Here is a 55972-nt window from a genome sequence, read left to right on the forward strand (position 1 = left end):
GGGGCCGGTGGCAGGGGCGTGAGCCGCATGGATGCGGCGACCGAGCTTACATGGACGTACTTGCAGCGGCCCCTGCCACCGGCCCCACCCCGCCATCCCACAGGAATGCCGCTGTTGCTGTTGCTGATGAGGTTGCCGGCCAGCGGCCGGCACTACAGCCTCTGCGGGTGCAGGGCGCAGCCCTGCCGAACACCCCCTCAGCCGTCGCCCTGGATGCCGCCGGGCGCCTGCGTCGGGTCGCGCCAGCGCCGCACCGTGCGCTGGAAGAACAGGTTGTTCGGCAACTGCAGCACCGTGCCCTCGTGGCCGTTGCCGGTTTCCTGCAGCGTGGTGTAGATCAGGTTCACGTCGATCACCCGGCCCTTCAGCCCGGGCTTTTCGCCGTTCTCCAGCACTTCGATGTAGTCATGCAGGCGGAACGGTCGCGTGGTGAAGATCAGCAGCGTGCAGAAGATGTTGGACAGCACGCTCCAGGCCGCGAAGAACGCCACCGCGCCCACCGCAGCGAAACCGGTGAAGGCCGTCCACAGCACCGAGGGCGATGCGCCGAGCAGGCTGAGGATGTACAGCACCGCGCTGAAATAGACCACGAAGCTGGTGATCCGGCGCGCGCCCATCACCATTTCCGGCGGCAGCGTGTAGTGGTCGGCGAAGCGGCGGATCAGGCGCCGCGCCAGCACCCGAAGCAGCCAGGCGGCGAGCAGGGTGATCAGGATCTGCAGGGCGATCCCGATGTCATGCAGCCAGGGGTGGGTCCAGGCGGGCAGGTGGTCCTTCAGCGACAACATCATGGGGCGACAACGTGTGACGGAAACGGGGCTTGATGTTACCCGGCGCGTGTCGACGTTTCGACCGCCTGTGCCCAGGCAAGGCAGACAAGGTCCTGTTTGTGCTGCTGCAGGCAGGCGCGGCCGCTTTCGGCACGCCAGTGCAGGGAAACGTCGAACGCCTGCAGCAGCATGCAGGCCGCGATCGCCAGCAGGGCGGCGCAGGAAGGGCTGGACATGGGAGGCTCCTGGCCGGGCAGGCCTGCGGGGGACCTGTGATGGATGCAGCCAGGCGCGAAAAGGTTGCAACCGAAAAGCGCTCCGGAAGATCTAAACCTTTTTCCGGCAGGCCGCATCCAACGGATATGCTCGACACCACCATGCCCGCGCCGCCTGCCGCCAACGACGTCGTCGACGAAACCGCCTTGGTACGTGCAGCGGCGGCCGGCGATACCGCTGCCTATGAACAGCTGTATCGGCAGCATGCGCCGCGGGTGTTTGCCACCCTGTGGCGGCTGTGTGGCGGGCAGCAGGCGCGTGCCGAGGATGCACTGCAGGAAGCGTTCCTGCAGGCATGGAAGGCACTGCCCGGCTTCCGTTTCGAGAGCAGCCTGTCGACCTGGCTGCATCGGTTGGGAGTGAACGCCGCGCTGATGGAACTGCGCGGTCGTGCCGCCGGGCATGACCATGACAGCCTGGACGACGTGGACGGTGGGCTGCCGGAGATGGCGGTGCATGACGGCTGCGCCGGCACCGAACGCGACCTGGAACGCGCGTTGGCGACCCTGCCGCCGCGCGCGCGTGCGGTCTTGGTGCTGCACGATATCGAAGGCTGGAAACACCATGAAATCGCCGGCCAGCTGCAGATGGCGGTCGGCAGTTCCAAAGCACAGCTGCATCGCGCGCGTGGCCTGCTGCGCGCGCGCCTGGGAGACATGACATGAGTACGCACGACCCCGATCACGACCTGCTGGCGCGCCTGCGCGCCCTTCCCGCGGAACGCAGCGCACCGGCCGATGGCTGGGAACGCCTGTCGGCGCGGTTGCCACCCCGCGAGCCGGTTGCCGTGCAGCCGCCGGTGGACAACGTGGTGGCCTTGCCACTGCGCACCCGTCGACGCTGGTGGCTGCCGGTTGGCGCGGCGTTGGCAGCCAGCCTCGCGCTCTACGCGGTGGCGCCGTGGCGGCACGCGCCCGAGTCGCTGCCTGCACCCAGCGGCCTGCAGCTGCAGGCCGATGCGATGACCGAACAGTACCGGCAGGCAGTGGCGTCGCTGCCTGATGGCACTGCGCCGGAGTGGCAGCCCGCGCTGCATGAACTGGATCGCAGCGCGGAACAGATCCGCGCCGCGATGGCGCAGGACCCGCGTGCGCCGCACCTGCTTGGACAGCTCAAGCGGACCTATGCGCTGCGGCTCGAACTGACCCGGCAGGCGGCCCAGGCCGCCTCCGGTCTGACAACCTGAGGAGACCCCCCGATGCGAACCCTTTCCCCTTTCTGCGCGGCCCTGCTGCTGGTGCCCGCCATGGCGCTGGCCGATACACGCGTCGATGAACGCCACAATGTTGCTGCAGGCGGCCGCATTGAACTGAGCAACGTCGCTGGCAAGGTGACTGTACGCGGCTGGGACCGCAATGACGTGCAGCTCACCGGCACGCTCAGCGACGGCCTGCAGCTGCGCCAGGAAAAGAGTGCCAACCGGGTGCGCTGGGAAATCGAGTATCCGCGACGCGGCAACAATGGCGGCGCCACCTTGACCCTCAACGTGCCGCGCTCGGTGGAGCTGCTGCTGAGCACGGTCAGTGCCGACCAGGACATCAGTGGCGTGGACGTGCGGCGGCTGCAGGCCGACACTGTCAGTGGCAACCTTGCCGCCGCCGGTCGTAGTGGCGACAGCGTGCTCAATACGGTCAGCGGCAATGTCACTGCGCGGTTGCAGACCCCGCGGCTGGACGTGAACACGGTCAGCGGCCGGATCGAGGCCGGTGGGGGCGTTTCCGGTGAGATCGGGGCGCAGACGGTGTCTGGCCGGGTAGGCGTCGATGCCGGTCGCATCCAGCGCCTGGTGGTGGAGACGGTATCCGGAGGCATCGACCTGTCGGCGACCGCCTTGGCACCAGGCGGGCGCATCAACGTCGAGTCGGTCAGTGCCTCGGTCAGCCTGCGCCTGCCGCGCACGGTGTCGGCGCAGCTGTCAGTGAACAGCTTCAGCGGGTCGATCAACAGCGACGCCGGCAAGGTGGAGCGGCCGCGCTATGGGCCGGGCAGCAGCCTGGATGCGCGGCTGGGCAGCGGCGACGGCGATATCCGCGTGCAGTCGCACTCGGGTAGTGTGCAGGTGCGCCTGGACCGCTGAGCGCGGCCCGGCAGGCCGCGGCGGCAGCGCCGCCGCGGTCGGGGGAGGGTCAGCTGGCTTTCTTCAGCGCCCAGGTGGTACCGAGAACTTCAATCTTGCCACCGCTCTTGCGGAACGCGGCCAGGTCGGAGGCGATCGAGTCGCTGTTGACCACGGTGCTGGCGGATGCGCCCTTGCGTTCGCTGCGGATGCTGTTGCTGGCCTTCGCGGGGGTCTTTGCCTTGCGGGGCATGGTTGCTCCTGTCAGGTGGAAGGGGAGGAAAGCGCGCAGGATTCAGCCTGGCGCAGGTAGTCCTGCCGCTCGCGGCGGCAGTCGTCGCCGCCCATCGAAAACTGGCGGCAGATCGCCGGGCGCTGCGAATAGATCGTGCAGCGCAGGTGATACGGATCGATCGCCGCGCACCAGCCTTCCTCGTTGCGCGCCATCACGGCACGGCCGTGTGCATCGCGCGACAGGAACTGGCCAGGCACGTGGTCGCCGGGCTGCAGCAGCACCGGCAACCGGCAACAGACCGCGTCACAACGGCGGCAGTCGATGGGTGCTGGTTCAGCGTCAGGTTGTACGGCCACAGGGGCCTGGCGGGTGCCCAAAGCGGGTCTCGATGGCGGCTCGGGTAATACGCGGACCATGATCGAGCCAGAGGGCATGGTCGCCAGACCCGCTGGGCGGGTCAGGCTGCACCATGGGTACACACACCGGCGAGGCCAGCGGAAGGTGCAGCGGTTTTCTAGCCGGCCAAGCGTAGCTCAGACCGCGTAACGTTTTGTTAATCCCGGCTGGCTGCCGCCAGCGCGAGGCCCTGGACGACCCCCAACGAGGGCTCGCCGTGCACCATCCGGGCGCCCGGGAACGCCTCGGCAGCGGCCTGCCGCAGGTAGCCGGCGCGGGACATGCCGCCGGTCAGGAACACCGCGTCAGGGTCGCCGCCGATGTCGCTGCGGACCTGGGACAGCAGTTCGCGGATCTGGCTCAGGTAGCCATGGGCGGCGGCGGCCAGGCCGTCGGCGCTGTTGTCCACGTGCAGGTCGCGGGCGATGTAATCCAGCGTGCTGCGGTGTTCGCTGGCACCGCTGAGGGCGATCTTGGCGCGCTCGACATCGCGGTACAGGCGGGCGGTGTTGCCGGTGTCCTGCAGCGCCTGCAGGCGCGCGCCCCACGGCGCGTCGACGTTGTCGTAGTTGTGCTGGCGGAACTCGCGCTGGCGGGTCATGTCCTGCACGGTGGCCGCTTCCACGTAGTGGTGGGTGGGCACGCGGGTGATGCCGCGGCCGAACAGCGGCATGTAGCCGGACAGGCTCAGGGCCAGGTCGATATCGGTGCCGCCGCGGGCAATACCCCAGGCACGGTGGATGCGCGGGGCCTGGCTGCCGCCCACTTCGGCGTGCGCGATATCGGTGGTGCCGCCGCCGATATCGACGATCACCGCCTGATGGCGATCGCGGCTTTCAGCGTGGTAATGCATCGCTGCGGCGGCAGGCTCTTCAAGGAAATCGATGTGGTCGAATCCGGCTTGGCCGGCCGCTTCGCGCAGGATGTCCAGGGCCTGGTCGTTGCCGGCCTCGCCGATCGAGCTGCGGAACTGCACCGGGCGGCCGAGCAGGGCGCTGCGCAGCGGCTGGCCGAGCTGGGCGCTGGCGGTCAAGCGGATGTGTTCGAGGATGTGCGCGGCAATGCCGGTGATGGTCTGCCGCGCGCGTGGGTGCAGGTTGTAGCCGAGCATGGACTTCGGGCTCTGCACGAGGTTGCCTTCGTGCTCCTCGAAATACGCTTCCAGCGCGTCGTCGCCATAGACGGCGTTCTGCAGCAGGTCGCTGGCGCTGCGTTCCTTTCCGGCGCGAGCCTCCATCCATTCCCGGCGCAGGGCGCGCAGTGCCTCGCGGCGCAGGGCCTGTGGCGTGCGCTCCTGGCCAGCGGCGCGGGCTGCACGGGCGGCGCTGTCGATCAGCTGCTGCAGTTCGTGTTCCTGCCCGGCGTCGAGCTGGAAATCGTCCGGGTCGGGCACCACGCCGGGGAAGTACACGCTGGTGCGGAACTGCTCGGCCTCGCCGAAGCGGATCGGCAGCAGCTTCCCATCACGCACGATGGCGGCGGCGGAGTTGCTGGTACCGAAGTCGATGCCGAGGCGCATGGGGAGGTCCGGGGACGATCAGGGGCCGCGCACTCTGCTGGAGTTTGCCGCGCGCTGCAAGTTCCGGTGCCTGCCTCGGGCGGGGCGGGGCGAGGTCCGGTCCGGACCGACGTCGAAAAATGAACGAAAAGGCAGGGCGGTTACAATGGCCGCTGTTGATTCATTTTGAGGTACTTGCAATGTCTTCTGTTCCCGCCTGCCCGCAGTGCACCCTGGAAAACACCTATGCCGATGGCGCGCTGTGGATCTGCGCCGACTGCGGCTTCGAGTGGACGGCCGAAGAAGGTACCGGTTCGACCCTGGTCGTGCGTGACAGCAACGGCAATGCCCTGCAGACCGGCGACACCGTCACCGTGATCAAGGACCTGAAGGTCAAGGGCTCCTCAATCCCGCTCAAGCAGGGCACCGTGATCCGCAACATCCGCCTGGTCGAAGACGATGCCGAGCACATCGAGGGCAACTCGGACAAGATCAAGGGCCTGGTGCTGAAGACCTGCTTCCTCAAGAAGGCCTGATCGCGCCTCAGCGCTTGGCCTGCTGCGCACGCCAGCGGGCCAGGCTGTCCAGCTTGGCCTGGTAGCGTGCCTGCTGCGTTGATCCGCCCAGTTCCTGCGCCCGCAGCAGTTCGCGGTCCGCACGCTGCAGCCGGCCCGTCAGGAAATACACCCGCGCCAGGCCGAAGTGGAACTGGTGCGCGGTGTCGTACAGGCGCACCGCCCGCCGGTAGTACGTGATCGCCTTGTCCAGGTCGCCAGCGCGTTCGGCCTGGGCACCCTGCATGTACTGCGCGAACGGGTCCTCGCGCTGCACCGACTGCAGCTTCTTCTGCATGGCTTCCGCCTGCGCCGTCATGCCCAGTTTGCGATAGAGCGCACTGGCGTTGTTCAGCGCTGCACTCTGGCGTCCGTCCAGGCGCAGTGCCGTGTCCAGCGCCGTGCGGGCCGCCTGGTCATCGCCCAGGCGGTTGTCGAGCACGCCGATGTTGTTCCATGTCGAGGCGAACTCCGGATCCTGCGCCAGCGCGGCATCGAAGAAGGCACGTGCTCCGCTCAGGTCGCCATCGGCCAGCTGCTCCGCGCCCCGGTTGTTGTAGTAGTGCGCCAGCGCCCGTTCGCGGCCAATCGGTTGCGGCCCGTGGCGGTCGTACAGCACGTTGCGGTCCAGGTCGACCGTACCGTAGCGGCCACCGACATCCACGCCGGCGTTGACGTGCCCGACGTTGTAGACAACGCCTTGGTCCTGGTCCTGGTACCACGACACCACCTGGCCGACTTCCTGCACCCGCGCCTGGATGCCGGCCTCACGGGCGAGGGTGACGAACAGCAGGGTGAAGGCGAGGCAGTTGGCGCGCTGGTGCTGCCAGATCTCGCTGACGGTGTAGGTCGCATCGGCGTCGTACTGCAGGTCCAGGCCGTGCTGGCTGAAGATCATTTCCACCAGCGCCTGCAGGCGCTGGTCGCGCGAGTAGCTGCGGCTGATCACCTGCTTCTGCAGCATCTCGCGCATCGCCGGCGGGATCGCGAGCACCTGTTCGGGTGTCGGCACGCTGGCGGCGGTGACCTTTACGGTGGAGATGGTCGGGATGGCGGGCGCAGCGGCTGGAGCATCCTGCGCGGACAGGGCTGGCGCGCCGAGCGCGAGCAGTGGCAGGAGAAAGCATCGGGCGGCAAGACGGCGCATGACGGTTTCCGGCAGCGGCGGGCGCTCCCGCCTGCGGCCAGTGTAGACCCGGGCGTGGCGGTCCGCATCCACCGGCGGTCAGCGCTGCGCTTCGTCCACAGCCGGTGTGGACCAGCACGCGACAAACCTGTGGACAACTGTCCTACGCCCTTGCCCGGCACGGGATGTGAGTGGCTGGTGAAAAAACAGCCAGCTTGCCCGGCGGTGCCAAGGGCGGGATCATCCCTGCATGGACTTCGCCCCGCTGACTCTCGCTCCCGCGCATTGGCAGGCACTGCAGGATGCCTATGCGACGCCACCGCGCGCCTACCACCACTTCGGCCATGTGCGCGCGGTGCTGCAGCATTGCCAGGAGGTGGCTGCAGGTCCGGGCTGGCAGCAGCCGGCCGAGGTTTATCTGGCAGTGCTGTACCACGATGCGATCTACCAGGCCGGCCGCAAGGACAACGAGGCCAGGTCGGCCGCGCTGGCCCTGCAGGCGATCGCAGACTGGCCCGAGCTCGCATCGGTCGATGCCAGCCGGGTCGAGCAGTTGATCCTGCTCACCGCCCGCCATGGCGAGCTGGGCCCGGCCGATGTCGATGCCGAAGCGGCGCTGTTCCTCGACTGCGACATGGCGATCCTGGCGGCACCCGAGGAGGTGTTTGCCGCGTATGACCGCGGCGTGGCCGAAGAGTACAAAGGCGTGGTGCCGGGCTTCCTGTACCGCGCCGGACGCCGCCGCTTCCTGCAGGGGCTGCTGCGCGCGCCGCGGATCTTCCTCAGCGACTTTTTCGACCAGCAGCTTGATGCCGCCGCGCGAGCCAACCTGCGCCGCCAACTGGGCGCCTGAGCGCGCCGCTACACTACCCACCTGCCATTGCGTGGTGTTGTTTGCAGCCGTGACCGTCTCCGATACTCCTGCCGATCCCCGTCCGCTGCCGCCGGAAGAACCCGGTCCCAACGAGTGCTGCGGCAGTGGCTGCCCGTTGTGCGTGCTCGACCTGTACACCGAGGAGCTGCAGCGTTACCGCAAGGCGCTGGCTGAGTGGCAGGCACGGCATCCGGACGCTGGCCCATGACGCGGGCCCGTCCGGCCGCGACGCTGGCGCTGGTGGCACTGCTGTTGTTCGTGGTGACCGCGTTGTGGACGCAGTTCGCGCGGGCCGACCTGGATTGGGTGAAGGCCACCTTGAGCCTGTACCTGCATGGGCCGTGGGGCCTGGCGCTACGCAGCGCCTACTGCCTGCTGGCACTGGCCATCGCCGTGCTCGGTATCGCGTTGTATCGGCACAGCGTGGGGCCGCGGCGCAGCGCAGCGGCACCGCTGTTGTTCTGCGTGGCTGCCGTTGGCCTGGCCACCGTCGCCATCGGTGACAGCTGGCTGCCTGCGGCAACGCCGTTGCTGGCGCCGTTGATCCACGGCCTGGCCGCCAATACCGCCTTCCTGTGCGCCAGCGTCGGCATGCTGCTGCAGGCCTGGTACCTGCGCCGCGAGCCAGGCTGGCGGGGCAGTGCGGCGCTGTTGTGGGGCTGGGCCTGGCTGGCCTTCGTGCTGCTGTGGGTACACGTGCTGTGGCGCGGTGGCCCACCGCGTGGGCTGGGGCAGAAACTGGTGATCGCGGTGATCGTCGGCTGGCTGCTGTGGTTGGCGCTGGCGCTGTATCGCCGCGGGCGTGCCGCCGGCACCCGCTGAATCAACCACCTGCCCGATTGCAGGGCGCCTGTACCGGTACGTGCCGTGCACGCAGCAGCGGCGTATCGTGTGCGCATTCCAACGGGATGCGAAACGATGCGTGCAGGGCTGGGCAGGGCGATGGGACTGGTGTTGGCGCTGGCGGCGGTGCCAGCGGTGGCGTCAGTGCAGCAGGTCAGCCATGGACGTTTCGATCAGGTGCCGGTGCATGTTCCGGCCGGGGCACCGCAACGGGTGGTGATCTGGTTCCATGACGGCGCCGATGCCGATGACAGCCGCATGCCGATTGAAGCGCTGCGCGCCGATGGTGCACTGGTCGCATCGGTGGATGTGGCCCACCTGCGTGGCGTGCTCAAGCGCGAAGGCAACAGCAGCTGCGCGTTCGGCGCGGGCGATGTCGAGAATTTCTCGCGTTGGGTACAGGCGTTCCTGCATCTGCCGGGGTATCACCTGCCGTTGGTCGGCGGCAGCGGCGAAGGCGCCGAACTGGCCTATGCGCTGGCAGCGCAGGCCGACACCCAGGTCTTTGCCGGCCTGCTGACCTCGGGATTCTGCCCGGCACATGTGCACGAGCGCATGGTCTGCGGTGATGGCGTGAAGCACGACCGCCTGCAGCCCAGCGAACTGAATTTCCCGTGGTTGAACGCGGCCGGCGCGCCGGGGTGTTCGACCAACAGCGCTGGCCCGTTCGTGCAGCAGGTTGCAATGGCGCGTGAATTCAAGCGCACCGCCGCTGGCGATGCGACACCGGGGCTGGTGGCCGCCGCGCGGGTGATCGGCGCACAGGCCGGGGTCGCGCTGGCACCGCCGCCGGATGCCCTGAAGGGGCTGCCGGTAGTGGAAGTGCCGGCGCAGGGCAGCGGTGACACGTTGGCGGTGTTCGTTTCCGGCGATGGCGGCTGGGCCGGCCTGGACAAGGACGTGGCCGGCGCCCTGGCCGAACATGGCGTGGCGGTGGTTGGCATCGATTCGCTGCGTTATTTCTGGAGCGAACGCACGCCGCAGGGATTCGCTGTCGATCTGCAGAAGATCATCGGCCACTACCGCCAGCAATGGCAGCGCGACAAGGTGATGCTGATCGGTTTCTCGCAGGGCGCCGACGTGCTGCCAGCCACCATCAACCAGCTTGATGCAGGCACCCGCGCTGGCCTAGAGCGCATCGTGCTGCTGTCGGTGGGCAGGAACGCCGACTTTGAATTCCATGTCAGCAACTGGCTGGGCGGCGGTGGCGGCGGCCTGCCGATCGCGCCGGAAGTGGCGAAGCTGCCGGCGGACAGGACCCTGTGCGTGTACGGCGACAAGGACGAGGATGCGCTGTGCCCCGATCTGCCGGGCAACGACGGCGTGCACAAGGTCAAATTGCCGGGTGACCATCACTTCGGCGGTGACTACGATCGCCTGGCCGAGGTGATCCTCAAGGGCGGCGTGTAATCGGCCTCATGGAACCACCGCCGGGCATGGCCCGGCGCTACCCGTGCGGACGATCCATCAGGTGGCGCCGGGCCATGCCCGGCGGATCGGGGCGTCAGTTGCGCCGCGGGTCCAGCGAGATCAGCCGCGTGGCATCCAGCAGTGCAGCCGGCAGGTGCATGCCGCCGGGCGCGGCCAGGTAGCGCGGTCGCCACTGCGGATCGAACTTCGACTTGAACCTGCGCAGGCCGCTGAAGCCATAGAAGCGCTCGCCGTGTCGTGCGAGCAGGCCGGCCAGGCGGTTCCAGCGACCGGCCAGGCGGTGCTGGGCCAGGCCGGACAGCGGTGCCATGCCCAGCGAGAACCGTGCATAGCCCTGCGCGCGGCCCCACAGGAACAACTCGATGAACAGGAAATCCATCGTGCCCTTCGGCGCGTCGCTGACGTGGCGCATCAGATCCACCGACAGTTCGGCGCCCGCCGGTGCCTGCCACAGGTTGGCAAAGGCCACGATCCGGCCTTCAGCTTCGACCAGGGCGATCGGGAAACGCACGAGATAGTCCGGGTCGTAGCTGCCCAGCGAGAAGCCTTTCTCGTCGCCTGACTTGTCCTCCAGCCAGGCGTTGGAAATCGCATGCAGGCGTGGCAGCAGGGCAGGGATCTCTTCCGCCGGTGCTACGCGGAAGGACAGCCCGCCGCGCTTGCCGCGGTTCCAGGCTTGCCGCAGGTCGGCACGCTCGCGGCCTTCCAGACCGAAGTCGTGCAGCGGCACCATGGCCTCTTCGCCCAGCTTGACCAGGCCCAGGCCGAGATCGAGATAGGTCTGCCAATACGCCTCACCCACCTGGTAGAACACCGGGCGCAGTCCGAGCCGGTCGGCTTCTTCGCGGAAGCGCCAGATCAGTGCGCGCGCCACCTCCGGTGGCCCGACCGGATCGCCCATCGCGATCAGCGAGCCGCCGTAGCGCTGCATCATCACAAAGCCCTTGTGCTGCTCATCGCGCAGCACCGCCTTGTCGGCAGTCAGCACCAGGCAGGCCTGGGTGTCGGTGGCGCCGGCCAGCACCGGTGCCAGCGCCTGCAGGGTTGCGTCGTCGGCAGGCGGCAGCGGGCTGCGCGTGCTGTGCAGCAGCCGCGCCAGGCCGAACATCACCAGCGCCATCGCCACCAGCAGCAGTGCACGCAGCGCGCGCGGCGCATTGCCGGACACGGCGAACTGCCACCACAGCTCGTTCTGGTATTCGACGTGGCTGTAAGTGAAGAACAGCAGCCACGTCACCGCCACCAGCACCAGGCCGAGGTTGCGCAGCCATGGCCACGACCAGGCTTCGTCCAGCAGCGCGCCCTGGCGATAGAACTCGCGCCGCGCCGCCCACAGCGCCATCGCCACCAGTAATGCCGACAAGGCGATCAGCGGTTGGCCACCGCGCAGCCAGATCGGCAGCGGTGCGATCACGCAGATCGCCATCGCCAGCATCCAGGCCGCGTGGCTGCGGCGGGCCAGGCCCTGGCCGATCAGCAGCAGGGCGACGCCGGCCAGGCTGCCGATCAGGTGCGAGGTTTCCAGGATCGGCAGCGAGGCATTGATCAGGTGCCGTCGCGGTGTGGGCAGGGTGCCGTCGATGACCAGCGCGGCACCGACACTGAAGGCGGCCAGCGCGATGATCTGCGGCAACCACGGACGCAGCGCGTACCAGCCGGCGCGGGTGGCACCTGCGCTGGCCTGCAGCGGCTGCCGCAGCGCGGGCGCCAGGGCCAGCACGGTGGCCAGCAGCAGCGGCAGCACGTAGTAGCTGACGCGGTAGATCAATGCCGCCGCCAGTACTGCAGCCGGCGCCACCTGCGGCAGCAGCTTCAGCAGGCTCCACTCGAACACGCCAAGGCCGGCCGGTACCGTCGACACCAGGCCGGCCAGCACGGCCACCAGATACAGGCCGACGAAACCGGGCAGGCCGGTCGGCGTGGAATCGGGCAGCAGCACATAGAACGCGGCACTGGCCAGGACCAGTTCAACCACGCTCAACACGGTGACCCCGAGCATGGTGCGCCGGTCGGGCAGCCACAGGCCATGGCCGAAGATGCGGAACTGGCGACCGTTGCGGCCGACCAGGACGAAGGTGGCCGCATAGGCGAGCAGCGCGACGATGCCGACCACGCGCACCGCGCCGGGGTCCAGCGGCAGCGCAAGCGCGGCAGCGGCCGGCTCCATGCACAGCGCAACGCCGATCAGCAGCCACGCGCCGAAGATGAAGCCGAGCGTGCTCATCAGCACCACCTGGCCGATCTGCGCCAGGTCCAGGCCGGCGCTGCGGTAGCCGCGCAGGCGCACTGCGCCGCCGGTGAGGGCGGCAAAGCCCACGGTCTGGCCCAGAGTGTGGGCGAGGAAGGCGGTGATGCCGATCCGTGCCGGGTGCACGCGGATGCCACTGCGGCGCAGGCCGATCGCATCGAAGCCGATCAGGCAGGCGTAGCTGGCCAGGCCGAGCAGCACGGTCAGCGCGATCTGCGCAGCGCTGAGCTCGCGGAAGGCCTGGCGGATGGCGCGGTAGCCATGCTCGTCGAATTCGCCGGCCAGCCCATGCAGGGCCAGCGCGAGGATCAGCAGCGGGACGACGATGGTGACGACCCGCTTCCAGGTCGGTGTGGAAGGGGAGGCAGTGGAATCGGTGGGTGCGGTCATCGGCGCAAGGGTGCGTCAGAAAGGGCGAGGGCGGTGTCAACGCAGGCGTGGCGCATCGTGCGCCTGTCCACGCCGTTTGACCAGCACTGCCGCTGTGCTGGTGGTGGCGGTATCCAGTGGCCGCACCGGGCACACACTTCCAACGCCGGCTGGGTGAGAATGCAGTCCAGACCACCCGCAGGAGCCACGCCCATGATGGAGCGTTACGACGTCGGACCGCGCATGTCCGAGATGACCGTGTACAACAAGGTCGCCTACCTTTCCGGCCAGATTCCGGAAGACACCAGCCAGGACATCACCGGCCAGACCCGGCAGGTGCTGGCCGAGATCGACAAGCTGCTGGCGCTGGTGGCCAGTGACCGCCAGCACGTGCTGCGTGCGGAGATCTTCCTGGCCGACATGGCCGATTTCGAGGGCATGAACAAGGCGTGGGACGAGTGGGTGGTGGAGGGCGCGACACCGGCCCGTGCCACGGTTGAAGCCAAGCTTGCGCACGCCGAATGGAAGGTCGAGATCATCGTTACGGCGGCAGTGCCGTAATGACCGGACAGGGGTCAGATCCCATTTGCTCCGGAAAAGGGATCTGACCCCGTTTGCCGGGGGGGCAGACGCTGCAACATCCGTTACAGCTGCGGCTGCAGTCGTGTGCTTGCCTGCGTGCACAAGGCCAGGCAGGCCAGCATCAGGCCTTCCATGACCCGGTCGCCGACGTACTCCTCCGGCGCGCCGTTCTGCCGGGTGCGTTCGGCGGCCAGCAGGACCTCCTGCACCACGCGCAGCCCGGCCAGCGCGCAATCGGCATCGGCCAGCGCCATGCACCGGCTGGGAAGTTGATACCGCTCCGGCCACGGCTGACCGTCAGCGGCGGCGCCGGTACCGATGCGTCGCAGGGTCGCAACCAGCGTGGTGGGATCAAGCGATGGCGACGGTTCCGTGTCCTCGTCGGCGTCTGCCGGGCCGAGGTAGGCGTGCAGATGGGGGAAATCCGATGCGTTCATGGCAAGGCTCCGTGCAGGACAGACGGTAGCCGCCACTCAAAGGTGGCGGACGGAGACGTGGCTCGAAAACCGGTGTCGAACGCTCCGGCTGGCCCGAAGGCCCCCACGCCCCGCCCGCCATAGCCGGCAGACGGATTGCCAGCCGGCGCCACGCAAGGTGACACCGGCTGGCAAGCGTAAACAACGTTCGACAAAGCGGGTTTTCGAAGCCCGGCCACCTTTTTTCGGTGGCTCATCATCTGTAAACCTGCTGCTGCGCAATGCCAATCAGACGAGTTGCATTGCTCGCACCATCAAGACGCTTTCAGCATTTTTGCATGCTGTTGAAGGGCCTCAAGCGCAGCTGGCGCAGGGGGGGGCGAATGATCGAGCAATCTGCGACAGACATCCTGATTCGGCAGTTGCCAGCGTGCACGGTAAAGGTCGATTGCGACGAGGGTTCATGACATCGGACAGATAGTGCGGACCAAGGTCCGCACCCACCAACACCCCAGCCATAGCATTGCAGTTGCTCGACCGTCCGCCACGGATATCTGTCAGGGGCTGGTGGGCGGGGGCAAGCGGGACCGTTGGCGCCATGGGCCAGGCGCATGCGCCTGGCGGGTTGGGCAGGACGCCCAACCCAGGTCTTGCCGTGTGCGCAGGATAGCGCACACGAGCAAGGCGCCATCGAGCCCCCATGGATGGGTTCACGGCGTGTCCCGCTTGCCTCCGCCCACCCGCCCAGATCCTGAAGCCCAGGCAGCCGATGCTCCCAGCCGTTGCCGTTGCCGTTGCCGTTGCCGTTGCCGTTGCTGTTGCTGCTGCTCTCAGCACAACGCGACGCCGCGGCGTCGCAAAAAAAAACCTACACCAACACCAGCTCGATGCAATCCACCGGGCACGGTGGAATACACAACTCGCACCCCGTGCACAGATCGGCAATCACCGTGTGCATGTACTTCGCCCCGCCGACGATCGCATCCACCGGGCACGCCTGTATGCACTTGGTGCAACCGATGCAGTCAGCCTCCACGATCAACGCCACCTGCGGCGGCTTGTGCTCGCCCCGGCTGCGATCGAACGGCAACGCCGGCACACCCAGCACCTGCGCCAACGCCCGCGCACCGGCATCGCCGCCGGGCGGACAACGATCCACGCCTGCCTCGCCACGTGCCATCGCCTGCGCATACGGGCGACAGCCGTCGTAACCGCATTGCCCGCATTGGGTCTGCGGCAGCAAGCGGTCCAGGCGTTCGGTCAGGGGCGGAATCAGGCTCATGCGTGGCGAAGGCTGCGCGTTGGGTTACTTCAGGGGTTTGCCGCGGTACCAGCGCTCGTGCGCCAGGGCCAGCATCGGGCGATCCTCCGCGCTGTCACCGTAGGCATGGATGCGTGTGTAGCGTGACAGGTCGAACTGGCGGCGGATGTGCTCGACCTTGCGCGGACCACAATCGCCACCGGCGTAGCGGCCGGTCAGGCGTCCGCTTTCGCTTTCCAGTCGATTGCAGATCAGCTGCAGGCCCAGTTGTTCGCACCACGGCCGCAGGTACAGGTCCAGTGAACCGGACACCACCACCACGGTGTGCTGCTGCTCCTTGTGCCAACGGATCTGCTCCAGCATTTCCGGTCGCACGACATCGGGCAGGAACTCGCGGGAGAAGCCCGCAGCCAGCGTCTCGATGTCATCGGCGTGGCGCTCGCTGAAGGTCAACCGGGTCACCCGTGCGCGGATGCGCTCGGCGGAGATCAGTTTCAGCTTGTAGGCCAGCAGCCACGGGCCGACTTTCCACCAGGCCTGTGCCAGCTGTTCGGCGGTGGCGACCCGGCGCAGGAAGCGGCCATAGGTGTCGCAGGTGGTGACAGTGTGGTCGAAGTCGAACAGCGCCAGTTCCAACGCAGCATCTCCCATCACGGTACCTCCCTTCGCGGTGCTCATGACCGGGCGCGGCCAGGGCCGCGCCCGTACTGCATCAACGAACCGGCATGCCCGGCTGCGCGCCGCTGTCGGCGTCCAGCAGCGCCAGCGCGCCGCCATCGAAACCGGCCGACAGGATCATGCCTTCGCTCAGGCCGAAGCGCATCTTGCGCGGTGCCAGGTTGGCGATGAACACCACGCTGCGGCCGACCAGCGCTTCCGGCTCGCCGTAGCTGGCGCGGATGCCGGAGAAGATCTGGCGCTTGCCGAGGTCGCCGGCATCCAGTTCGAAACGCAGCAGCTTGTCCGAGCCTTCCACGAACTCGCACACCAGCACCTTGCCGATGCGCAGGTCGAGCTTGGCGAAGTCGTCGATGCCGATGTAGGCCGGCGCGTCGGCGCTCTTTGCTTCGTCCTTGGCCACTACCGGTGCGGCAGGCTTGCTTGCTTCAACCTTGGCAGCGGGGGCGGGGGTGGTCAGGGTGTCCTTGGAGGCGTCGATCATGGCGTCAATCTTCTTCGGGTCGATACGGGTGAACAGCGGGGTGTAGTCGGTGATGCGGTGGCCCAGCAGCGGCTGCGCCAGCTCGGTCCAGTCATTCACCGGCGCGGCCAGGAAGGCCTCGGCCTGCGCGGCGGTGGCCGGCAGCACCGGCTTCAGGGCGGTGACCAGTACGCGGAACAGGTTCAGGCCCTGGCTGCAGACCGCCTGCAGCTGCGCATCGGCGCCTTCCTGCTTGGCGATCACCCACGGCTTGACGTCGTCGATGTAGCGGTTGGCTTCGTCGGCCAGGGTCATGGTCAGGCGGATCGCCGCGGCCGGGTCGTTGCGCTCGTACGCCTCACGGATCGGCGCCAGGCCATCGACGAAGCGCTGGTACTGCGCCGCGTCGGGCAGCTGCGCGGCCAACTGGCCATCGAAGCGCTTGCTGATGAAACCGGCGCAGCGGCTGGCGAGGTTGACGAACTTGCCGACCAGATCGGCGTTGACGCGCGCGATGAAGTCGCCCAGGTTCAGGTCGAGGTCGTCGACGCCACCACCGGACTTGGCGGCGAAGTAGTAACGCAGTGCCTCCGGCTCCAGGCCGGCATCGAGGAACGTACGCGCCATCACGAAGGTGCCGCGCGACTTGCTCATCTTCGCGCCATCGACGGTCAGGTAGCCGTTGACGTGCAGGCGGGTCGGCGCGCGGTGGCCGGTGCCGTGCAGCACTGCCGGCCAGAACAGGCCATGGAAATTGACGATGTCCTTGCCGAGGAAATGATGCAGCTCGGTGCTGCTGCCGGCGCGCAGATGCGCTTCGAAATCCTCGCCGATCCTGCTGCACAGGGTCTGGAAGCTGGACAGGTAGCCGATCGGCGCGTCCAGCCAGACGTAGAAATACTTGCCCGGCTGGCCGGGAATCTCGAAACCGAAGTACGGCGCATCGCGCGAGATGTCCCACGCACGCAGGCCGCCTTCGGCGTTGAGCCATTCACCCAGCTTGGCCTTCACGCCCGGCAGGGCGACATCGCCGGCCAGCCAGTCGCGCAGGAAGCCGTCGAAATGGCCGACCTCGAAGAAGAAGTGCTCCGAATCGCGCATTTCCGGGGTGGCCCCGGAGATCACCGAGCGCGGCTCCTTCAGGTCGGTCGGCGCATAGGTGGCGCCGCAGACCTCGCAGTTGTCGCCGTACTGGTCGGCGCTGCCGCAGTTCGGGCAGATGCCCTTGACGTAGCGGTCGGGCAGGAACATGCCCTTGGCCGGGTCGTAGAACTGCGCCACCGAACGGCGGCTGATGTGGCCGGCCGCTTCCAGCTTCAGGTAGAACGCTTCGGTCAGCGCCTTGTTGGCGGCGGAGTTGGTCGAGTCGTAATGGTCGAAGGCGACGCCAAAGGCGGCGAAATCGCGCTCGTGGCTGGCCTGGATGTTGGCGATGAAGGTTTCCGGGGTGACCCCGGCCTTTTCCGCAGCCAGCATGATCGGCGTGCCGTGGGTGTCGTCGGCGCACACGAACCAGGCCTTGCCGCCACTCATTCGACGCGCCCGCACCCAGATGTCAGCCTGGATGTAGCCGACCAGGTGGCCCAGGTGCAGCGGGCCGTTGGCGTAGGGCAGGGCGGTGGTGACGAGCGCGGTACGGGTCATGGTCACGGGGTGCAGCCAGGGGGAACCGGGGATTATCGCATGCCCGCAACGCGGTGACCCGGCCGGAGCCGGGTCACCAGGGCATTGCCGGGGCCGTGACGCTTACTCGCGGACCCAGGTCTGCGCGCGGCAGATGAAGGCGATGCAGCCGGACACGTCCAGCTTGCCGCCGCCCGGCTGCAGCTCGATCTTCGAGCGGTAGGTCTTGCCGTTGGCCGGGTCGAGGATGGTGCCACCGGACCACTTGCTGGTGGTGCCCTTGTCCTGGCTCAGGTTCCAGAGGATGGTCATGCCCTTCACCGGCTTGTTCTTGTTGGCGCCCTCGCAACCATCGCAGACCGGGTTCGGGCCCTTGTCCGAGTGCAGGATCTCGACCACCTTGCCGGACAGCGTGCCGTTGGCGGCCTGGCTGATCTCGACGATCGACTTCACCTTGCCGGTCTTGTCGTCGATGGTCTTCCAGCGGCCGGCGGCACTGTCGGCGGCCTGCGCGGAGAGCGCGGCCAGGCACAGCGGCAGCGCCAGCAGCAGGGTCTTGAAGGTCTTGCGCATGGTCCCCTCCCAGGGTTCATTCCGGCACGATGCCGGTACGGGTCGACTGTATACCCATTCGGCGGGGTATGGGGAAGGGGGGCTTGGGCCGGGTTGCACCCGGCACCCGCTACGGCAACAGCAACAGCACAGCAACAGCGTGCATTCCGTGGGATGGCGGGGTGGGTCCGGTTGCGGGGGACGCCGTAAACCCATCCATGGGGGCTTGGCCGCGGCATCCATGCCGCGGACACCCCCGCAACCGGACCCACCCCGCCTTCGACAGGTTCCGCGATCGGTTGGAATGGCGTTGCCTGCTCTTGGTGGGTGTCGACCTTGGTCGACACGCAGATCCATGTCATGCGTTGATGAATGCTTGTCGATTGAAAATCGCTCAGCCGGTCTCGTACAGCTCCAGTGGCAGGTCGTCGGGGTCGGCGAAGAAGGTGAAGCGGCGGCCGGTGTATTCGTCCACGCGGATCGGTTCGCATTCCACGCCGTGGCGGGCCAGGCGTTCGACGAAGGGTTCCAGCGCGGCTACCCGGAACGCGAGATGGCGCAGGCCCTGGGCTTCGGGGCGGCTGGGCCGTGGGGGGGGCGAGGGGAAGGAGAACAGTTCCAGCTGGCCGCCATCGGGCAGGGCCAGGTCCAGTTTCCACGAGTCGCGTGCCGCGCGGTGGTTCTCGGCCAGTATGCGCAGGCCCAGCACGCGCACGTAGAAGTCTTTCGAGCGGGCGTAGTCGCTGCAGATCAGTGCGGCATGGTGGATGCCCAGCAGGCCGGTGGTCGTGGTGGTCATTGCAGGGTGTCCAGCCAGCGCTGGGCGATCTTCAGCGCCAGCGGATAGGGTTCGGGTGCGTTGCGGTTGCTCAGCACGATGACTGTCAGGTGCTTGTCCGGGTAGCGCAGGATCACGTTGCGGAAGCCGATGCTCTCGCCACTGTGCCAGTGCATGCGGCGGTTCAGGCGCCAGCCGAAGCCGTAGTGCGGTACGTCCGCTTCGGTGGTGGCGGTGGCCGGGCTGAACATGGCCTTGCGTGATGCGGCCGACAGCAGGCGGTCGTCGTACAGGGCCGCGTCCCAGCGGGCGAGGTCGTCCAGCGAGGAGTAGATGCCACCATCGCCGAGCACGGCGCTGGTGGTGCTCTGGTCGGTACGTTGCCAACGTCCGTCAACTTCGCTGTAGCCACAGGCACGCTGCGCGACCCGGTCGACCCCGTCCTGGTGGGCGACGGTATGCGCCATGCCCAGCGGCTGGAAAATGCGCTGCTGCAGGAAGCTGGCAAAGTCGCTGCCGGCGGCGCGGCCGACGATCAGCGCCAGCAGTGCGTAGCCGCTGTTGCTGTAGCGGTACTGGCTGCCGGGTGCGAAGGCGAGTCGATCTTCGCGGGCCAACAGCGCCAGCACATCGGTGTCGTGCACCTGCCGGGTGTCGGCAGGGTCCATCAGGTCTTCGTAGTCCAGCAGGCCGCTGGTGTGCGACAGCAACTGGCGCAGGGTGATGCCGGCAGCAGCGGGCGGCAGTTCCGGCAGCCAGCGCCGCGCGGGCTGGTCCAGCTCCAGGCGGCCGTCCTCGACCAGCAACAGCACCGCCGCAGCGGTGAACTGCTTGCTGACCGAGGCCAGGCGGAAGTTGCTGGCCGGCGTGACTGCGCTGCCATCTTCAACCACGGCCAGGCCGTAGCCGCGACGGAACACCGGCTGCCCGTCGTGCAGCACCAGCACCGCTGCGCCCGGCACCTGGCCGTCGTAGGCCTGCATCAGTCCATCGATGCCTGCATCCGGAGGTGCCAGCGGTGCCGCTGCCAACGCTATCGACGGCAGCAGAGCGAGAACCGTGGCACACAGCAGGGCGGCAGGGCGCATGGCAGCTCCGTGGCGGTCAGGGCGCGGGCGCAGGCGTTGCAGCGGCCGGCTGCGCCAGCCAGCGTTCGATCTTGTGGTCCAGTACATCCAGCGGCATCGAACCGTCCTTCAGCACTTCGGCATGGAAGCGGCGCAGGTCGAACGCAGCGCCCTGGCGTGCCTTGGCCTTGTCGCGCAGGGCGATGATCGTGGTCAGGCCGGCGACGTTGGACAGCGCCTGGCCAGGCTGGGCCATGATCCGTTCCACTTCCGCGTTGGCATCGTCAGCACTCATGTCCACGGTTTTCTGCAGATAGGTCACGGCCTGCTGCTTGCTCCAGCCCTGCGCATGCACGCCGGTATCGGCGACCACGCGCGCGGCGCGCAGCAGGCGCGAATACAGATAGCCGATGCGGTCGTACGGATCGGTGTACGCGCCGAGCTCGTCGCCCAGGGTTTCCGCATACAGGCCCCAGCCTTCGACGAAGGCAAGGTCACCGCCGAGGCGGCGGAAGCGCGGCAGCTTGGTCAATTCCTGCTGCAGGCCCAGCTGCACATGGTGGCCGGGAATGGCTTCGTGCAGGTACTGCACCGGCACGTTCCAGCGCTTGCGGCTGGGCAAGTCGCGGGTGTTGACGAACAGCACGCCGGGTTGTCCCGGCGGCGACGGCTGGTAGGAGGCTGCGGCGGCGGTCATGGCACGCTCCGGTTCCACTGCACGGATCTGCAGCGGCGCCTTCGGCAGGGTGTCCAGTACCTGCGGCAGGCGTGCATCGACCTGCTGCTGCACCTGCCGGTAACGGTTGAGCAGCGCGTTGGCATCGCTGTACTGGAACTGGCGGTCGTTGCGCATGCTGCGCAGCAGCTTGGCCTGCGAACTGCGCAGCTTGCCGTCGCGCATCACCGTGGTGATCTGCGCCTGCAGCTCCTGCACACGCTGCTCGCCCAGCGCATGCAGCTGCGCGGCGGTCTGCTGGCTGGCGGTGGTCTGCACGATCAGGTTGGCGTACCAGGCCTGGCCGTCGGGAAGTGCGCCAAGGCCGCTGCTGCTGCGCGTGGCAGGCAGGTATTCGGTGGCGATGAAGCCACGCAGGGCGCGGTAGGCCGGCATGATGCGCAGTTCGATCATGCGCTTGTACTCGGCGCTGATGCGCGCCTTGTCTTCGGCGGAGATGGACTCGGGCATGGTCCGGATCGGCGACCAGAAGATGCTCTCTTCGGCGGTCGGCTTGATCACCGCGTCCAGCTGCGGCAGTACCTTTTCCATCAGGTCGCGCGGCTGCACCACGCCGGCCTTCATGCCCTGGCGCATGTTGTCGATGGCCTGCTCGAACAGGTCGGGGATGCCCAGCGAGCGTCGCGACCAGGTGTCGTAGTCCTTGGCCGTGTTGAACGGCTGTGCGCCAGCACCGGCGCCGAGGATGGCCATGATGCTGCCGACGTTGTAGTACTGGCTGATCGGCATCATCCAGCTCGGATAACGCTCGGCGGCCAGCGAAGCGCGGGCATCACGCACGAAGATCTCGTAGCTGAGCAGGTCCTGCCCCTGCAGGCCGTCGCTGCCGATCTTCTCGACCTTGCCCAGCCATTCGGTAGTGAAGTCGTGCGATTGCTGGCGCCAGGCGGCAGAAAGGATGTTGGGCAGCTGGTCGTTGTAGCGCGGCTCGCCCTGGAAGGTGGCCTGCAGCGGGTTCAACCGCATGGAGGCATCCCAGTATTCCTCGTACAGCCGCTCCAGCTGCACCTGCTTGGGCACCGCACGGGCAGGGGCGACCGGGCGCGGCGCGGCGCGGCGCGCCGAACTGCCGCGGGCGGGCGTGGTGGCACGTGTGCCGGCGCGGGCCTTCGGCTTGGCCGCCTGGCGGGTCTGCGCGGCGGCGGGGCGGCTGCCCTTCTTCTTCGCTGCTTCGGCCGGCGGAACGGCGCTGAACAGGAACAACGCGGCGATGGCGGCGGCCAGGACGCGGGGGGAATACGGCATCAAGAAGCTTCCGTGGAACACAGACCGTGGAGCTTGCACGATCCGCGCGCGTACGGCCAGCGTGGGGGCGCAGTCAGCTTGCGCGTCGCTGGGGCTTCAGTCAGCCGCGGCCGCAGCGCGCAGGTCGGCGGCGCGGTGTTCGCCCAGATAGCGGGTGATTGCACGCCGCATCAGGTACAGCAACGGAATCAGGGCGATCGCAAAGCCCATCTTGTAGACGTAGTTGACGCTGCTCACTGCCAGGAACAGCGATGTCGGCCAGTGCTGCGGGCCAAGCACGAAGGCGATCCAGATCACAACGAAGCTGTCCACCAGCTGCGAGACCGCGGTGGAACCCGTTGCACGCATCCATACATGGCGCTCGCCGGTTGCCTGGCGGATGCGGTGGAACACCGCCACGTCGATCAACTGGCCGAACAGGAACGCCACCAGGGAACCGGCGATGGTCCACATGCCCTGTCCGAACACCGCCGCGAACGCGGCCTGGTAATCGGGCACGCCGTGGGCATCCATCGAGGTCACCCACCAGCTGGCCGGTGCCAGCGAGATCGCCGCGAAGGCGAACAGGAAACCGTAGGCGATCAGCACCACCGCCAGCCACGAGATGAAACGCACCCCGCGCTTGCCGAAGAATTCGTTGATGGTGTCGGTCATGATGAACACCACCGGCCACAGCAGCGTGCCGGCGGTGAAGCTCAACGAGCCGGTCTGGCCGAACAGGTTCCAGTTCAGCGGGTCGATGCCGAGGGTGTCTTCCAGGGCGAAGATCTTCACCCCGATCAGTTCGGCCAGCACCGCGTTGCCGCAGAAGAACGCAGCCAGCACGATGAACAGCAGGACCGCGCGGTCCTGCAGCGGGCGCGCGTGCGACGCCTCGCTCATTCGGAACGATCGCCGGCGCGGGTGAACGGAACGCTGGCTGGTGCCACTGCACCGCCGGAAATGATGAAGCTCATTGCCTGGTCCACCGTCCAGTCGGTCGGGGTGAGCAGTTCGACAGGCACGATCTCCAGATAACCCGAGGTCGGGTTCGGCGTGGTCGGCACATAGACGGCCGCCAGTTCGCGGTCGGTGCCCTGTTCCTTGATGACCCGGGTGACCAGGCCCACCGACTTCATGTCGCGGTGCGGGAAGTCGATCAGCACCACGCGCTGGGTACTGCCCGGTTCGGTCTGCAGCATGTCCAGCAGCTTCTTGGCGCTGTCATAGATGATGCTGGCCAGCGGAATGCGCTTGATGACCGCGCCGACCCAGCGCAGCAGGCGCTGGCCGACCACGCGGCGGCTGGCCACGCCCACCGCCAGGATCACCAGCAGGGTGGCCAGCAGGGCAATGGTGTTCTGGATCCATTCGGCGCGGACCCAGCCGAGGTAATGCGGGAAGCTGGTCGCGATCTGTTCGGACAGTGGCACCACCAGCGGGCTGGAGATGCCCGACAGCAGCACGAACACGAATTTGACCACCACCCAGGTCAGCCAGATCGGCAACAGGGTCAGCAGGCCGGTCAGGAACAGGCGCTGCAGGGAGGGACGGGGAACCAGGGCGGGGGCATCGAGCGACATGCGCGCATTGTAGCGGTCGCGGCCGCTCGTTTACGCTGCCCGTTGGCGGCGCTGGCCATGCAGGGAAGGGATGCTGTGTTGAGGATGCTGCGGTGGTTGGGTTGGGCAATGCTGGGTCTGCTGGTGATCGCCATCGCGGCATGGCTGCTGTCGAGGTTCTGGCCGTTGTCGGCCGCCCAGCGGCAGGATGTCCGCCTGCTTGAAGCCGCGCATCGCAGCGAGGGCAGGAACGGCTTCGCCCTGCTGTGGACGCTGCCCTTCGATGGGCTGGACCTGGCCCAGCGTGAGGCGGCATTGGCCGAAGATCTGCAGCGCTGGCAGACGGCGCCCGCGCAGGCGTCGCAAGCGTCGGTGCTGGCCGCCAGGCACGCACCGTTGAATCCGGGCCGCTCAGGTCGTTGTGCAGTCGGGCCGGTCGGCTGCCTGGCCCAGGTACGCGCTGATCCGCAGCGCTTCGCTGACGCCCACGCGGGGCATGCCGACCTGCACGAGCGACTGGCCCGGATGGCGGACTACGATCGCTTCGATTCCCCGTTCAGGCCCAGCGGAAGCGAGCTGCTGCCTCTGCCGGCCTACGCGCCGCTGCTGGATGGGGCCAGTGCACAGGCATTGGCCTATCTGCAGGGCGATGTCGCCGGTGCCATCGAGGGCAGCTGCAGCGCGGTGCGGTTTGGTCGGCGGTTGATGCGGACCGGCAGTACGCTGGTGGACAGCATGATGGGCGCCGCCGTGGTGCGGACCCATGCCGCACTGCTTGGCGAGATGCTGGTCGAGCAATCGCCGGATTACGCGCTGCCCGTCCCCTGCGAGGCGGCGCTGCAGCCACTGGACGCGAACGAGCAGAGCCTGTGCCAGGCGATGCAGGGCGAATTCGCGATGAACAAGGCGGCGGTGGAAGCGTCCACGCAGACAGCAGGCAGCCGTCTGCTGCTGGATCGCGACCACACCCTGGCCCGGATCGCCGGCAATTTCGGCTGGGCATGCCGGCCTGCTGCCGCCACGGCGCTGGCGGCCGACGTCCCGCTCCCTGTGTCGCCACCACTCGGATGGGATGTGCGCTGCATGGCCAATCCGCTGGGATGCACGTTGAGCGACATCGCCGGGCCGCACTATGCGCCGTACGCGGCGCGCAGCCAGGATACGGCGGCGATGATCCGCCTGCTCGGCGCGCAGCGCTGGCTGCGGCTGCAGCCCGGGCCCGCCGGCGAGGCGCTGGCGCGGTTGCCGGCGCAATGGCGTTCGCACGCCCGCACGCCCGAGGTATCTGCCGATGGCCGCTACCTGCAGCTGCTGCGGCGCGGACCTGCGCGCGAAGGCGAAGGCCCGCATCTGTCGATGCCGTTGCGGGCGGATTGACCCGCGCTCAGCTGCCGTCGCCGAGCGGATTGAACGCCCAGCCATCACCGACGCTGTCCAGCGTCCAGTGCTTGCGGTCACGCAGGGTCTGCCAGCGCACCTGTTCCTTGTCGTCCTGCATGCTGCCTTCGGTCAGCTTCACCTTGCCGGTGGAGTAGTTCACGCTGAGGCCCTCGGTCTGCCCGGAATTGCGCATCATCGTGTCGCGGTCGTAGCCGATCAGCGCGAAGTTGCCTTCCTGCCAGCGGAACGTGAACGTGGTGGTGCCCATCGACCAGCTGCCCGCGCTGGAGAACGAGTACAACCCAACCCGCAGTGCGCCGCGCTGGATCGACACGCCGGTGCCTTCGGCCAGCGCATCGCTGAGCACGGGCGAGTCCGGCCGTGGAATGAGCGTGTGGTTCTGCGCGGCCAGCACGTAACCGTACGGTCGCGCGAAGGCGATGGCGAGGATGCGCGGGTTGCTGTCATACGGCGAAGGGCCAAACCCATCGTGCTCGATGATGTTGCGCGGGTCCTGCTGGCGCAGCACCAGCGCGAGGTCTGCGCGCCCGTCCTGGTCGAGGTCGCCTTCGATCCTGTATTCCAGCGTCCAGCCGGCAGGTACGAAACCCTCGGCCGTGGCGGCGTGCGCGGGCACGGCGGGATAGCGCACCGGCGGCACGTCCAGTGCAGTGGCGGCGAAGGGCAGGGCGGTCAGTGCCGCAGCAAGGAAGAAAAGGCGCATTGCAGCCTCCATGGCAGGGCTGCAGAGGATAGCCGGGCGTCAGCCGGCCCGCTTTACCGTGCGTGTGGCTTCAGGCGCACATAGACCTGCTTGCGTACCTGCGCAACCACCTCGCCGGCTTCGTCGACCACGTCGTTGCTGAACCAGCGCAGCACTTTTTCGCCACCAGCCGCCGCCGTGCGCAGTTCATCCAGCAGTGCATCGTCGATGCGGAAAGACGTGCGCACCGTTCCACGACCGGGCTTGAGGAAATCGATCGCACCGGCGCGATCCCAGACGTAATAGTCGCGGCCCAGGGTGTGCATCAGGCCCAGCATCCAGAACGGATCGGTCATCGCAAACAGGCTGCCACCGAAGTGGGTGCCGACGTAGTTGCGGTTCCAGGGGCGCAGGCGCAGTTCCACGTCGATCTGCCGGTAGTCCGGGGTGATCCGGGTGACATGGATGCCGGTGAACAGGAACGGTGGCCACAGGTTGATGCCGAAGCGGAACGTGCTGGCTTTCATGCGGGAACCGGGCAGGGGACGGGGCGCCCAGTCTAACCATTCGCATGCGTATGTTGTAGCCCGCAGCGCCCCGACAGGCCTGCCGGGCGTTACGGTCCGGGCGTGCCGCCGTCGATCACGTAGCCGTCGCGGCCATTGTCCTTGGCCCGGTACAGCGCGTTGTCGGCGCCTTCGACGAAATGATGCGGTTGCAGGTCGCCGTCAGGCACACGGGTATAGACGCCGATGGTCAGGGTGACGCCTGTGTCGCTGCCATCGCCGGGCGGCGGCAGGGCGCGGATGCAGGAGATCAGGTCTTCGATCACCTGCCGCGCGCCTTCAACCGGGGTGTCGGGCAACACCAGTGCGAACTCGTCGCCGCCGTAGCGGGCAGCCATGTCACGGGGGCGCCGGGCATGCGCCTGGATCAGGCGGGCCACTTCGCACAGCACGCGATCGCCGACCTGGTGGCCATGACGATCGTTGTGGTGCTTGAAGTGGTCGACGTCGATCAGGGCCAGGGTCAGTGGCTTGCCACTGCGGCGTGCCGCATCGCATTCCTGTTGCAGCGACTGTTCGAAGCGCAGGCGGTTGCCCAGTCCGGTCAGCGCATCACGGTTGGCCTGGCGGTGCCAGGAGGCGATGCGCCAGGTCGCCCACGCCGTCAGCACCAGCACGACGCCGAGCAGAGCGCTGGCCGGCGCCCACCAGAGGCTGCCGGTGCGCAGCAGCAGCCAGCTCAGCAGCGGCGCGGCCGGCAGCGAGCACAGCGCAACTACCCAGGGCAGGCGCAGCCCGAGCAGCAGCACGCACATGGCCACCAGCAGGCCGGCCAGGGCGTCCTGCCAGGCGCGGGGCAACACGTTGATCTGCTTGTCCTGCAGCAGCATCGAGGCGATGTTGGCCTGGTACTCGCTGCCGCTCATCCAGTATTCGCGGGTGGTGGGGGTCAACAGGCGGAGGGCGATGCCGCTGGCCGTCATGCCCACCACGATGCGCCTGCCACGCAGCATCGAGGCATCCACGCGCCCTTCCAGCACATCGGCGTAGGACACCTGCGGCAAGCGTTCCGGTGGCCCGGCATAACGCACGCGTACGTAATCATTGCGGCGCCATTGATAGGGCGAGTCCAGCGCCGGGTCGGGGTCGGGCAGGCCCTGTGCGCGTTGCGGCGGCAGGCCGGTCAACGCCAGGCCGAGTGCCGGCCAGTGCGCTTGGCCGATGCCGGCGTGCAGGTAGGCCCCGCGGGCGACACCATCGCCGTCGACTTCAACGTCGCTGTGGCCGATGGCGGCAGCGCTGGCGGCAATCAGCGGGATCGGCAGCATCTCCTCGGCCATGCGGTCGCCGGCGGCCGGCGCGGCCAGCACCGGCAGCACCACACGGCCGTTGCGACGGATCGCCGCTGCCAGCTCGGCATCCTGGCGCGCATCGCGACGGTCGGGCTCGGACAGCATGAGGTCCAGCGCGACGCGCTCGGCACCGGCGTCGGTCAAGCGGTCCAGCAGGCGGGCATGCATCGAGCGCGGCCACGGCCACTGGCCCAGCCGCTGCAGGCTGCCTTCGTCGATGGCCACGATCAGCACGCTGGGGTCGGGGCGGTAATCCCAGCTGCCGACCATCAGGTCGTACGCGCTTTCGTCCTGCCGCCACAGCCACTGGCCATGGCTGACCACCGCCGTCGCTACGCCCGCCAGCAGGGCCAGCAGGATCCGTCGCGACCACGGCAGCGGCGAGCGCCTCACAGCAACAGCCACAGCAGCAGGGCACCACCGCTGGCGCCGTAGCACAGGCGACACGGCAGCTTGACCTGCTGGGCGGGCGAGAACGGGCCAGCATGGCCGTCGTCATCGATGTACTGCACGCGGATGTGCAGCGTGCCGCGCCACGGGCGCTTGAAACTGACCTGCGGTTGGTCGACGGTAGTATCGAGCAGCGGCGCGCTGAAGTCGCCGCGGCGATCGACCTGCACGCGGTAGCGCTGCCCGTCGCTTCCCGCCTGCCAGCGCAGGGTCAGCTCGCCATCGGTGGCTTCGGGCGGCTGCAGTGCCGGGTCTACCGGTTCATCGGTCAGTTGCAGCGTCAGTGCCTGGCCGTAGCGACCCTGGTGGCCCTGGTCATCACGCGAAGCGACCCGCCAGTAGTACTGGCCGGGAGGCAGCGGCTGGCCCAGGCGCAGGTCGGTGCCGCCGGTGCTCTGCTCGCGCAGCGGCTGCAGGAACTGCGGCTCGTCGGCCACCTGCAGCACGCTGCTGCTGGCCCCGGGCGCCTGGCTCCAGTGGAAGCGGGGACGGTCGCTGTTGACCGCCTGTCCCTGCAGCGGGGAAATGGTCAGCGGCGGAGGCGGCTGGTCGTCGAGGACGAAATCCTCGCTGGCATCCAGGCCTTCCACACCCTGTGCATCCACCGCCCGCAGCAGCAGGCGCAGCGTTCCTGGCGGCAGCTCGCCGATCAGCAGCCGGGTGTCGGCGGTGTCGGCGGCAAACAACAGGATTTCCGGGGTGGCGGCCTGCACGACTTCCACACGGTAGTGATCGGCGCCGGTCACCGGCTCCCACGCGAGCTGGGCCGGCAGGGCCCCCAGACGGGTCGCATCGGCACGCAGGCGCGGTGCCGGCAGCAAACCGGAAACCGCTTCGGGCGCCGTTCCGCTGCCGGCGCTGCGGCTGGCTTGGCCGGGGTGCACCAGACGCTGGCCATGCGGGTTGCCGACCTGCACTTTGCCCTCCAGTACCTCAGTGGCACCGGCATGGGCATCATCGCCGGCGCTGACCCGGAACACGGTGCCGCGCACGCTGCTGGTGGCCGTAGGGGCATCGATGATGTAGCGCGAGGCCGGCCCGCGCGCAGGGGTGACCCGGTTGCTGGCGCGCCCCTGCTGCAGGCGCAGGCGGGTATCGACCATGCCGGTGCGGCCATAGCGGCTGAGCTGGTCCAGGCGCAGGCGTGAGTATTCGCGCAGCTGCAAGCGCGACGCATCGGCGAACTCAAGGGTGATGCTGGAATCGGCCTTGGTCTGGATCGCGTCGCCGATGTGCAGCTGTTCGCCTGCGCGCACGGCGCGGCTGCTGCTGCCATCGGCCGCGCTCAGTTCAACCTGCCCACGCACGGCCAGTACCCGCGCCGGGGCGGGCTCAACGCGCAGCCAGCCGATCGGGAAGCGCAGCAGTTCACCCGGCGGCAGCCGGTACGGGTTGTCGATGCGGTTGTGCTGCTGCAGCTGCTGCCAGCCGATGCTGGGCTTGAGGTAGGCCGCGCCGAGATCCCACAGGGTATCGCCGGGGCGGACCCGGTAGTTCCAGTCCTGCGCGCCGGCGAGCGCCGGCCACAGGCAGAGGGCACACAGCAGTGTGCGCAGGAAATACTTGATGAAAGACGACGAGCGGCCAACGGTCACGGATAGCTGTCCCGGCAAAGCGGGGGCGCAGCAGCAAGACCCCATGGCCCCGACCTCATCCCCCCGAACGGATCGTGGCGGCCCTGGGGGCCACCATCGCGGGCATTATTGCCCGCGTTCAGTGCAGGGATTCTGAACGATGCCGGTGCCGTTCAGAACAGCAGGGAGGCCATCCGGCGCCGCGAACGGCCGACCAGGTCTTCATCGGCGATGACGTTGAACGCATCGATCAGGGCCTTGCGCGGCAGTCCTTCCTGGAAACTGCGGTCGATCCGCAGCATCTCCAGGAACTGTTCCAGCGCAGCTTCGTCCTCGCCGGCCAGCAGCAGCTGCACACCCCGCAGGTGGCGTGCCTGCAGATCCTTGCCGTCGGCGGCGATGCGCGCATCCAGCTCCTCGGCGGGCGGGGCATCCTTCAGCGCGGCGGCGAAGGAGAGCCGGGCGCGGCCACGCACGGCGCGGTCATCGGTGGCCAGGTTGGCGGGCAGGGCATCGATCAGGGTAGCGGCCTCGTCCACGCCGCCGACCTGCAGCAGCGCCAGGGCCAGGTCGAGCTTCAGCTCATCCTTGTCCGGCTCGGCGGCGATCTGCGCGCGCAGCACGTCGACCTGCGCCTGCGGGTCCAGCGGCGCTTCGTCTTCGGCGATGGTGTCGCCGACATCAGCCGGCACAACGCCGTGCTGGGCCAGGAATTCGCGCAGCTGGCCTTCCGGCAGGGCGCCGGGGAAGCCGTCCACCAGCTGCCCACCCTTGACCAGGAACACGGTGGGCACCGAACGGATCTGGAAGGCCGCCGCGATCTGCTGTTCCTTGTCCACGTCGACCTTGGCCAGCTCGAACGCGCCGTTGTATTCGCCGGCCAGCTTCTCCAGCATCGGGCCGAGGGTCTTGCACGGCTCGCACCAGGTCGCCCAGAAATCCACCAGGACCGGCGTCTGCAGCGACTTCTGCAGCACTTCCGCCTCGAAGGTGGCAGTGGTGGCATCGAATACGTAGGTCGTCTCGGTCATGGGGCATCGTTCGGCATCTGGAGACCGATTCTATGGTGACGAACCTTGCCGGTCTCAACCCTGCGGTCACGCCCACCATGAAATCGCGGACGGCTTGGCGCAGGTGCCGGCTGCCGTGACAATGGCCTGATGTTCTCCTGAAGAGTGGCTGCAATGTCCGTGGTTCGGCTGGATCGTTGGGTAGGCATGCTCGCCGCAGCCCTGTTCGTGCTGTCGGTGGCCGGCTTCGGTGCGGCCCTGCCGGACTATTCGCAGGCGATGCATCCGGTGACCTGGCTGGGCGCGCACGGCATCCCCCATGCGCTGGGCTTCAACCTGCTGGGCCTGGTGCTGCCGGGTGCACTGGCGGTGGTCGTGGCCGAGCGCCTGCGCCGGCAGCTGCCGGTGGACGCCGCATGGACGGCACGCGTGGGCAGCCAGATGCTGCTGCTGGCCGGTCTCGCCTTCATCGCGATGGGCCTGCTGCCGCTGGATTTTGAAGACCAGATGGGCATGCAGGGCCCTGCCAGCAAGCTGCACGCCAGCGTGTGGATGGTCTGGGCACTGGCCTTTGTCGCCGGCAGCGTGATGCTGGGCGCGGCACGGCTGCGGCATTCCGGCGGGCGCAGGCTGGGCCTGCTGACGCTGGCCTGCGGAATCGGTGCCGGCCTGCTGGCGTTCGGCCTGCCGGGGGTACTGCCGGCGGCGCTGGCGCAGCGGTTGGCCTTTGCCTGCTGGGCGCTCTGGCTGGCCCTGGCCCTGCCTCTGTCGCGCGGGCGCTGAGACGCTTCCCGCAGCCGCGCCGCGCGCCCGTCCGGCAGGCAGGATTGGAGCCATTTGCCGCACTGCGGTACGCTGTACCGCTTTGCCGCCGCAACCGCGTGTTACATGACCAGCGTCGAACCCAACGTTTACGATCCGCAGCAGGTTGAATCCGCCGCCCAGCAGTACTGGGATGCTACCCGTGCCTTCGAGGTCGATGAAGCCTCGGACAAGCCGAAGTACTACTGCCTGTCGATGCTTCCGTATCCGTCCGGTGCGCTGCACATGGGCCACGTGCGCAACTACACGATCGGCGACGTGATCAGCCGCTACAAGCGCATGACCGGCCACAACGTCCTGCAGCCGATGGGCTGGGACGCGTTCGGCCTGCCAGCGGAAAACGCCGCGATCAAGAACAAGACCGCGCCGGCCGCCTGGACCTACAAGAACATCGACCACATGCGCAGCCAGCTGAAGTCGCTGGGCTATGCCATCGACTGGTCGCGCGAGTTCGCCACCTGCCGCCCGGACTATTACGTCCACGAGCAGCGCATGTTCACCCGCCTGATGCGCAAGGGCCTGGCCTACCGCCGCAACGCGGTGGTGAACTGGGACCCGGTCGACCAGACCGTGCTGGCCAACGAACAGGTCATCGACGGCCGTGGCTGGCGCTCCGGCGCGTTGGTGGAAAAGCGTGAGATCCCGCAGTGGTTCCTGCGCATCACCGACTACGCCCAGGAACTGCTGGACGGCCTGGATGAACTGGACGGCTGGCCGGACTCGGTCAAGACCATGCAGCGCAACTGGATCGGTCGTTCCGAAGGCCTGGAAATCCAGTTCGATGTGCGCGACGTCGATGGCGCCGCACTGGATCCGCTGCGCGTGTTCACCACCCGCCCGGATACCGTGATGGGCGTGACCTTCGTGTCGATCGCCGGCGAACACCCGCTGGCGCTGCATGCCGCGAAGAACAATCCGGAACTGGCTGCGCTGCTGTCGGAAATGAAGCAGGGCGGCGTGTCCGAGGCCGAGCTGGAGACCCAGGAAAAGCGCGGCATGGATACCGGCCTGCGCGCCGTGCATCCGGTTACTGGCGCCCAGGTGCCGGTGTGGGTCGCCAACTTCGTGCTGATGGGCTATGGCACCGGCGCGGTGATGGCCGTACCGGGCCACGACCAGCGCGACAATGAATTCGCCAACAAGTACAACCTGCCGATCCGCCAGGTCATCGCGCTGAAGTCGCTGCGCAAGGACGAGAGCGCCTACGACGCGACGCGCTGGCAGGACTGGTACGGCGACAAGACCCGCGAGACCGAACTGGTCAACTCCGACGAGTTCGACGGCCTGGACTTCCAGGGCGCCTTCGAAGCGCTGGCCGAGCGTTTCGAGCGCAAGGCCCAGGGCCAGCGCCGGGTGAACTACCGTCTGCGCGACTGGGGCGTGAGCCGCCAGCGCTACTGGGGTTGCCCGATCCCGGTGATCTACTGCGACAAGTGTGGCGCGGTGCCGGTGCCGGAAGACCAGCTGCCGGTGGTGCTGCCTGAAGACGTCAACTTCGTCGGCACCGGTTCGCCGATCAAGGCCGATCCGGAATGGCGCAAGACCACCTGCCCGGACTGCGGCGGCGCGGCCGAGCGTGAGACCGACACCTTCGACACCTTCATGGAGTCGAGCTGGTACTACGCCCGCTACACCTCGCCGGGCGCCCGCGATGCGGTCGACAAGCGTGGCAACTACTGGCTGCCGGTGGACCAGTACATCGGTGGCATCGAGCACGCGATCCTGCACTTGATGTATTTCCGCTTCTACCACAAGCTGCTGCGCGACGCGCGGATGGTGGACAGCAACGAGCCGGCGCGGAACCTGCTGTGCCAGGGCATGGTGATCGCCGAGACCTACTACCGCCCGAACCCGGACGGCTCGAAGGACTGGATCAACCCGGCCGATGTGGAAGTACAGCGCGACGAGCGCGGCCGCATCACCGGCGCCACCCTGATCGCCGATGGTCAGCCGGTAGTGGTCGGTGGTACCGAGAAGATGTCCAAGTCGAAGAACAACGGCGTGGACCCGCAGGCGATGGTCGGCAAGTACGGCGCCGACACCGTGCGCCTGTTCTCGATGTTCGCTGCACCGCCGGAACAGTCGCTGGAATGGAACGAAGCCGGCGTGGACGGCATGGCCCGTTTCCTGCGCCGCCTGTGGGCACAGGTGCAGAAGCACGCTGCCGACGGCGCCGCACCGGCGCTGGACGCGGCTGCACTGGATGCCAGCCAGAAGGCCCTGCGCCGCAAGACCCACGAGACCATCGGCAAGGTCGGTGACGACTACGGCCGTCGTCACAGCTTCAACACCGCCATTGCCGCGGTGATGGAGCTGATGAACGCGCTGGCCAAGTTCGAGGATGGCAGCGAGCAGGGGCGCGCCGTGCGCCAGGAAGCGCTGCAGGCCATCGTGCTGCTGCTCAACCCGATCACCCCGCACGCCAGCCACGCCCTGTGGCAGGTGCTGGGCCATGGCGAAACGCTGCTGGAAGACCAGCCGTTCCCGCAGGCCGACAGCAGTGCGCTGGTTCGCGACGCGCTGACCCTGGCCGTGCAGGTCAATGGCAAGCTGCGCGGCACGATCGAGGTCGCCGCCGATGCCGCGCGCGAACAGGTTGAAGCGCTGGCGCTGGCCGAGCCGAACGCGGCCAAGTTCCTGGAAGGCCTGACGGTGCGCAAGATCATCATCGTCCCCGGCAAGATCGTGAACATCGTCGCTGCCTGATGTACCTGGCACCGGCCGCCATCGTGGCGGTCGGTGCGTTGTCGCCACGCCGGGCACGCCCGGCCGATGGCCCTGCGTTCACGCGGCCTCGGGCACCCTGTCTGTTGCCGTGATCGCCCGGCTCCGCCAGACTGTCTCCATGACCCGAATCCTGCTTGCCCTCGTTCTCGTCCTCGGCCTCGCCGGCTGCGGTTTCCACCTGCGCAACAAGCTGATGCTGCCGACCGACACGGCGCCGGTGAAGGTGGTCTCCACCGCGCCCTACAGCGAGTTGGTCAAGCTGTTGAACCGCAGCCTGCTGGCATCCGGTGCGCGCTTGGCCGATGAGGACAGCGAGGGCCCCAATGCCCAGCTGCAGGTGCTGTCCGAACGCTGGGGCGACCTGCCCATCGCGATCGACTCGCAGGGCCGCGCGCAGGAATACAGCCTGCGCTATGCGGTGATCTTCATCTTCCGCCGCGAAGACGGCAGCGAGCTGGTGCCGCAGCAGGTGATCGAACTGTCGCGCGACTACGTGTCGCCGCCGACCGACGCCACCGGTACCACCACCGAGCGCGAGATCCTGGCCGATGAACTGCGCCGGGAAATGTCGGCCTCGATCATCCGCCGCATCGACAGCGTGGTCCGCGCCGAACTGGAAAAGGGCGGCAGCCTGTCGGCGCCGAAACCGGTCGAGCACGATCCGGTCGAGCCCGCACCCGCCGTCCAGCACTGAGCCGGGCGCCTGATGGAACTGCGACCGGAACAGCTGGCCGGGCAGGGCGCTGACACGGCGCTGGCGCCGGTCTACCTGATCGCCGGTCCGGAAACGCTGCGTGTGCTGGAGGCAGCTGATGCCGTGCGTGCCCGTGCACGTGCGGCCGGCATCGACGAGCGCGAAGTGTTCGATGCCGATGGCCGTGATTTCGACTGGAACCAGCTCGACGCCAGCTTCAATGCCCCCAGCCTGTTCAGTGCCCGCCGCCTGGTGGAAGTGCGCCTGCCCAGCGGCAAGCCGGGCAAGGACGGCGGTGAGGTGATCAGCCGGTTCTGCGCCAACCCGGCGCCGGACGTGATCCTGATGATCACCGCCAACGAATGGAGCAAGGCCCACCAGGGCAAATGGGCCGAGGCGGTGAACCGCGTCGGCGTGCTGTCGGTGGCCTGGGCCATCAAGCCGCATGAGCTGTCGGACTGGATCGAACGGCGCCTGCGCAGCAGGGGCCTGCGCGCCGAACCGGCGGCCGTGCAGCGCTTGGCCGAACGCGTGGAAGGCAACCTGCTGGCGGCTGCGCAGGAGATCGACAAGCTCGTATTGCTGGCCGACGGCCAGACCCTGGACGTGGAACGGATGGAGTCGCTGGTGGCCGATGCTGCCCGCTACGACGTGTTCCGGCTGGTGGAAGCCACCTTCTCCGGCCAGCCCCAGGCGGTACTGAGGATGCTGGCCGGGTTGCGCGGCGAAGGCGAGGCCGTGGCCGCGCTGATGCCGATCGTGATCCGCGAGCTGTTGGCCGGTGCCGGCCTGGCACGGGTACAGGCACGTGGCGGCAATCTAGCGGCGGAGATGAAATCCCGCGGTATCTGGGAATCGCGGCAGGCGCCCTACAAGCGCGCGCTGCAGCGGCACCCGGAAGGCAAGCGCTGGGAGCGTTTCGTGGCCGAAGCAGGGCTGGTTGACCGCATCGCCAAGGGCCGCGCAGACGGCGATGCCTGGCTTGCGCTTGAGCGCCTGCTGGTGGCGGTGGCCGAAGCGCGTGCGGTGCGCCTGCTCGCCCGGGCCTGATCCATGAGCCTTCGGATCTATTACGGGGGCACCTTCGACCCGGTGCATCTGGGCCATCTGGCAATCGCGCGCGCCGCGCGCGATGAACTGCAGGTGGCGGTGCGCATGCTGCCTGCCGCCGACCCGCCGCATCGCGCGGTACCGGGCGCGACCGCCGAGCAACGCTGCACCATGCTCGGCCTGGCCATCGGCGATGAACCGGGCCTGCTGCTGGACCGTCATGAGCTGGATCGGGCCGAGCGCTTCCCTGGCCGACCTTCCTATACCGTCGATACCCTGCGCGAATTGCGGGCCGAACTTGGCCCCAGCCGCCCGCTGGCGTGGCTGGTGGGGGCCGACAGCCTGCTGGGCCTGCCCAGCTGGCACGAGTGGCAGGCGCTTTTCGGTCTGGCCCATTTCATCGTTGCCGAGCGGCCCGGCAGCCCGCTGCGGGCCAGTGTCGACGGCGCGCTGGGTCAGGCCACCGAGGGGCGCTGGGCCGACAACGAGCAGGCCCTGTTCACCAGCCCGGCCGGCCGCATCCTGCGCCTGCACCACCCGCTGCGGGTGGAATCGGCCAGTGCCGTGCGCGCCCAGATCGCCGCGGGCGGCCCCTGGCGGGCCATGCTGGCACCGGCGGTGGCCGACTACGTTTCTGGCCATGGCCTGTACCGCCCCGCCACCTCGTGAATACGGTTGCCGCGCTGTGCCCGTATAATCGCCCCCACGTTTATCGAGTCGACCCGCTTTGAGCAACCAGACCCAGCCCCAGACCATCAAGGTCGATCTGCCCAGCCCGCCGCCCTCCGTGCCGGAACTGCTGGCCAGCGTCCGTCAAGCCACCGAAGACCTGAAGGCCAAGGACCCGGTCGAGATCGACGTACGCGGCAAGTCCAGCGTCGCCGACTACATGGTGGTCGTATCGGGTACTTCGACCCGCCATGTGAAGTCCATCGCCGACGAAGTCGTGCGCTTCGCCAAGAACATCGACGTCATGCCGCTGGGTGTTGAAGGCGAGCGTGAAGCCGAATGGGTGCTGGTCGACCTGGGCGACGTCATCGTGCACGTGATGCTGCCGCGCGTGCGCGAGTTCTACGCGCTCGAGCGCCTGTGGACCGTTGGCGACCAGCCGCCGTCCTACGATGACGACGAAGTGGCCTGAGCCATTCGTTGATGCAGTTTTCGACGGCGCCGATGGCGCCGTCGACGTTTTGGAGGAATGTTGATGAAAGCCCGCCTGATCGCCACCGGCGAACGCGCGCCCAGTTGGGTGGCGCAGGGGTTCGCCGAGTACCAGAAGCGGCTCTCGCACTGGCTGCCGTTCGAGCTGGTGGAGATCGAGCCCGGCCTGCGTGGCAAAGGGCGCGACGCACGTCGCGCCACCGAGGACGAGGGCAAGCGGGTGATCGCTGCGTTGCCGAAGAATGCCTATGTCGTTGCACTGGACGTACCGGGCCGCCAGCTCAGTTCCGAACAGCTGGCGCAGCGCCTGGAGCACTGGCGTGGACAGGGCAGGGACCTGGCGTTCCTGATCGGTGGCCCGGAAGGGCATTCGCCGGAAGTGTCTGCGCTGGCCGACGAAAAGTGGTCGATCGGCCCGCTGACGCTGCCGCACATGCTGGTGCGGCTGGTGGTGGCCGAGCAGTTGTATCGCGCTGCTGCGATGTTGGCCAATCACCCCTACCATCGCGCGTGAAGAGTCGTTATACTGGCGGTCTGCCCGAATAGCTCAGCCGGTTAGAGCACTTGACTGTTAATCAGGGGGTCGTTGGTTCGAGTCCAACTTCGGGCGCCACATTCAAGAGGCCTGCATCGCAAGATGCAGGCCTTTTTTGTGGTGTCGCGCCGTGCAGTCGCGTGCGGCGGTGGATCCACGCCATGCGTGGATGCATCGCGCGCGATCTTTCGAGCGGACTCGACTCTACACTGCAGGTCCATCACGTGGATGTTGACGATGCGCGCTCGCTTTGCATTTCGCCTGCTGATGGTCCTGCTGCCATTTACCGCATCGGCCGCCGCGCCTGTCACCTGGCACCCGCCAGCCGGTACCACCGAACTCCCTCTGTGGCCGGATGGGCAGGTGATGGCGCCACCGAAGCTGAAAGGCCGCGAGCAGGTCAGCGAAACCGTGTCCAAGGCCAGTGGCGAGCGCTGGATGATGTTGCAGAACGTGGCCGTGCCCACGCTCAGCGTGTTCCCGGCGAAAGGCTCGCCCAACGGCACGGCAGTGATGGTGATACCGGGTGGTGGCTACAACGTGCTGGCGATCGACCTGGAAGGCAGCGAGATCTGCGATTGGCTGACCGCGCAGGGCGTCACCTGCGCACTGCTGAAGTATCGCGTACCGGCGTCGGGACCGAACTGGGATCGCGAATGCAACTGCCGCGACATTCCGGCCGTGCCGATGGCCTTGCAGGATGCGCAGCGGGCAATGGGCCTGCTGCGTGCGCAGGCCGCGCGCTGGAAGATCGATCCACAACGGTTGGGCGTGATCGGCTTCTCGGCCGGCGGCCATGTGGTGGCCGGGTTGAGCACGCATGCGCAGCGCAGCTATGCACCGCTGGATGCGGCCGATGTGCAGTCCAGCCGGCCGGATTTCGCGATGCTGCTGTATCCAGGGCATCTCTGGGTACGCAAGGATGATTCGCTGGAAAAAGACATCGTGGTCGATGCAAAGGCGCCGCCGACGTTCATCGTGCAGGCCGCCGATGACCCGATGGACGATGTCCGTCACGCATTGGTCTATCACCGCGCACTGATCGGGGCCGGCGTGCCGGTTGAAATGCATCTGTTCGCGCACGGCGGCCACGCGTTCGGCCTGCGCCTGAAGGATGCGCCGGTGTCGGCATGGCCCAGCCTGGCAGAACGCTGGATGCATGACATCGGCATGCTGACGAAGCACTAGCGTCGGGTGTGGCTCGGCCTTACAAGGTCAGCGCGCCACGGGCGAACGCCACCAGCGTAGCGATCGCCACCACCAGGATCGCGCCGAACAGCACCCATTCCCAGCGCGTGAACACCCGCTCGCCGCGCTGGCGTCGAGTCAACGCGTACAGCACTACGCCCGGCACATACAGCAGTACCGACAGCAGCAGGTTGTCCAGGCCACCGGCATACACCAGCCACAGCGCATAGGCGCTGGCCAGCAGCGCGACGATGAAGTCGCGCCAGCGGGCGCCGGCCGCGCTGGCGTATGCCTCGCCCTGCCAGGCCAGCTTCACGCCGAATGCGCTGGACAGAAAGTACGGCACCAGGCTCATCGACGCCGCCAGCAGCACCAGGCTGGTGTAGCTGCCCGAATTGAACAGCACCAGCAGCAGGAACAACTGGATCAGGCCATTACTCAACCACAGCGCATTGGCGGGCACGCCGCGCGCGTTCTCGCGGCCGAGAAAGGCCGGCATCGTGCCATCGCCAGCGGCGGCAAACAGCACTTCGGCGCACAGCAGCACCCACGCCAGCAGCGCGCCCAGCACCGAGATGATCGAGCCGATGATGATCACCGTCGCACCCCATTCGCCAACGATCGCGCGCAGCACATAGGCCATCGAGGGATTGGGCAGGCCGGCCAGTTCGGCCTGCGACAGCACGCCCATCGACAGCAGGCTGACCAGCACCAGCAGCAGCCACACGCCGATGAAGCCGATCACGGTGGCGCGGCCGACATCGGCGCGTCGTGCCGCGCGCCGCGAATAGATGCTGGCACCTTCGATGCCGATGAACACCCACACGGTGACCAGCATCATCCCGCGCAGCTGCTGGCCCATGTCGCCCAGCGCGGGAGCGCCGAAGAAGTCGGCGCGGAAGACGTCCATGCGGAACGCACCGGCCGCCAGGACCAGGAACAGCGCGATCGGCACCAGCTTGGCCACGGTGACCAGGCCATTGATGATCGCCGCGGTATGCAGGCCGCGCAGTACCAGCAGGTGCACGGTCCACAGCAGCAGCGACGATGCGGCGATGGCGGCCGGTGTATTGCCTTCGCCGAACACCGGTGCGAAGTGGCCGAGACCGCTGAAGATCAGTACGAAGAAACTGGCGTTGCCGAGTACCGAAGCGACCCAGTAGCCCCACGCGGCGGAGAAACCGATGTAGTTGCCGAAGCCTTCGCGCGCATACGCATAGATGCCGGTGTCCAGGTCGGGGCGACGATTGGCCAGGGCCTGGAACACGAAGGCAAGCATCAGCATGCCGGCACCGCTCACCGCCCAGCCGATCAGCGCGGCGGCCGGGCCGGCGCTGCGCGCCACGTTCTGCGGCAGCGAGAAGATGCCGGCGCCCACCATCGAACCAACCACCAGCGCGGTCAGTGCGGCCAGGCCAAGGCGTTGAGTGGAGGAGGGCATCGCGCCTGTCGCAGGAGAAGGTGCACCCATGATGGACGCTGACGGGTGTGTAGAAAAGCAAAGGCCCGGGCGTGAGCCCGGGCCTTTGCGGGTGACGCTGCAGCAGGATTACTTGAAGGTGTACTTGGCGCCGACGGTGAAGTAGCGACCAATGGCACCGCTGAAGTGCAGCGGGTTGTAGTTCACGCCACCGTAGGTGGTCGGATCGAGCGGAGCGATGCGATCAAACACGTTGGCCACCGAGGCGTTCAGCTCGAAGGCTTCGGTGATGTTCCAGCGGCCGGACAGGTCGAAGGTGGTGAACGAGGAGATCTTGGTGACGTCGGTACCGTCGGCATAGGAGAACTGGTACGAGCCGTCCGGACCACGGAAGTCCTTGTTGTCCATCTTCGAGATGTAGTTGGCAACGCCGCTGACGCTCCAGTTGCCCTGCTTCCAGGTGGTGCCGAAGTTGATGCGGTCCTTCGGCGTGCCGATGCAGTTGGTCACGTCGCAGTTGCCGTGGGTACCGGCGTAGTCGACGGTGACGTCAGCGTCGGTGCGCTCGAACTTGAGCACGTGGCTCCACTGCAGGTCCATCTCCAGCTGGCCCGGACCGATGTCGAAGGTCTGGCGGATATCAGTGTCGATACCGCGCACGCGGGTGGAGGCCGCGTTGATGTACGCGGTGTTGACCGCCAGGATGCTGCCGGTGCCAGCAATGCCGTTGATCAGGTCGATGTCACGCAGCACGTTGCCGGCGGCGATGGCATCAGCGGTGGCGCCCTGGGCGATTTCGTTGGTGCGCTTGATCTGCCACGCATCGACGGTCAGCGAGGTGCTGGAGGTCGGCTGCAGCACGATGCCGACCGAGTAGCTCTTGGACTCTTCCGGCTTCAGGTCCTTGTTCGGACGGGTGATGATCGCCACCGGCCGCGAGCTGCAGTTGGTGCCGACATCGGCAGCCGGGCTGGCGGCGCAACGCACCGGATCGCGGGCGTTGGAGAAGGCAGCCAGGCCACCGTCACCGTTCTCGGCCGGGTTCGGCGCGCGGAAGCCTTCGGCGTAGCTGGCGCGCAGGGCGATCCAGTCTGCCGGGGTCCACTTCACGCCCAGCTTCGGCGTGGCCTTGCCTTCACCGCTTTCGTACTTGTCGTAGCGCATGGCGGCCGACAGTTCCAACTGCTCCAGCACTGGCGCGGACAGCTCGACGTAGCCGGCATACACGTTCTGGGTGCCGTCATAGGCCGAATAGCCCAAGCCGATGATGTCACCCTGGTCGGTGTAGGTCTGCGGGGTCAGGCTGTTGCTGGTCTTGCGCCACTCGGTACCGAAGGCCAGGCCCAGCGGGCCGCCCTTCAGGTCCATCAGGCTGCGCGAGATGGTGAAGTCGAACATGTCCAGGCTGGACTTGGCGCGTGCGCTGATCTGCGGCGAGATGTAGTCGTACAGCGCCTGAGAGTTGAGGTTGGCGTTGTCGCCGATGCGCCACACGCCGCCGGCGCAGTTCGGGTTGCCCAACGCACACTGCACAGCGCTGTAACGCAGGAAGCCGGTGCGCTTGTTGGTCAGGTCGGTGCCCGAGTGCAGGTAGGCGGTGTCGTAGCTCCAGTCACCCCAGTTGCCCTTCACGCCCACCAGCAAGCGGTTGAACTCGTTGGTGTTGTTGGTCACGCGCGGACCGACATCCCATGCCGAATAGCGCAGGCGCGAGGCCTGGCCCTGGATCGGGTTGTCCGGGTGGGTCGGCGACAGCACCACAGCACCCGGACCGCTGCTGGCATTGCGCGGACCTTCCGGGTAGCCCCAGCTGCCGGACACGCCGGACGGGGTGTTGCTGAAGGTGGTTTCCTTCTTCGAGTAGCCGATCTCGGTGTAGACCTCGCCGCCTTCGCCGAAGGCGAAACTGGCACGGCCGAACACGTTGACGTACTTCTCTTCAGGGGTGAGGTCGCGGTACTGCTGGTTCGGATCCCACAGGCAGCCCTGGGCAGCCACTGAAGCGTCGGTCTGGCCACCGATGGTGGTCAGGCCCTGGCAACCCGGCAGCGGAACCAGCTGCGCGGAGGTGCCCGGCGGAACGCGGTCGTCGAACACCGAGCCGTTCGGACCGACACCGCCGCTGGTGCGGTTATTGAGGTAGGCGCCACCCAGGAACTGGGCATTGTTGCCATAGCCCCACGGACGGATGTCGCCGGTGCCGATCCACTTGCGGTTCTTGCGGTCGCTGATCTTGATCGCGTCGGTCTTGCCGACATCCAGGCTGAAGAACGCATTCCAGCCATCGGTGGCCAGATCGCCGGTACCGGCGGTCAGGGTGGCCTTTTTGGCATTGCCGTCGCCATCACCGGAGGTGCCGTAGGAGGCACGCAGGATGCCGCCCTGGAAGTCGCTGCGCAGGATGATGTTGACCACGCCGGCGATGGCATCGGAGCCATAGATCGCCGAGGCGCCATCCTTCAGCACTTCCACGCGCTCGACGGCGTCGAGGGGAATGGTGCTGAGGTCGGTGAACACCTTCTGGCCGTCATCGGCCAGGCCATAGGTCGCCATGCGGCGGCCGTTCAACAGCACCAGCGTGGAGCCGGCACCGAGGCCGCGCAGCGAAATGCCTGCGCCACCACCGGCGAAGCCGTTGCCGAAGGTCTTCGGGATCGAACCGGAACCGTCAGCGGTCAGGGTCTGCAGGTACTCGGCCACCGTGGTCTTGCCGGTGCGATCGATTTCCTGGCGGGTCACGACCTGCACCGGCGACGGTGTTTCGGTGTTGGTGCGCGGGATGTTCGAACCGGTGACGGTGATCCGGTCAAGGTTGGTGGCCTGTTCCTGCGCGAATGCAGAAGAGGAAGCCACGGCCCCGGCGAGCAGCAGGGCGCCGCCGGTAAGGATATGGGTGATGGACGTTGCCAGGTGGTTGCGGCGGCGGCTGGCGGGCCGTTGGATCGGGTGTTTCACAGCTTCTCTCCTGACTGGAAAACTCGAGCATTGAGGGCTGTCTCCGGTGTGTCCCGGGACGCGTCAATCTAGGTTTCCGGCAGGTGACGGAGGTGTGAAGTTTTACTAAATTCGTAACGGTTTTCCAACGAAGTTCAAATAACCGGGCAGCTTGGCCCTGTTCGGGCCCATTCACCGTTGTGACCGGCCCGGCGAGCTGCCGGGCCGGTCCGTGGCTCAGTCGGGCAGGGAAAACTGCACGGGCACCATGCCGATGGCGGGAACGGCCATGCCATCACGCTCGGCCGGCACGAAACGCCAGTGGCGCAGCACCTGCTGGCGGGCGGCCTGGTCCAGGCTGCGCGAGCCGCTGCTGCGTTCGATGCTGACGTTCACCGGCTGGCCACTGGGGTCCACTTCCACCCGCAGCAGCACCGTGCCCTGTTCGTGATTGCGCAGGGCCTGGATCGGGTAGCTGGGCGGCGGGTTGCTGCGGTACTGCAGCTGGGCGCCGGCCAGCGGCGTGGACGGAGCAATGGTCGGCGCAGCCTGCACCGCGGTCGGCTCGGCCGCCGGCAGGATGATGCCCTGGGCCTCCTCGACGGTCGCGGTGGGCGTCGGCAGCGGTGCGGGCACCGGCGTGGCCTGCCGCTTGTGCACCACCTCCACCTTTTCAGGCTCGGTCGGCACCGGCAGCGGCTCGATCGGCTTGGGCTCTTCCCTGGGAATGAACCGTACCGTGGTCTGATCGCGCGGCAGCGCGGTGATGGCCTGGTAGGTCGCCGGGATCAGCAACAACAGGAACGCGAGCAGATGCAGGGCGATGGCCGCACTCCAGGCGGCAACGCGGGCGGGATCGAAGTGCAGGGGTACTACGGGATACGTACGAACCATGGTCCACCTCCATGCCAGTGTCGAAGTCCTCAACGCACCAGGGCCGCCATCGGGGTTGCCGCACGCGGCTGGCAGTCAATCATTAGCGCGCCGCCTCCACCACTGCCTAGAGGCAGGGGCGGCAGCGTTGAGCTGGCCTTCATGTAACGCTGCCGGCACGGCGGCGGTGGAAACGAAAACGGCGCCCCGCAGGGCGCCGTCGGTTGAACGGAAGGCGCCTCAGCGGCCCAGTTCGAACACCACGTCCAGGTTCACCGAGACGGTCGACTCGCCCGGGGCGACCGGGGTGGCCTTGTCCATTGCCATGCCGGCGGCCTGCGCACGCATCATCGGCATCGGGCGGAAACCGCCACCGGCGTTCTCGGAAATGCTGACAATGCGCCGCACCTGCAGGCCAAGCGACTTGGCATAGGTCTGGGCACGGGCCTGGGCCTTCTTCAGTGCCGCCAGGCGCGCTTCGTCATAGACCGGCTCGGGCTGGTCGATCTCGAACTGCGGGCCGTTGATCTGGTTGGCGCCCTGCGCGGCCAGCGCGTCCAGCACCTTGCCCAGCTTGGCGATGTCGCGGACCTTCAGGCTGACGGTGTTGCTGGCCTGGTAGCCGGTGATCTTCGGGGCTTCGTTGTCGGCATAACGGTACTGCGGGTTGAGGCTGACGCCGCTGGTCTGCACGTCGCGCTCGGCGATGCCGGCGGCCTTGATCGCAGCCAGGACCTTGTCCATCTGCTGGGCGTTCTGACGCATGGCGCTGTTGCCGTCGGCGGCCTGGGTGACCACACCGGCCGACAGCGTGGCCACGTCCGGCACGCGGGTGGCTTCGGCGTTGGCCGAGATGTTCAGCAGGGTGCCTTCGGCCGCGGCGGCGATCGACGGCGACGACGGGTCGGCATGGGCGGTCATCGAAGCTCCAAGAGCGAGGGACAGGGCAAGCAGCAGCGGGGTGGCGGTGCGACGCATGGGATCTCCTTGTTGTGGCGGTGAGGGTGGTGTCGTAGCGATGAACGCGTTGTGAGTCCGTTCGGGGTTGCAGGCGCCGGGGAAGGATTGTCCGACGATTCAGGTACCGGCGTCAGGTTATGCTGTGTCGATGCTCTATCTTGCTTCCCGCTCCCCCCGACGCAACCAGCTGCTGGCCCGACTCGGACACCCTTTCCAGGCGTTGGACCTGGAGGTCGTCGAGCAGCGCGCGGCCTCTGAAAGTGCCCAGGACTATGTCTGCCGGGTCGCCGCCGACAAGGCGCGCGCCGGCCTGGCACGGGTGCTGGCCGATGACCCGCAGGCGCGGGTGCTGGGCTCGGATACCGAAGTGGTGCTCGATGGCGAAGTATTCGGCAAGCCGGCCGACGCCGCCGACGCGCGGGCGATGCTGGCACGGCTGGCCGGGCGCACCCATCAGGTGATGACCGCCGTGGTGGTGGTGGACGCGCGCGGGCTGGACAGCGAACTGGTTGTTTCCGAGGTCACCTTCGCCGCCATCGAGTCCGCCGACATCGCTGCCTACGTCGCCACCGGCGAGCCGCTGGACAAGGCGGGTGCCTATGCCATCCAGGGCGGTGCCGAGCGCTGGATCGAACACCTTTCCGGCAGCTACTCCGGTGTCATGGGGCTGCCGTTGCTGCATACCGATCGTCTGCTGGCCCGCTGCGGCGTGCTGGCCCCAACTGCTGATGCCGCCAGGGAGGCTGCCGATGTCTGAGGAAATCCTGGTCAATGTGACCCCGCGCGAAACCCGGGTCGCGGTGATCGAGAACGGCATGCTGCAGGAACTGCACATCGAGCGCGGTTGGCGCCGGGGTGTGGTCGGCAACATCTACAAGGGCAAGGTGCAGCGGGTCATGCCAGGCATGCAGGCGGCATTCGTCGAAGTGGGCCTGGAGCGCGCCGCGTTCCTGCACGCCAACGACGTGGTGCGACCGGCGCCGGTGGCCAGCGCAGATACCGAGAACACGACCCTGCCGCCGCCGTCCAGCGTGCCGATCGTGGAGCTGCTGCGCGACGGCCAGGACATCGTGGTGCAGGTGGTGAAGGATCCGATCGGGACCAAGGGCGCACGCCTGACCACCCAGATCAGCATTCCCTCGCGCTACATGGTGCTGCTGCCGCAGTCGAAGGTGGTGGGCGTGTCGGCGCGCATCGAGGACGAAGGCGAGCGCGCGCGGCTGAAGGCGCTGGTGACCGAACTGTCGGCCCAGCACGGCGGCTACGGCTACATCGTGCGCACCAATGCCGAAGGCCAGCCGGCCGAGGCCATCGCCGAAGACATCGCCTACCTGTCACGGGTGTGGAACGTGGTCGAGCGCCGCGGCCGCGAGGCGGCGTCGTGCAGCAACATCTATGAAGACCTGAGCCTGCCGCTGCGTTCGGTGCGCGACCTGATCCGCAAGGACGTGGACAAGGTGAAGGTGGACTCGAAGGAGACCTTCGCCCAGCTGCAGGCGTTCGTGGCCAAGTACATGCCGGTGCTGGCGGAGAAGATCGAGCTGTACAGCGGCGATCGTCCGATCTTCGACATGTTCGGGGTCGAGGACGAGATCGGCCGTGCGCTGGACAAGCAGGTACCGCTGAAATCCGGTGGCTACCTGGTGATCGACCAGACCGAGGCGATGACCACCATCGACGTCAACACCGGCTCGTTCCTCGGCCAGCGCAACCTGGAAGAGACGGTGTTCCGCACCAACCTGGAGGCCGCGCAGGCGGTGGCCAGGCAGCTGCGCCTGCGCAACCTGGGCGGCATCATCATCATCGACTTCATCGACATGGATGACGCCGAGCATCGCCGCCAGGTGCTGCGCACGCTGGAAAAGGCGCTGGCCCGTGACCATGCCAAGACCACGGTGTACGACTTCTCGCCGCTGGGCCTGGTGGAGATGACCCGCAAGCGCACGGTGGAAAGCCTGGAGCGCCAGCTGTCGGAAACCTGCCCGCAGTGCAGTGGCCGCGGCACCATCAAGACCACCGAAACGGTGACCTACGAGATCTTCCGCGAGATCACCCGCGCGGTGCGCCAGTTCGATGCCGCGCGCCTGCTGGTGATCGCGTCCAGCAAGGTGGTGGCGCGGATCACCGATGAGGAATCCACGGCCGTGGCCGAGCTGGAGGAGTTCCTCGGCAAGAGCATCCGCTTCCAGGCGGACGAGCAGTACCTGCAGGAGCAGTTCGATGTTGTTCTGCTCTGATCCAGGCCGACTGTCTGCCTTCGGTGGCCGATGAGCGCGCCGCCGCGCCTGCGACTGCGAAGGATCCGCCGTCATTTCATCGCCGCATGCGCGGTTGGCCTGGTCGGGCTTGCCCTGCTGGTCGGCACCCTCAGCCAGCTGTTGCCGCTGGCTGAGCGCCATCCGGACCGGATCGCGGCCTGGCTGAGCACGCGCGCCGGGCAACCGGTGCGCTTCGAACGCCTGGACACCGCCTGGACCCGACGTGGTCCACTGCTGCAGTTGAAGGGCCTGCGCATCGGCGCGGGCCAGGGCCTGGCCATCGGCGATGCCGAGGTGCTGGTGTCGATGTACAGCGGCCTGTTGCCGGGCCGCTCGCTGACCGAACTGCGCCTGCGCGGCCTGGCGCTGGACCTGCAGCAGGCCGCCGATGGCCGCTGGTCGGTGCGCGGCCTGCCGCAGTCCCGCGCTGGCGGCGATCCGTTGGATGCGTTGCGCCGGCTGGGCGAACTGCAGGTGATTGGTGGCCGCCTCGGCGTGCATGCGCCAGCACTGGGTGTCGACGCCACCCTGCCACGCATCGACCTGCGCCTGCGCGTGGATGGCGACCGCCTGCGGGTGGGCGTGCGTGCCTGGGCACAGACCGACGCGTTGCCGCTGACGGCGGTGCTGGACCTGGATCGCCAGCGCGGCAACGGCGAGGCCTGGGTAGGCGCCGATCCGATCGATTTCCGTGCCTGGGCGCCGTTGTTGGCGGCCGGCGGCATGCGCCTGCGCGAGGGCAAGGGCGAGCTCAACCTGTGGCTGACCCTGCGTGATTTCGCCCCGGTGGCGCTGACCACCGATTCGGACCTGCGTGATCTGCGTGTCGAAGGCGCGCCGATGCCTGGCGTGGCGCGCCCGGAAATTCAATTGCAACGGTTGCAGGCGCGCCTGCGTTGGCAGCGGACGGCAGAAGGCTGGGCGCTGCAGGTGCCGCGCCTGCGCCTGCAGGCCGATGGCAGCCAGCAGCAGCTGGACGGGCTGCAACTGCGGGTGGGCAAGCAGATGCAGGTGCAGGCCGCAGCAGCGCAGGCGGGTACCGCGTTGCGCGCGCTGGCGCTCAGCGACCGCTTGGACGCGGGCCTGCGGCATTGGCTGTACCTGGCCAAGCCGCAGCTGGACGTGGCGCAGCTGCAGTTGCGCGGCCAGCAGGATGGCCCGTTGTGGGTGCAGGGCGAACTGCAGTCGCTGGGCTTTGCCAGTGTTGGCAACTCGCCGGGCCTGCGCGGCCTGGGCGGCCGCTTCGAGGGCGATGCCAACGGTTTCAGCCTGCAGCTGCAGCCCCAGCGCCAGCTGCAGTTCGATTGGCCGACCGGTTTCGGCGTGCGTCACGACCTGCATCTTGCCGGGCAGATCGTCGGTTGGCGCGACGAGGCCGGTGGCTGGCGCATCGGCACCCCGGCGATGCGTGTGGAAGGCACCGACTACGCTGCCGACGTGCGCGGTGGTCTCTGGTTCCAGGGCGATGGCACCCGGCCGTGGATGCAGCTGGCGGCCAAGCTGGACGACGTACCGATGACCGCGGCCAAGCGTTTCTGGATCCATTCCAGGATGAGCAAGGGCGCCACCGACTGGCTGGACATGGCCCTGGCCGGTGGCCAGGTGCGCAACGGCATCGGACTGGTCAGTGGTGACCTGGACGACTGGCCGTTCGACAACAACGATGGTCGCTTCGAGGCCACCGGCCACATCAGCAAGGGTGACATCCGCTTCCAGCACGATTGGCCGTTGATGGGCCAGGTCGATGCCGATGTCGCCTTCATCGGCCCTGGCTTCCACATGCAGGGGAGCGGCGATCTGGCCGGCGTGGCAGTACAGACGTTCGAAGCCGGCATCCAGGATTTCGGCCAGCAGCCACTGTACGTGCGCGCCGACAGCCAGGGCGACGCCGGCAAGCTGCTGGCGATGCTGCGGCAGAGCCCGCTGCACAAGGAATACGGCGACACCCTGGACAACCTCGCGGCAAGCGGGCCGGCCAACGTGCATTTCGACCTGTTGCAGCCCCTGCATCATGACCAGGGCGGCGGCCACCTGCAGGGCACGGTGGACCTGGCCGGGCTGAAGCTGGTCGACAAGCGCTTCCAGCTGGAATTCGACAACATGCGCGGGCAGGCCCGCTACAGCAACGCCGGCTTCGCCGCCGAGGAACTGGCCGTGCGCCACCTCGGCCAGGACGGCCGGCTGAGCCTGCGCGCCGGTGGTTTCGTGCGTGACCCCAAGCTGGCCTTCGAATCGGAACTGGCCGCCACGCTCGATGCGGGCGTGCTGATCGACCGCGCACCGGAAATGGCCTGGCTGAAGCCCTACATCAACGGTACCTCGCCGTGGACCATCGCGGTGAACCTGCCGAAGGTCGCGGCGGGTGCACCAGCGCCGCCCAGCGAGCTGCGCCTGCGCTCGGATCTGCTGGGCACCCGCCTGGACCTGCCGGCACCGCTGCAGAAGCCGGCCAACGAGCCGCTGCCGACCACCGTGGCCGCACAGCTGCCGATGGGCGCCGGCCGCATCGACGTGGCGTTCGGCCAGCGTCTGGCGCTGGCTGCGCGCAGCCACAACAACCAGACCGGCGTTCAGGTCACCCTGGGCAGCGACCACGTTGACCGCGAACCACCGCCCAGCGGGCTGACCATCAATGGCCGCAGCCCGACCCTGGATGCACTGGAATGGATCGGCCTGGCCCGTGGCGCCGGTGGCGATGGCGACCCGATGCCGCTGCGCGCGGTGGACGTGCAGGTCGGCCAGCTGATGCTGATCGGCGGCGTGTTCGAGCAGACCCGCCTGCAGCTGCGCCCTGGCCCGCAGGCGCTGGATGTGCGCCTGGATGGCCCCTCGCTGGCCGGCAAATTGAATGTACCCAACGCCGATGGCGGCACCATCAGCGGCCAGCTCGAGCGCGTGTACTGGCAATCGCTGCCGACCCTTCCCGGAGCCACGGCAGCACCGGCGCGGGTGCAGGCCGGTGCCGACGACATGGACCCGGCCAAGCTGCCGCCGTTCGCACTGGACATCGCCGACCTGAAGTTCGGCAAGGCCGTGCTGGGCCAGGCGGTGCTGCGTACGCGGCCGATCGCCAATGGCCTGAGCGTGGAACAACTGCAGTTCCGCGCCCCCAGCCAGGAGATCGACATCCGTGGCCGTTGGCTTGGCAAGGGTGGCGGTTCGCGAACCGCGCTTGATGCGCAGGTGCGCAGTGAAGACCTGGGCGGGTTGCTGCAGAACCTCGACTACGGCGGCCAGCTGCGCGGCGGCTCCGGCCACGCCCAGCTGCAGGCCTCATGGCCCGGCGGTCCGTCGGACTTCCAGCTTGGCAACCTGCAAGGCCAGCTTGATGTGAATGCCCGCAATGGCCAGCTGCTGGAGCTGGAGCCGGGTGCCGGCCGCGTGCTGGGCCTGCTCAGCGTCGCCCAGCTGCCGCGGCGGCTGATGTTCGACTTCCGCGACTTCTTCTCCAAGGGCTTTGCGTTCAACCAGGTCGAGGGCAGCGTGCAGTTCGGCGAGGGCATGGCCCGTACCGACAAGGTGTTGATCGAAGGGCCGGCAGCGAACATCACCATCCGTGGCCAGGCCGACCTGCGGAAACAGCAGTTCGACCAGACCATCGACGTCAACCCGCGCGCCGGCAATCTGCTGACCGTGGTCGGCGCGGTGGCCGGCGGCCCGGTGGGCGCAGCGCTGGGTGCAGCCACCAATGCGGTATTGTCCAAGCCATTGGGCGAGATCGGTGCCCGCACCTACAAGGTGACCGGCCCCTGGAAGGAGCCCAAGGTGGAGGTGATCGAGCGCAGCCGCGAACGTGCGCCAGTACCCGCACCGCCGCCGCGCCTGCCGCCGTTGCCGGCCGTGCCGCCGACCGTCACCGAACCACCGCCACCGCGCTGAGCGCGGCCCCCGTTTCCCCAGGGCGGCCTTGCCTGACCGCCTTCACACCCCCAGATCGAGACCATGACTGACAACGCCCTGACGCTTGCCCAAGATCGCCTGTTGCGCCCCGGTGGCCTGGATACCGCTGGCCTGGAGCGCACCTTCGGCCAACTGCTCGGCCCCGGTGTCGACTTCGGCGACCTGTACTTCCAGCATGCCCGGCGCGAAAGCTGGAGCGTGGAAGATGGCATCGTCAAGGACGGCGCCCATTCCATCGAGCAGGGCGTGGGCGTGCGCGCGATTGCCGGCGAGAAGACCGGCTTTGCCTATTCCGATGACATCCATGCCGGTGCATTGCTGACCGCAGCGCAGTCGGCACGTGCGATCTCGCGCGAAGGCGGCGCACAGACCGGACGCTCGCTGCTGCGCGGCGATGCGCGCGTGCTGTATCCGGCGCTGGACCCGATCGACGGCATCGGCAACGAAGCCAAGGTCGAGGTGCTCAAGCGCCTGGACGGCTACCTGCGCGCGGCCGACCCGCGCGTGAAGCAGGTGATGGTCAGCCTGTCCGGTGGCGTTGATACCGTGCTGGTTGCCCGCACCGATGGTGTGCTGGGCGCCGACGTGCGCCCGCTGGTGCGGTTGAACGTGCAGGTGATCGTCGAGCAGAACGGCCGCCGTGAGTCGGGTTATGCCGGCGGCGGCGGTCGCTATGGCTATGAAGCGCTGTTTGCCGATGGCCGCCCGGAAGCCTTTGCGCGCGAGGCGCTGCGGCAGGCCCTGGTGAACCTGGAAGCGGTGCCGGCGCCGGCCGGGGTGATGCCGGTGGTGCTGGGCCCGGGCTGGCCGGGCGTGCTGCTGCACGAGGCGGTCGGCCATGGCCTGGAAGGTGACTTCAACCGCAAGGGCACCAGTGTCTACGCCGGCAGGATCGGCGAGCGCGTGGCTGCCCCGGGCGTGACCATCGTCGACGACGGCACCCTGGACGGGCGCCGTGGTTCACTCAACATCGATGACGAAGGCCACCCGACCCAGTGCACCACGCTGATCGAGGACGGCATCCTGGTCGGCTACATGCAGGACAGCCTCAACGCGCGGCTGATGGGCGTGGCGCCGACCGGCAACGGCCGTCGCGAATCGTTCGCGCACATGACCATGCCGCGCATGACCAACACCTACATGCGCGCCGGCCAGCATGACCCGCAGGAAATGATCCGTTCGGTGAAGAAGGGCCTGTACGCGGTCAATTTCGGCGGCGGCCAGGTCGACATCACCAGCGGCAAGTACGTGTTCTCGGCCACCGAGGCCTACCTGATCGAGGACGGCCGGATCACCGCTCCAGTGAAGGGCGCGACCCTGATCGGCAATGGCCCGGAAACCATGCAGAAGGTGCGCATGGTCGGCAACGACCTGGCCCTGGACGAGGGCGTGGGCATCTGTGGCAAGGACGGGCAGAGTGTGCCGGTCGGTGTCGGCCAGCCGTCGCTGCTGATCGAGGGCATCACCGTCGGCGGTACCCAGGCCTGAGCACGGCGATGGCCACAGCCACCGCCCTGCCCGACGGGGACTCAGTCCTCGTCGGCGTCGTCGACCGGTTCGTCTGCCTCGACGTCCTCAGCGGACGCCTTCAGGCCGAGCGCGGCCGGCAGCATCAGCGCGCGCAGCACCTGGAAGATCTCGCGGTAGGCGCGCGGCGGCTTGTTCTTGGCCTTTTCGGCCTGGGCGTTGCGCACCAGCGTGCGCAGCTGCTGGCGGTCGGCCTGCGGATGGTCATCCAGCAGCGCGGCCAGCGCCTTGTCGCCTTCATTCATGAGGCGTTCGCGCCAGTCTTCGACACGGTGCATCATCGCCACTTCGCGGCGCCCGGTTTCGCTGTTGGCATCCAGCGCATCGCGGATCGCGTCCAGCGCGGCATCGTCCTCGCGGCGCATGTGCTTGGCCAGGAACGCCAGCTGCCGCTTGTGCGCGATATGGGCGGTGATGCGCTTGCACTCGGCAATGTGTGGCAGCAGGTCCTCCGGGATCGGCAGGCGCGCCAGCTGGGCCGGGGTCAGCGACACCAGCTTCTCGCCCAGGGCCAGGACGTCGAGCGCATCGCGCCGGTTCTGGCTGCGGCTCTTGTCGTGGAATTCACCGGTTTCTTCGTCGCGTCCGCGCATCGTCCATACCTGATTTCAAAAAAAGTCGCCCGGCGTGATACCGGGCCCAACCCGCACAGGATAAAGCATTGAACGTGATCGCCCCTGAAGTCGCCGTCGGCGACGACAGCCCGGCCCGGCTGGAACGGCTGGCCGACATCTCCCAGCAGCTGCTGCAGCGTGCCCGCGCGCTGGGTGCCAGCCAGGCCGAGGTCAGCTGCAGCGAAGACCGTGGGCTGGAGGTCAATGTCCGTCTCGGCGAGGTCGAGACCGTGCAGTCCACCCGTGACCGCGGCATTGCCGTGACCGTCTACTTCGGCCAGTGCAAGGGCAGTGCCAGCACCGCCGACCTGCATGAGGCCAGCCTGCTGGCCACCGTCGAGCAGGCCTGCGCGATCGCCCGCCATACCGAGGACGATCCGGCCGCCGGCCTCGCCGAGGCCGACCTGATGGCCCGCGACTTCCCCGAACTGGATGGCTGGCACCCCTGGGAGCTGCAGGCCGACGAGGCGGTGGACCTGGCGCTGGCCTGCGAGGCGGCGGGCCGCCAAGCCGATGCGCAGATCCGCAATTCCGATGGCGCCTCGGTATCGAGCATGCAGAGCGTGTCGGTCTACGCCAATTCGCATGGGTTCATCGGCCGTGAGCGCGGGACCCATCATTCGATCGGCTGTGCGCTGATCGCTGGCACCGGCGATGGCATGCAGCGCGACGGCTGGTACACCGGCGCACTGGCCCGCGAGGACCTGGAAGATCCGGCCAGCGTCGGTCGCCGCGCCGCAGAGCGCACGATCGCCCGCCTGCAGCCGCGTTCGCTGCCGACCGGCAGCATGCCGGTGCTGTACGCGCCGGAAGTGGCGCGCAGCCTGGTGGGCCACCTGCTGTCGGCGGTCTCCGGCGGCGCACTGTACCGCCAGGCGAGCTTCCTGCTGGACAGCGTCGACCAGCAGCTGTTCCCCGACTGGATGCAGATCGAGGAGCTGCCGCACCTGCGCCGTGGCCTGCGCTCGGCCGCCTTCGACGGCGACGGCGTGGCCACCCGTGCCTCGGCCCTGGTGCGTGACGGTGTGCTGCAGCGTTACGTGCTGGGCAGCTATTCGGCGCGCAAGCTGGGCCTGCAGACCACCGCCAATGCCGGCGGCGTGCACAACCTGCAGCTGGCGGCCAATGCCGGTTCGCTGCAGGACATCGCCGCGCAGATGGGCAACGGCCTGCTGGTGACCGAGCTGATGGGGCAGGGGGTGAACGGGGTGACCGGCGACTACTCGCGCGGCGCCGGCGGCTTCCGCGTGGAGAACGGCCAGATCCAGTATCCGGTGGATGGCATCACCATCGCCGGCAACCTGCGCGACATGTTCATGGCCATCGAGGCGGTCGGCAGCGATGTCGATCCGCGCTCGCATATCCGCACCGGCTCGATCCTGGTGGGACGGATGACGATCGCCGGCAATGATTGATGCCATTGATGGCGTAAGCTAGGCCCGCCTGACGCGACCGGCTTGCCGCCGGTCGGTCAAGACCACCCAATAAAAAAGGAGTTTTGTCGTGAGCGAATTCGAGAACGTCCCGGCGGCGAGCAGCGTACCCGCTGACCAGCGCACCATGGCCCTGGTGGCGCACCTGCTGGGCATCTTCACCGGTTTCATTGGTGCCCTGGTCATCTGGCTGATCAACAAGGATGACGCCAGCAAGGCCTTCGTCACCGACCAGGCCAAGGAAGCGCTGAACTTCCAGATCACCGTCGCCATCGCGATGTTCGTCTGCATCATCCTGACCTTCGTGGTCATCGGCGTGTTCCTGGCGCCGATCGTCGGCCTGCTCAGCCTGGTCTTCAGCATCATCGCTGCGGTGAAGGCGAACAATGGTGAAGCCTACCGTTACCCGTTCGCACTGCGCCTGATCAAGTAAGCGGCAACGATCAACGACGCAAAAAGAAACGCCCGGCAATGCCGGGCGTTTCCGTGTATGGCGCGTAGGGTAGCGCCGGGCCATGCCCGGCGAACGCGCAGCGCGGCAGATCCATGCCTGCAATCAGTGATCGCGTTCCACGGCCAGCGTGGCCAGCGCGCGCAGCGCATCGGCTTCTTCGTGATAGCCCGCCAGTGCCTGCTGCATGCGCGCGGAAAGTTCGCGCAGCTGCGCCTTGGCACCGTCCATGCCCAGCAGGGCAGGGAAGGTGCTCTTGTCCTGGGCCTGGTCCTTGCCGGCGGTCTTGCCCAGCTGTTCGGAACTGGCTTCGACATCGAGGATGTCATCGCGGACCTGGAAGGCCAGGCCGAGCGCATCGGCGAAACCGTCGAGCTGGGCCAGCGCGGGTTCGGGTGCATCACCGCACAACGCGCCCATGCGCACCGCAGCGCGGATCAGCGCACCGGTCTTCAGCGCATGCATGCGGGTGAGGGCTGCCAGCGACTGCTGCTGGCCGGTGGCATCGATGTCCAGCGCCTGGCCGCCGCACATGCCGGCCGCGCCGGAGGCATGGGCCAGGGTCTGCAGGCACGCCACGCGCAATGCCGCCGGCAGCGGTGCATCGGCCAGCAGGCCGAACGCACGGGTCTGCAGGGCGTCGCCGGCGAGGATCGCAGTGGCTTCGTCGAAGGCGATGTGGGTGGTGGGCTTGCCACGGCGCAGGGCATCGTCGTCCATCGCCGGCAGGTCGTCGTGCACCAGCGAGTAGGCGTGGATCAGTTCCACCGCCATCGCCGCGGCATCAAGCCTGTCCAGGGGCGCGCCGAACACCTGGCCGGCGGCATAGACC

The 55972-nt window shown here is 67.8% G+C and carries 52 protein-coding genes and 1 tRNA gene (1 of these 53 cut by a window edge); 25 read left to right on the forward strand and 28 right to left on the reverse strand.

What is annotated here, in order from left to right; genetic code table 11:
- Positions 1-197 precede the first annotated feature (197 nt).
- Positions 198-791 carry a mechanosensitive ion channel family protein gene (locus M2299_RS16605; RefSeq protein ID WP_025879067.1) on the reverse strand — a complete coding sequence of 198 codons (594 nt, stop codon included), beginning with the start codon at positions 789-791 and terminating at the stop codon, positions 198-200.
- A gap of 35 nt (positions 792-826) precedes the next feature.
- Positions 827-1006: a hypothetical protein gene (locus M2299_RS16610; protein WP_032977115.1), complete on the reverse strand. Its 180-nt coding sequence runs from the start codon at positions 1004-1006 to the stop codon at positions 827-829.
- 126 nt (positions 1007-1132) lie between these two features.
- On the opposite strand from M2299_RS16610, the gene M2299_RS16615 reads away from it, so the two are divergent.
- Genes M2299_RS16615 through M2299_RS16625 form a run of 3 tightly spaced genes read left to right on the forward strand, consistent with a single transcriptional unit; the run spans position 1133 to position 3123 of the window.
- The gene (locus M2299_RS16615) at positions 1133-1711 is read left to right on the forward strand and encodes an RNA polymerase sigma factor (protein ID WP_032977116.1); all 579 of its coding nucleotides are present in this window, start codon (positions 1133-1135) and stop codon (positions 1709-1711) included.
- A complete protein-coding gene (locus M2299_RS16620; RefSeq protein ID WP_099784998.1) occupies positions 1708-2232 on the forward strand; it encodes a hypothetical protein in 525 nt (174 codons plus the stop codon). Before M2299_RS16615 ends, M2299_RS16620 begins: the two co-directional genes overlap by 4 nt.
- Before the next feature lie 12 nt (positions 2233-2244).
- A complete protein-coding gene (locus M2299_RS16625) occupies positions 2245-3123 on the forward strand; it encodes a DUF4097 family beta strand repeat-containing protein (RefSeq protein ID WP_100436749.1) in 879 nt (292 codons plus the stop codon).
- A 49-nt stretch (positions 3124-3172) separates the two neighbouring features.
- Here the strand turns inward: M2299_RS16625 and M2299_RS16630 are convergent, their stop codons facing one another.
- From M2299_RS16630 to M2299_RS16640, 3 genes are all read right to left on the reverse strand, one after another.
- Positions 3173-3355: a hypothetical protein gene (locus M2299_RS16630; RefSeq protein WP_025879072.1), complete on the reverse strand. Its 183-nt coding sequence runs from the start codon at positions 3353-3355 to the stop codon at positions 3173-3175.
- Between the two features lie 11 nt (positions 3356-3366).
- Positions 3367-3660 carry a YkgJ family cysteine cluster protein gene (locus M2299_RS16635; RefSeq protein WP_051501656.1) on the reverse strand — a complete coding sequence of 98 codons (294 nt, stop codon included), beginning with the start codon at positions 3658-3660 and terminating at the stop codon, positions 3367-3369.
- A gap of 230 nt (positions 3661-3890) precedes the next feature.
- Positions 3891-5252, reverse strand: coding sequence for an Hsp70 family protein (locus M2299_RS16640; RefSeq protein ID WP_223486228.1), 1362 nt, complete (start codon positions 5250-5252; stop codon positions 3891-3893).
- A gap of 179 nt (positions 5253-5431) precedes the next feature.
- Here M2299_RS16640 and M2299_RS16645 point away from each other — a divergent pair, with 179 nt between their 5' ends.
- A complete protein-coding gene (locus M2299_RS16645) occupies positions 5432-5767 on the forward strand; it encodes a zinc ribbon domain-containing protein YjdM (RefSeq protein WP_280884705.1) in 336 nt (111 codons plus the stop codon).
- A 7-nt stretch (positions 5768-5774) separates the two neighbouring features.
- Here M2299_RS16645 and M2299_RS16650 read toward each other — a convergent pair whose 3' ends face one another.
- A complete protein-coding gene (locus tag M2299_RS16650) occupies positions 5775-6932 on the reverse strand; it encodes a transglutaminase domain-containing protein (RefSeq protein ID WP_099784996.1) in 1158 nt (385 codons plus the stop codon).
- Between the two features lie 229 nt (positions 6933-7161).
- On the opposite strand from M2299_RS16650, the gene M2299_RS16655 reads away from it, so the two are divergent.
- The 4 genes from M2299_RS16655 (at position 7162) to M2299_RS16670 (ending at position 10038) form a co-directional block, all read left to right on the forward strand.
- The gene (locus M2299_RS16655; RefSeq protein WP_099843256.1) at positions 7162-7764 is read left to right on the forward strand and encodes a hypothetical protein; all 603 of its coding nucleotides are present in this window, start codon (positions 7162-7164) and stop codon (positions 7762-7764) included.
- Between the two features lie 49 nt (positions 7765-7813).
- Positions 7814-7993 (forward strand): oxidoreductase-like domain-containing protein, encoded by a 180-nt coding sequence (locus M2299_RS16660; protein WP_099844378.1) that lies wholly within the window; start codon positions 7814-7816, stop codon positions 7991-7993.
- A complete protein-coding gene (locus M2299_RS16665) occupies positions 7990-8607 on the forward strand; it encodes a DUF998 domain-containing protein (protein ID WP_099843254.1) in 618 nt (205 codons plus the stop codon). Before M2299_RS16660 ends, M2299_RS16665 begins: the two co-directional genes overlap by 4 nt.
- Before the next feature lie 96 nt (positions 8608-8703).
- Positions 8704-10038 (forward strand): AcvB/VirJ family lysyl-phosphatidylglycerol hydrolase, encoded by a 1335-nt coding sequence (locus tag M2299_RS16670; RefSeq protein WP_279323983.1) that lies wholly within the window; start codon positions 8704-8706, stop codon positions 10036-10038.
- 94 nt (positions 10039-10132) lie between these two features.
- Here the strand turns inward: M2299_RS16670 and mprF are convergent, their stop codons facing one another.
- The gene (gene mprF / locus M2299_RS16675) at positions 10133-12697 is read right to left on the reverse strand and encodes a bifunctional lysylphosphatidylglycerol flippase/synthetase MprF (protein WP_032977132.1); all 2565 of its coding nucleotides are present in this window, start codon (positions 12695-12697) and stop codon (positions 10133-10135) included.
- A 192-nt stretch (positions 12698-12889) separates the two neighbouring features.
- Here mprF and M2299_RS16680 point away from each other — a divergent pair, with 192 nt between their 5' ends.
- Positions 12890-13237 carry a RidA family protein gene (locus M2299_RS16680; RefSeq protein WP_025879081.1) on the forward strand — a complete coding sequence of 116 codons (348 nt, stop codon included), beginning with the start codon at positions 12890-12892 and terminating at the stop codon, positions 13235-13237.
- An 83-nt stretch (positions 13238-13320) separates the two neighbouring features.
- On the opposite strand, the gene M2299_RS16685 is transcribed toward M2299_RS16680, so the two are convergent.
- The 10 genes from M2299_RS16685 to M2299_RS16730 form a co-directional block, all read right to left on the reverse strand.
- Positions 13321-13695, reverse strand: coding sequence for a hypothetical protein (locus M2299_RS16685; RefSeq protein ID WP_280884706.1), 375 nt, complete (start codon positions 13693-13695; stop codon positions 13321-13323).
- A gap of 847 nt (positions 13696-14542) precedes the next feature.
- On the reverse strand, positions 14543-14956 hold the full coding sequence (rnfB, locus tag M2299_RS16690) for an Rnf electron transport complex subunit RnfB (protein ID WP_032952130.1): 414 nt from the start codon (positions 14954-14956) through the stop codon (positions 14543-14545).
- Positions 14957-14980: 24 nt separating this feature from the next.
- Positions 14981-15571: an HAD family hydrolase gene (locus M2299_RS16695; protein WP_025879084.1), complete on the reverse strand. Its 591-nt coding sequence runs from the start codon at positions 15569-15571 to the stop codon at positions 14981-14983.
- A gap of 76 nt (positions 15572-15647) precedes the next feature.
- Positions 15648-17720: a methionine--tRNA ligase gene (metG, locus tag M2299_RS16700; protein ID WP_280884707.1), complete on the reverse strand. Its 2073-nt coding sequence runs from the start codon at positions 17718-17720 to the stop codon at positions 15648-15650.
- A gap of 102 nt (positions 17721-17822) precedes the next feature.
- Positions 17823-18272: a DUF2147 domain-containing protein gene (locus M2299_RS16705; protein WP_025879086.1), complete on the reverse strand. Its 450-nt coding sequence runs from the start codon at positions 18270-18272 to the stop codon at positions 17823-17825.
- Between the two features lie 373 nt (positions 18273-18645).
- Complete coding sequence (locus M2299_RS16710) at positions 18646-19050, reverse strand: VOC family protein (protein ID WP_100436743.1); 405 nt, start codon at positions 19048-19050, stop codon at positions 18646-18648.
- Positions 19047-20117, reverse strand: coding sequence for a serine hydrolase domain-containing protein (locus tag M2299_RS16715; RefSeq protein WP_280884708.1), 1071 nt, complete (start codon positions 20115-20117; stop codon positions 19047-19049). Before M2299_RS16715 ends, M2299_RS16710 begins: the two co-directional genes overlap by 4 nt.
- Positions 20118-20133: 16 nt before the next feature.
- Positions 20134-22077: a DUF885 family protein gene (locus M2299_RS16720; RefSeq protein ID WP_280884709.1), complete on the reverse strand. Its 1944-nt coding sequence runs from the start codon at positions 22075-22077 to the stop codon at positions 20134-20136.
- A 96-nt stretch (positions 22078-22173) separates the two neighbouring features.
- Complete coding sequence (locus M2299_RS16725) at positions 22174-22959, reverse strand: queuosine precursor transporter (RefSeq protein ID WP_280884710.1); 786 nt, start codon at positions 22957-22959, stop codon at positions 22174-22176.
- Positions 22956-23639, reverse strand: coding sequence for a DUF502 domain-containing protein (locus tag M2299_RS16730; protein WP_032975065.1), 684 nt, complete (start codon positions 23637-23639; stop codon positions 22956-22958). The genes M2299_RS16725 and M2299_RS16730 overlap by 4 nt, the downstream gene beginning before the upstream one ends.
- Before the next feature lie 84 nt (positions 23640-23723).
- Here M2299_RS16730 and M2299_RS16735 point away from each other — a divergent pair, with 84 nt between their 5' ends.
- The gene (locus tag M2299_RS16735; RefSeq protein WP_280884711.1) at positions 23724-24995 is read left to right on the forward strand and encodes a hypothetical protein; all 1272 of its coding nucleotides are present in this window, start codon (positions 23724-23726) and stop codon (positions 24993-24995) included.
- Between the two features lie 7 nt (positions 24996-25002).
- On the opposite strand, the gene M2299_RS16740 is transcribed toward M2299_RS16735, so the two are convergent.
- From M2299_RS16740 to trxA, 5 genes are all read right to left on the reverse strand, one after another.
- Positions 25003-25722: a hypothetical protein gene (locus tag M2299_RS16740; RefSeq protein WP_280884712.1), complete on the reverse strand. Its 720-nt coding sequence runs from the start codon at positions 25720-25722 to the stop codon at positions 25003-25005.
- A gap of 53 nt (positions 25723-25775) precedes the next feature.
- Positions 25776-26228, reverse strand: a complete 453-nt coding sequence (locus M2299_RS16745; protein WP_032975063.1) for a DUF4442 domain-containing protein — start codon at positions 26226-26228, stop codon at positions 25776-25778.
- 89 nt (positions 26229-26317) lie between these two features.
- Entirely contained in the window at positions 26318-27952 is a 1635-nt protein-coding gene (locus M2299_RS16750) for a CHASE2 domain-containing protein (protein WP_033831706.1), read from the reverse strand.
- Positions 27949-29649: a FecR domain-containing protein gene (locus tag M2299_RS16755; protein ID WP_100436739.1), complete on the reverse strand. Its 1701-nt coding sequence runs from the start codon at positions 29647-29649 to the stop codon at positions 27949-27951. Before M2299_RS16755 ends, M2299_RS16750 begins: the two co-directional genes overlap by 4 nt.
- Before the next feature lie 107 nt (positions 29650-29756).
- A complete protein-coding gene (gene trxA, locus M2299_RS16760; RefSeq protein ID WP_032975060.1) occupies positions 29757-30614 on the reverse strand; it encodes a thioredoxin in 858 nt (285 codons plus the stop codon).
- Between the two features lie 153 nt (positions 30615-30767).
- Between trxA and M2299_RS16765 the strand changes: the two genes are divergently transcribed.
- The 9 genes from M2299_RS16765 (at position 30768) to M2299_RS16805 (ending at position 38770) form a co-directional block, all read left to right on the forward strand.
- Positions 30768-31376 (forward strand): DUF998 domain-containing protein, encoded by a 609-nt coding sequence (locus M2299_RS16765; protein WP_033831703.1) that lies wholly within the window; start codon positions 30768-30770, stop codon positions 31374-31376.
- A 105-nt stretch (positions 31377-31481) separates the two neighbouring features.
- Positions 31482-34121, forward strand: a complete 2640-nt coding sequence (leuS, locus tag M2299_RS16770; RefSeq protein WP_025879299.1) for a leucine--tRNA ligase — start codon at positions 31482-31484, stop codon at positions 34119-34121.
- Between the two features lie 139 nt (positions 34122-34260).
- Entirely contained in the window at positions 34261-34836 is a 576-nt protein-coding gene (lptE, locus tag M2299_RS16775; RefSeq protein ID WP_033831702.1) for an LPS assembly lipoprotein LptE, read from the forward strand.
- Positions 34837-34848: 12 nt separating this feature from the next.
- Positions 34849-35886, forward strand: coding sequence for a DNA polymerase III subunit delta (gene holA, locus M2299_RS16780; protein ID WP_059064761.1), 1038 nt, complete (start codon positions 34849-34851; stop codon positions 35884-35886).
- A 3-nt stretch (positions 35887-35889) separates the two neighbouring features.
- The gene (gene nadD / locus M2299_RS16785) at positions 35890-36555 is read left to right on the forward strand and encodes a nicotinate-nucleotide adenylyltransferase (RefSeq protein WP_025879296.1); all 666 of its coding nucleotides are present in this window, start codon (positions 35890-35892) and stop codon (positions 36553-36555) included.
- Positions 36556-36613: 58 nt separating this feature from the next.
- Positions 36614-37027, forward strand: a complete 414-nt coding sequence (gene rsfS, locus M2299_RS16790) for a ribosome silencing factor (protein WP_025879295.1) — start codon at positions 36614-36616, stop codon at positions 37025-37027.
- A gap of 63 nt (positions 37028-37090) precedes the next feature.
- Entirely contained in the window at positions 37091-37561 is a 471-nt protein-coding gene (gene rlmH / locus M2299_RS16795; protein ID WP_025879294.1) for a 23S rRNA (pseudouridine(1915)-N(3))-methyltransferase RlmH, read from the forward strand.
- A gap of 22 nt (positions 37562-37583) precedes the next feature.
- A tRNA-Asn gene (locus M2299_RS16800) sits at positions 37584-37660 on the forward strand.
- A 159-nt stretch (positions 37661-37819) separates the two neighbouring features.
- Complete coding sequence (locus tag M2299_RS16805; protein WP_280884713.1) at positions 37820-38770, forward strand: alpha/beta hydrolase; 951 nt, start codon at positions 37820-37822, stop codon at positions 38768-38770.
- Between the two features lie 19 nt (positions 38771-38789).
- On the opposite strand, the gene arcD is transcribed toward M2299_RS16805, so the two are convergent.
- The 4 genes from arcD to M2299_RS16825 form a co-directional block, all read right to left on the reverse strand.
- Positions 38790-40211 carry an arginine-ornithine antiporter gene (gene arcD, locus M2299_RS16810; RefSeq protein WP_280884714.1) on the reverse strand — a complete coding sequence of 474 codons (1422 nt, stop codon included), beginning with the start codon at positions 40209-40211 and terminating at the stop codon, positions 38790-38792.
- A gap of 108 nt (positions 40212-40319) precedes the next feature.
- Positions 40320-43145, reverse strand: coding sequence for a TonB-dependent receptor (locus M2299_RS16815; RefSeq protein WP_025879291.1), 2826 nt, complete (start codon positions 43143-43145; stop codon positions 40320-40322).
- Positions 43146-43361: 216 nt separating this feature from the next.
- The gene (locus M2299_RS16820; protein WP_025879290.1) at positions 43362-44018 is read right to left on the reverse strand and encodes an energy transducer TonB; all 657 of its coding nucleotides are present in this window, start codon (positions 44016-44018) and stop codon (positions 43362-43364) included.
- Between the two features lie 219 nt (positions 44019-44237).
- A complete protein-coding gene (locus M2299_RS16825) occupies positions 44238-44975 on the reverse strand; it encodes an SIMPL domain-containing protein (RefSeq protein ID WP_025879289.1) in 738 nt (245 codons plus the stop codon).
- Positions 44976-45105: 130 nt separating this feature from the next.
- Between M2299_RS16825 and M2299_RS16830 the strand changes: the two genes are divergently transcribed.
- From M2299_RS16830 to tldD, 4 genes are all read left to right on the forward strand, one after another.
- A complete protein-coding gene (locus tag M2299_RS16830; RefSeq protein ID WP_093821177.1) occupies positions 45106-45714 on the forward strand; it encodes a Maf family nucleotide pyrophosphatase in 609 nt (202 codons plus the stop codon).
- On the forward strand, positions 45707-47194 hold the full coding sequence (gene rng, locus M2299_RS16835) for a ribonuclease G (RefSeq protein WP_025879287.1): 1488 nt from the start codon (positions 45707-45709) through the stop codon (positions 47192-47194). Before M2299_RS16830 ends, rng begins: the two co-directional genes overlap by 8 nt.
- 30 nt (positions 47195-47224) lie before the next feature.
- Complete coding sequence (locus tag M2299_RS16840; protein WP_100436737.1) at positions 47225-51094, forward strand: YhdP family protein; 3870 nt, start codon at positions 47225-47227, stop codon at positions 51092-51094.
- A gap of 63 nt (positions 51095-51157) precedes the next feature.
- Positions 51158-52603 carry a metalloprotease TldD gene (gene tldD, locus M2299_RS16845; RefSeq protein ID WP_025879285.1) on the forward strand — a complete coding sequence of 482 codons (1446 nt, stop codon included), beginning with the start codon at positions 51158-51160 and terminating at the stop codon, positions 52601-52603.
- Positions 52604-52644: 41 nt separating this feature from the next.
- Here tldD and yjgA read toward each other — a convergent pair whose 3' ends face one another.
- Entirely contained in the window at positions 52645-53235 is a 591-nt protein-coding gene (yjgA, locus tag M2299_RS16850; RefSeq protein ID WP_025879284.1) for a ribosome biogenesis factor YjgA, read from the reverse strand.
- A gap of 68 nt (positions 53236-53303) precedes the next feature.
- On the opposite strand from yjgA, the gene pmbA reads away from it, so the two are divergent.
- Together pmbA and M2299_RS16860 are read left to right on the forward strand one after the other, a co-directional pair.
- Complete coding sequence (gene pmbA / locus M2299_RS16855) at positions 53304-54671, forward strand: metalloprotease PmbA (RefSeq protein WP_280884715.1); 1368 nt, start codon at positions 53304-53306, stop codon at positions 54669-54671.
- A gap of 88 nt (positions 54672-54759) precedes the next feature.
- Complete coding sequence (locus tag M2299_RS16860) at positions 54760-55122, forward strand: DUF4870 domain-containing protein (RefSeq protein WP_025879282.1); 363 nt, start codon at positions 54760-54762, stop codon at positions 55120-55122.
- A 123-nt stretch (positions 55123-55245) separates the two neighbouring features.
- Here the strand turns inward: M2299_RS16860 and M2299_RS16865 are convergent, their stop codons facing one another.
- On the reverse strand, positions 55246-55972 hold the 3' portion of the coding sequence (locus M2299_RS16865) for a farnesyl diphosphate synthase (protein ID WP_100436735.1). It continues 152 nt past the right edge of the window; 727 of the gene's 879 nt are visible here — the last part of the coding sequence; the start codon falls outside the window, past its right edge; its stop codon occupies positions 55246-55248.

It is taken from the genome of Stenotrophomonas sp. 1278, from assembly GCF_029892765.1.
In the GTDB taxonomy this organism is placed as follows: domain Bacteria; phylum Pseudomonadota; class Gammaproteobacteria; order Xanthomonadales; family Xanthomonadaceae; genus Stenotrophomonas; species Stenotrophomonas indicatrix.

What these genes read in the sequence shown, in the direction of transcription:
- M2299_RS16605 (WP_025879067.1), bottom strand. Translation starts at nt 791, where the DNA reads ATGATGTTGTCGCTGAAGGACCACCTGCCCGCCTGGACCCACCCCTGG.
- M2299_RS16610 (WP_032977115.1), bottom strand. Translation starts at nt 1,006, where the DNA reads ATGTCCAGCCCTTCCTGCGCCGCCCTGCTGGCGATCGCGGCCTGCATG.
- M2299_RS16615 (WP_032977116.1), top strand. Translation starts at nt 1,133, where the DNA reads ATGCTCGACACCACCATGCCCGCGCCGCCTGCCGCCAACGACGTCGTC.
- M2299_RS16620 (WP_099784998.1), top strand. Translation starts at nt 1,708, where the DNA reads ATGAGTACGCACGACCCCGATCACGACCTGCTGGCGCGCCTGCGCGCC.
- M2299_RS16625 (WP_100436749.1), top strand. Translation starts at nt 2,245, where the DNA reads ATGCGAACCCTTTCCCCTTTCTGCGCGGCCCTGCTGCTGGTGCCCGCC.
- M2299_RS16630 (WP_025879072.1), bottom strand. Translation starts at nt 3,355, where the DNA reads ATGCCCCGCAAGGCAAAGACCCCCGCGAAGGCCAGCAACAGCATCCGC.
- M2299_RS16640 (WP_223486228.1), bottom strand. Translation starts at nt 5,252, where the DNA reads ATGCGCCTCGGCATCGACTTCGGTACCAGCAACTCCGCCGCCGCCATC.
- M2299_RS16645 (WP_280884705.1), top strand. Translation starts at nt 5,432, where the DNA reads ATGTCTTCTGTTCCCGCCTGCCCGCAGTGCACCCTGGAAAACACCTAT.
- M2299_RS16650 (WP_099784996.1), bottom strand. Translation starts at nt 6,932, where the DNA reads ATGCGCCGTCTTGCCGCCCGATGCTTTCTCCTGCCACTGCTCGCGCTC.
- M2299_RS16655 (WP_099843256.1), top strand. Translation starts at nt 7,162, where the DNA reads ATGGACTTCGCCCCGCTGACTCTCGCTCCCGCGCATTGGCAGGCACTG.
- M2299_RS16665 (WP_099843254.1), top strand. Translation starts at nt 7,990, where the DNA reads ATGACGCGGGCCCGTCCGGCCGCGACGCTGGCGCTGGTGGCACTGCTG.
- M2299_RS16670 (WP_279323983.1), top strand. Translation starts at nt 8,704, where the DNA reads ATGCGTGCAGGGCTGGGCAGGGCGATGGGACTGGTGTTGGCGCTGGCG.
- mprF (WP_032977132.1), bottom strand. Translation starts at nt 12,697, where the DNA reads ATGACCGCACCCACCGATTCCACTGCCTCCCCTTCCACACCGACCTGG.
- M2299_RS16680 (WP_025879081.1), top strand. Translation starts at nt 12,890, where the DNA reads ATGATGGAGCGTTACGACGTCGGACCGCGCATGTCCGAGATGACCGTG.
- M2299_RS16685 (WP_280884706.1), bottom strand. Translation starts at nt 13,695, where the DNA reads ATGAACGCATCGGATTTCCCCCATCTGCACGCCTACCTCGGCCCGGCA.
- rnfB (WP_032952130.1), bottom strand. Translation starts at nt 14,956, where the DNA reads ATGAGCCTGATTCCGCCCCTGACCGAACGCCTGGACCGCTTGCTGCCG.
- metG (WP_280884707.1), bottom strand. Translation starts at nt 17,720, where the DNA reads ATGACCCGTACCGCGCTCGTCACCACCGCCCTGCCCTACGCCAACGGC.
- M2299_RS16705 (WP_025879086.1), bottom strand. Translation starts at nt 18,272, where the DNA reads ATGCGCAAGACCTTCAAGACCCTGCTGCTGGCGCTGCCGCTGTGCCTG.
- M2299_RS16710 (WP_100436743.1), bottom strand. Translation starts at nt 19,050, where the DNA reads ATGACCACCACGACCACCGGCCTGCTGGGCATCCACCATGCCGCACTG.
- M2299_RS16715 (WP_280884708.1), bottom strand. Translation starts at nt 20,117, where the DNA reads ATGCGCCCTGCCGCCCTGCTGTGTGCCACGGTTCTCGCTCTGCTGCCG.
- M2299_RS16720 (WP_280884709.1), bottom strand. Translation starts at nt 22,077, where the DNA reads ATGCCGTATTCCCCCCGCGTCCTGGCCGCCGCCATCGCCGCGTTGTTC.
- M2299_RS16725 (WP_280884710.1), bottom strand. Translation starts at nt 22,959, where the DNA reads ATGAGCGAGGCGTCGCACGCGCGCCCGCTGCAGGACCGCGCGGTCCTG.
- M2299_RS16730 (WP_032975065.1), bottom strand. Translation starts at nt 23,639, where the DNA reads ATGTCGCTCGATGCCCCCGCCCTGGTTCCCCGTCCCTCCCTGCAGCGC.
- M2299_RS16735 (WP_280884711.1), top strand. Translation starts at nt 23,724, where the DNA reads ATGCTGCGGTGGTTGGGTTGGGCAATGCTGGGTCTGCTGGTGATCGCC.
- M2299_RS16740 (WP_280884712.1), bottom strand. Translation starts at nt 25,722, where the DNA reads ATGCGCCTTTTCTTCCTTGCTGCGGCACTGACCGCCCTGCCCTTCGCC.
- M2299_RS16745 (WP_032975063.1), bottom strand. Translation starts at nt 26,228, where the DNA reads ATGAAAGCCAGCACGTTCCGCTTCGGCATCAACCTGTGGCCACCGTTC.
- M2299_RS16755 (WP_100436739.1), bottom strand. Translation starts at nt 29,649, where the DNA reads ATGGGGTCTTGCTGCTGCGCCCCCGCTTTGCCGGGACAGCTATCCGTG.
- trxA (WP_032975060.1), bottom strand. Translation starts at nt 30,614, where the DNA reads ATGACCGAGACGACCTACGTATTCGATGCCACCACTGCCACCTTCGAG.
- M2299_RS16765 (WP_033831703.1), top strand. Translation starts at nt 30,768, where the DNA reads ATGTCCGTGGTTCGGCTGGATCGTTGGGTAGGCATGCTCGCCGCAGCC.
- leuS (WP_025879299.1), top strand. Translation starts at nt 31,482, where the DNA reads ATGACCAGCGTCGAACCCAACGTTTACGATCCGCAGCAGGTTGAATCC.
- lptE (WP_033831702.1), top strand. Translation starts at nt 34,261, where the DNA reads ATGACCCGAATCCTGCTTGCCCTCGTTCTCGTCCTCGGCCTCGCCGGC.
- holA (WP_059064761.1), top strand. Translation starts at nt 34,849, where the DNA reads ATGGAACTGCGACCGGAACAGCTGGCCGGGCAGGGCGCTGACACGGCG.
- nadD (WP_025879296.1), top strand. Translation starts at nt 35,890, where the DNA reads ATGAGCCTTCGGATCTATTACGGGGGCACCTTCGACCCGGTGCATCTG.
- rlmH (WP_025879294.1), top strand. Translation starts at nt 37,091, where the DNA reads ATGAAAGCCCGCCTGATCGCCACCGGCGAACGCGCGCCCAGTTGGGTG.
- M2299_RS16805 (WP_280884713.1), top strand. Translation starts at nt 37,820, where the DNA reads ATGCGCGCTCGCTTTGCATTTCGCCTGCTGATGGTCCTGCTGCCATTT.
- arcD (WP_280884714.1), bottom strand. Translation starts at nt 40,211, where the DNA reads ATGCCCTCCTCCACTCAACGCCTTGGCCTGGCCGCACTGACCGCGCTG.
- M2299_RS16820 (WP_025879290.1), bottom strand. Translation starts at nt 44,018, where the DNA reads ATGGTTCGTACGTATCCCGTAGTACCCCTGCACTTCGATCCCGCCCGC.
- M2299_RS16825 (WP_025879289.1), bottom strand. Translation starts at nt 44,975, where the DNA reads ATGCGTCGCACCGCCACCCCGCTGCTGCTTGCCCTGTCCCTCGCTCTT.
- M2299_RS16830 (WP_093821177.1), top strand. Translation starts at nt 45,106, where the DNA reads ATGCTCTATCTTGCTTCCCGCTCCCCCCGACGCAACCAGCTGCTGGCC.
- rng (WP_025879287.1), top strand. Translation starts at nt 45,707, where the DNA reads ATGTCTGAGGAAATCCTGGTCAATGTGACCCCGCGCGAAACCCGGGTC.
- M2299_RS16840 (WP_100436737.1), top strand. Translation starts at nt 47,225, where the DNA reads ATGAGCGCGCCGCCGCGCCTGCGACTGCGAAGGATCCGCCGTCATTTC.
- tldD (WP_025879285.1), top strand. Translation starts at nt 51,158, where the DNA reads ATGACTGACAACGCCCTGACGCTTGCCCAAGATCGCCTGTTGCGCCCC.
- yjgA (WP_025879284.1), bottom strand. Translation starts at nt 53,235, where the DNA reads ATGCGCGGACGCGACGAAGAAACCGGTGAATTCCACGACAAGAGCCGC.